Raw genomic sequence first — 57671 nt, forward strand, 5'->3', positions numbered from 1 at the left:
GCCCAGGGTCTCCGCCGCGTGCAGGCCGGACAGCCAACCCCCTCGCTTGCCGATCGGGGTACGGACTGCCTCGACGATTACTGGTGTGCCCACGGCGGGCTCCTTTCCACGTGTCTACAAAAAGTAGAACAGGTTCTCCCCTTTGAGCAAGGAGAATGGGCCCAGTTCTTTGCCTAGTCTTTCCCTGATCGAAGCTCTATGCTTCAATCTTTGTAGAACGTGTTCCACATCACGCGCGGCGCCGATCGCGATGGCAGGAGACAACAGTGGCACAGCCCAACATTCCCGCGGGATTCGACTTTACGGACCCCGATATCTACGCGCACCGGCTGCCGGTGGAAGAACTCGCCGAGGTCCGCAAGGCCGAGCCGGTGTACTGGGTCGAGCAGCCCGACGGTGTCGGCGGATTCAACGACGGTGGCTACTGGTTGGTCACCCGTCACGAGGACATCCGCGACGTGTCGATGCGCGACGTGTTCTCCACCTGGGAGAACACCGCCATCCCGCGGTTCGCCGATGACATGAAGCGCGAGCAGATCGAACTGCAGCGCTTCGTGCTCCTGAACAAGGACGCGCCGGAGCACACCAAGCTGCGCAAGCTGGTCTCCCGCGGCTTCACCCCCCGCGCGATCAACGGGATCAAGGAAGAGCTGCGCGACCGCGCCGAGTCCATCGTCAAGGCCGCCGCTGCGGAGGGTAGCGGCGACTTCGTCACCCAGGTCGCGGCGGAGCTGCCCCTGCAGGCCATCGCCGAGCTCATCGGCGTGCCGCAGGAGGACCGCGGCAAGGTCTTCGAGTGGTCCAACCAGATGACCTCGTACGACGATCCCGAGTTCGCCGACATCGATCCGGCGGCCGCGTCGATGGAGATCCTCGGATACGCGTACCAGCTGGCCGAGGCGCGCAAGGCGAACCCGGGCGACGACCTCGTCACCACGCTCATCGAGGCGGACGTCGACGGCGACGAGCTCAGCCCGGAGGAGTTCGGCTTCTTCGTGATCGTGCTCGCGGTGGCAGGCAACGAGACCACCCGTAACGCCACCACGCACGGCATGAAGGCCTTCATGGACAACCCCGAGCAGTGGGAGCTGTACAAGAAGGAGCGTCCGAAGACCACGGCCGACGAGATCATCCGCTGGGCCACCCCGGTCGCCGCCTTCCAGCGCACCGCCCTCGAGGACACCGAGATCGGCGGTGTGGCGATCAAGAAGGGCCAGCGCGTGGTGATGAACTACGTGTCGGCGAACTTCGACGAGGAGGTGTTCGAGAACCCGGAGAAGTTCGACATCCTCCGCGACCCGAACCCGCACCTGTCCTTCGGCGGAACCGGCGCCCACTACTGCCTCGGCGCCAACCTGGCCCGCATGGAGATCGACCTGATCTTCAACGCGATCGCCGACTTCCTCCCGGACATCACCGAGGTCGGCGCGACCCGCCGCCTGCGGTCCGGCTGGCTCAACGGCATCAAGGAGTACCAGGTCGACTACAAGACCGGCGGTTGCCCGGTCGCCCACTAGGGCAGTCGATCCACCAGCACCATCCGGCAGCGCCGGCGCGGTCACCCCGCGCCGGCGCTGCCGTTTTCGTTCCCGGTGACCTCAGCGGCGCAGCCATTCGTCCCAGGCGGGCGCCACCAGTTCGAACAGGGCCGTGTAGCCGTCGGAACGCGGGTGGGCGCCGTCGCCGTCGCGGACCTGCCTGCGCCAGACGTCGTGCTTCTCCAGCGCAGTGAAGACGTCGACGAACGTGCAGCACCGCGCATCACAGATGTCGCGAAAATTATTGTTGAGCAAGAGAATCCGATGGTTGTGCTCCTCGTCGTGCACGGGCGGCGGGCCGACGAAGAGGACAGGTGCGCCCGCGGCGGCGTCGAGGCAGTCGATCAGGTTCTCCCGAGAGGTCGCGGCCGGGACCCGAGGCCCGTCGTCCGTGGCGGTCGCGTCGTTGACCCCGAAGGAGAACACCAGCCGCAGCTCCGTGTCCGCGGGCCTGCGGCGCTCGATCTCGTCGCGCAGCCGCGCCCGGATGTCGGTGGAGGTGTTGCGTCGGATCCCGAGGTTGTATCCGGTGGCCGGTCGCCCCGCCTGTGCGCTGCGGGCCAGCAGCCGGCCGGTCCAGCCGAGCGCGGTCTCGTCGCCGACGCCCGCGACAAAGGAGTCGCCGATGAAACAGATCCGGAGATCCTCCGAGTGACTCTGCACTGAATGTCATCCTTCCGATCGCCTGCGGTCGGACCCACCCTGCCGTGAAACGCAAAGGACCGCACCTCGATTTACGAGGCGCGGTCCTTCCGGCGTTCGTGCGTACTACAGCTTGACGAGCGTCTTCATCGCCCGGTCGACCTCCCAGAAGGCCCGAATCGACTGCAGCTTGCCCTCGTCGTTCACCCGGTAGATGAACACTCCCTCGGCATCGATCTGGTTGCCGGCCACGACGGACCGGATGCTGCCGATGTAGACCATCTCGTCACCGCACTGCAGGGTGTCCCTGATGTCGAACACGAGTGACTCGGTGTTCGCGATGGTCATGTCGTAGAAGCGGGCAATGGCCTCGCGGCCGTGGTGACCCTTGCCCTCGGGGTCGAAACCCGAAGGGCCGACCGGGTCCTCGACCCAACCGTCCTCCGCGAACAGCGCCAGCCACTCCTCCTTGCGCCTGCCGCTCGCGGCTGACTGGGACGCGCGCGACGCGATCCGGACAGGGTGCTCCGTCGCGGTCTCGGTCATGACGCTCCTCCCGCGATGTGGTCGGCCGCGAACTTGCGCAGCGAGTCCTGCTTGGCCTCGAGCGGGCCGTCGAAAGGAATGCCGTCGAAGATCCACGGCACCACGATGGAATCGGTGATGCCCGCGCCCGCGAGTTCGGCGTAGCCGTCCTTGCCGAAGCGGTCGATGCACACGGCCTGCAACTCGAAAGGCTCATCCGCGCGGCCGTATTCGGCCCGCAGATCATCGAGCTTGCGCTTGGTCTCGACCAGGTCCTTGAACTTCATCATCGCCGAGGTCCAGCCGTCGCCCACCCGGGCCGCCCGGCGCAGCGCCACGTCGGTGTGACCGCCGACGTAGAACGGCACCGGCTTGCTGGGCGCGGGACTGATCTGCAGGCGGTCGAAATCGTAGAACTCCCCATGGAACTCGACCATGCCGCCCGCGAGGGTCAGCTTGATGATCTCGATCATCTCATCGACCCGGGCGCCACGCTTCTTGAACGGCACGCCGCACCACTCGAACTCCTCAGGAGCCCAACCGATCCCGACGCCGAAACCGAACCGGTTCCCGGTCAGGTTCGCGACGGACCCGACCTGACGCGCGAGCAGCAGCGGGTTCCGGGACCCCAGCTTGAGCACGTTCGTGTAGAAGCCGATGGTGGAGGTGGCCGCACCAAGGGCCGCAGCGGCGATGAGGGGATCAACCCACGGGGTCTCGGCGTTCCACATCCGGGAGCCGTCGGGGGTGTATGGGTAGTCCGCCGCCGCCGTCTCCATGTAGAAGAGCGAGTCCGGCAGGGCGATATTGGCGAACCCGCATTCCTCGGCGGTCTGCGCGAGCGGGATGAGTTGGTCGAGCGGACTCATCGCGATGCCTACGGTGAACTTCATGCTGATCTCCTACTCGAGCTCGTCGGATTCGTCGGGCTACTCGGGCTTGTCAGCACCGACAACCCACATCGAGAAGTACTGTGAGCCGCCGCCGTAGGCGTGGCCGAAGGCCTTGCGGGCGTCCTGGATCTGGTGGTCACCGGCGCGGTTCATCACCTGCATCGCCGACTCAGCGAAGCGGATCATGCCGGAGGCGCCGATCGGGTTGGACGAGAGCACGCCGCCGGAGGCGTTGACCGGGAGGTTCCCGTCGCGGGCGGTCTCGCCCGCCTCGGTGAGCTTCCAGCCGGTGCCCTCCGCCGCGAACCCGAGGTTCTCCAGCCACATCGGCTCGAACCAGGAGAACGGGACGTAGATCTCGGCGGCGTCGATCTCCTTGAACGGATCGGTGATCCCCGCGTCCTTCCACAGCGCGGCCGCGGCGTCGCGTCCGGCCTGCGGGTTGACCTGGTCACGCCCGGAGAATGTGGTGGGCTCGGTGCGCATCGCGGTGGCGTGCACCCAGGCCACCTGGCGGCCCCGGGAGATCATCGACTTCGCCGAGTCCTCGTCGCCGATCACGATGGCGCACGCGCCGTCCGAGGACGGGCAGGTCTCGTCGAAACGGATGGGGTCCCACAGCATCTGCGACGCCTGCACCGACTCCAGTGTGATGTCGGGCTGCTTGAGGTGTGCGTACGGGTTGATGCTGCCGTTGAGCCGGTCCTTGACCGCGACCATCGCGCCGATGTGGCTGGGCGCGCCCGAACGGCGGATGTACGAACGCACGTGCGGGGCGAAGTAGCCGCCCGCGCCCGCGCCGACCGGCATCGTGAAGGGCACCGGGATCGACAGCGCCCACATGGCGTTCGACTCGGACTGCTTCTCCCAGGACACCGCCAGCACGCGCTTGTGCACGCCGGACTTGACCAGGGAGGCCGCCACGACACCGGTGGAACCGCCGACGGAGCCCGCGGTGTGCACGCGCAGCAGCGGCTTGCCGACGGCGCCGAGCGCGTTCGCCATCGCCAGCTCCGGCATCATCGAGCCCTCGAACATGTCGGGGGCCTTGCCGACGACGACCGCGTCGATGTCGTCCCAGCTGACCTCGGCGTCGGTCATGGCGCGGTCGATGGCCTCGCGGACCAGGCCGGACATCGTGACGTCGGTCCGCTTGGCGACGTAGTGGGTCTGGCCGGTGCCGAGGACCGCGGCCTTGTGCTTACCACCCATGATCAGTTACGTCCTTCCATGACCGCGACCAGGTTCTGCTGCAGCGCGGGACCGCTGGTGGCGTGTGCCAGGGTGCGGCCGGCCTCGCCGGTGTGGATCTTGCGGGCGGCGTGACCGATCCGCTCGAGGCCCGCCGAGAAGAGCGGGTTGCCCGAGAGCGGGCCGCCGGACGGGTTGACGGTGACGGACTCCGAGAGCCCGATCGCCTCGGCCAGGATGAGCTCCTGGTGGCTGAACGGTCCGTGCAGCTCGGCGACCTCGATGCCGCCGAGGTCGCCGCCGGTGGCGGCGCGGGCCGCGGCCGCGGTGGAGGGGGAGGTGGTGAGGTCACGTCCGCCGAGGGCGGGGGAGTCGATGATGTGCTCGAAACCGGTGATCCAGGCTGGGTTTTCGCACATCTCGCGGGCACGATCGCCTCGGGCCAGCACGATCGCCGAGGCGCCGTCCGTGATCGGCGCGCAGTCGTGCGCGCGGAGCGGGTCGGCGATGAACGGCTGCGCGAGCAGCGATTCGATGTCGTAGTCGCCGGAGAGCTGGCTGAGCGGGTTGTCCTTGGCCGCCCTGCGGCTGCGCACCACGACCTCCGCCATCTGCTCGGGCGTCCACTTGCCCGCATCGAGGCCTGCGCGGGCCTGCAGTCCCGCGACCGAGACCGAGTCCGGCCACAGCGGGGCGACCAGGTACGGGTCGAGCTGCATGGCGAGGACCTGGCGTAGGTTGCCTGCGGAGGACTTGCCGAAGCCGTAGACCAGGGCCGTGTCGACCTCGCCGGTCATGATCTTGATCCACGCCTCGTACAGGGCCCAGGCCGCGTCCATCTCGACGTGCGACTCGTTGATCGGCGGCACGGCGCCGATCGAGTCGACCGCGGAGATGAACGAGAAGGCGCGTCCGGCGAGGTAGTCGGACGAACCCGAGCACCAGAAACCGATGTCGGACTTGGTGATTCCGAGGGTGGAGTAGAGCTCTTGGAAGATGGGGACCAGCATCTCGACACCGTTGGTGGTGCCTGTGGTCTCTCGAAGATGGGGGGCCTGCGCGAAGCCGACCACTGCAATCTCTGTCACGGGGGTGGCCTCTCTACAGGTGCTGCTTGTAGGTGTCGTACTCGGCGTCGGGCTCGCCGGTAGGACGGAAATGGGAGATCGACTCGAGCGTGTAGCCGCGCTCCTCGCGTGGACGCCAGACGGCCTCGACGCGCAGGCCCATGCGCACATCCGCGGCATCGATGTCGAGGATCAGGTGCTGGATCGCGATGTCGGCGCCGTCGAGCAGGATGTACGCCGCGACGTACGGCGGCTTGATGCGCTGACCGAGGAACGGCACGTTGACGATGCAGAACGTGGTGACGGTGCCGCGGTCGGAGAGTACGACCTGCTCCTTGGTCGGGATGCCGTCGGTGGGGTTGGCGCCGCGCGGGGGCACGTAGACCTTGCCGTTGGCGTCGGTCCGCCCGCCGAGGATCTTGCCCTCGACTAGTCCGCGGAGGTAATAGCTCTCCTCGGCGGAGGCGGTGTGGGTGTACATCATGTCGACCGGGGTGGTCATGATGGTGACCGGTTCGGCGTCGGAAGGTGCTGCGGCGGTGGCGCTTCCGTCACCCTCGCCCGGCGCGAAGGAGGCGATGTCCTTGATGTGTCCGACGGTCTCGTCGGCCCAGCGGATGTGCACGCGCATGCCGGTGCTCATCTCGTCGGGAGAGGAGACGTCGACGGCGTGCAGGAGGGAGGTGTCGGCGCCGTCCAGCTTGATCAGCGCCCACGCGAACGGGCGGTCGAGGGGCTGGCCCTCGATGGGCTCGGCCATCCACGTCCACGACTGGACGGTGCCGACAGGCGACACCTCGACGAAGTCGGTGAGCGGCTCGGCGGTCACCGGGTCGTACTCGGCGGGGGGCACGTGCACCCGGCCGTCCGACCCGCGAACGCCGACGACGCGATGCGCACGCAGCCCGTTCACGAAGGCGCCGATGGTCGGTCCGACCGAGCGCGTGTAGTCGAACGCCATACGCAGCGGCGCGTTCAGCGGCCGCTCCTGGCCCGCCGAATCTGGCTCTAGTTCCAGTGAACTCTTCCTCATGGTCACAAAGTCGAGTAGAACAGGTTCTTATTCCACTAGCAATAGTGAGTTCTGATCACCACGGATATGGAGGCAGTCGATGAAGCTCGGGTTGCAACTTGGGTACTGGGGCGCGCAGCCCCCCGCCAACGCCCAGGAGTTGGTGACCGAGGCCGACACGGCGGGATTCGACGCGGTCTTCTCAGCCGAGTCCTGGGGCAACGACGCGTTCACCCCGCTGGCGTGGTGGGGCTCAAGCACGGAGCGGATCCGGCTCGGCACCTCGGTGGCGCAGCTGTCCGCCCGCACGCCGACCGGCGCCGCGATGCACGCGCTGACCCTCGACCACCTCTCTGGCGGCCGCGCGATCCTCGGCCTCGGCGTCTCCGGCCCGCAGGTCGTCGAGGGCTGGTACGGCCAGCCCTTCCCGAAGCCGCTCGCACGCACCCGGGAGTACGTCTCGATCGTGCGGCAGGTGCTCGCGCGGGAGGCGCCGGTGACCAACGACGGCCCGCACTACCCGATGCCGTTCAAGGGCGAGGGGGGCATGGGGCTCGGCAAGCCGCTCAAGCCGATCACCCACCCGCTGCGCGCTGACCTGCCGATCTGGCTCGGTGCGGAGGGTCCGAAGAACGTCGCGCTCACCGCCGAGATCGCCGACGGCTGGCTGGCGATCTACTACACCCCGCGCCTGGCACCGATGTACAACGAATGGCTCGACGAGGGCTTCGCGCGTCAGGGCGCCCGGCGCAGCCGCGAGGACTTCGAGATCGCGGCCACCTGCCAGGTCGTCATCACCGACGACCGCGCGGGGGAGATCGCGAAGCTCAAGCCGATCACCGCGCTGTACGTCGGCGGGATGGGTGCGGCGGAGGTGAACTTCCACGCGCAGGTCTACACCCGGATGGGCTACGGCGAGGAGGTCAAGGAGATCCAGAAGCTCTTCCTGTCGGGCCGCAAGGCGGAGGCGGCCGCGATCGTCCCCGACCAGATGGTCACCGACACGATGATCATCGGCAATGTCGACGAGGTGCGCACCCAGGTCAAGCAGTGGGAGGAAGCAGGCGTCACCATGCTGCTGGTGACCTGTCGGAGCGTCGAGCACATGCGCCAGCTCGCGGAGGCGGTCAACCCCGCCTGATGTGAGCGGAACACGTTCCAGAATCGGGCCCCGGATCGCCGAATCGGCAGTCCGGGGCCCGATCCGTCGGATGGGGTCAGCGGGTGTCTCGATCCGCCCCGGTCGCCAGGTCGTCGCAGTCGACTCGTCGCACGAGGCCTGCGTGCTCACGTAGGTACGGGAGGGCGCCCAGGTCGCCCGCAGCCGACCTCGACACCGCAGCCCAATGCACCCGGGCCATCACGACCGGGTGGCCGGGGTCGGCCCCGTAGAAGGCCCGGGCGAGCCCGCTCTCGGTGGCAGCCGCGGCGGCGACGACCCGGGCGACGGCATCGGCGCGCACGTCCGGCAGGTCGACCAGGTGAACGGCGGCGTAGTCGGCATCCGGATCGTCGGCGGCGGCCGCGAGGCCTGCCCGCAGCGAGGCGCCGACTCCCTCGCGCCAGCCGGCTGCGTAGACGGCCTCCGCGCCGTCCGGCACGGCCGTGTCCGCCGCGCCGAGCACCACGATGACCCGGGAGCAGCCCCCGTCCCGTAGCGCCGCGACCGCGGATCGCAGCCAGGCGCCCTGATTCGCCAGGACCTTCGGCATCCCGTACCGGCTGCCCTGGCCCGCGGCAAGCAAAACCCCGACGACTCGGTGCTGTGTCGTCGGGGTCTGCATGTCGTTGCCGGGGAGGTGGCCGCTACTTGCCCTGGAACTTCGGGGCGCGCTTCTCGGCGAACGAGCGCGGACCCTCCTTGGCGTCGTCGCTCCGGAACACCTCGGCGCCGATCTCGGCCTCGAGCTCGAAGGCGTCCTCCTCGTGCATGCCCTCGGTGACGCGGATGGTCTTGAGGATCGCCTGGACCGCGATCGGGCCGTTGGCCGCGATCGCGTCCGCGATCTCGAGCGCCTTGGTCAGCGCCTGTCCGTCCGGGACGACGTGGCCGATCAGGCCGAGTTCCTTGGCCTCGGGCGCCGGGACGTTGCGGCCGGTGAGCAGGATCTCGGCTGCGACGGTGTACGGGATCTGGCGGACGAGGCGGACCGCGGAGCCGCCGAGCGGGAACAGTCCCAGCCGGGCCTCGGAGACGCCGAACTTGGCGCTCTCGCCCGCGACCCGGATGTCGGTGCCCTGCAGGATCTCGGTGCCGCCTGCGATGGCGGCGCCCTCGACCGCGGCGATCAGCGGCTTGGTGAGCCGGCGGCCCTTGAGCAGCGCAGGCAGCTTGGTCAGGTCCATGCCGCCCTTGACGAACTTGTCGCCGGGGGCGTTCTTGTTCATGGCCTTGAGGTCCATGCCTGCGCAGAACGTGCCCCCGGCGCCGGTGAGGATCGCGACCCGGATGTCGGGATCGGCGTCGACCTGGTCCCAGGCCCGGGTCATGATCGCCATCATCTCGCCCGACAGGGCGTTACGGGCCTCGGGGCGGTTCATGGTCACGATGAGGACGTGACCGCGCTTCTCGACGAGGCAGTGAGCGGACTGTTCCGAAATGTCGGAAATCTCGGCTGTGGTGGAGGACACTCTCGGCTCCCGATATCGTGTGAGTTGAGTCTCACATTGGCTCTTGCCAGAAACGGTAACACGTTCTACTTTATGGGCGTGGCCCTAAATATCGCAGACTTCGTCGAGCACTCCATTGACCTGAATCCAGAGCGGGTGGCGCTGCTGGACAGCGACCGCGAGATCACCTATGCGCAGCTGGAGGAGCGGACCAACCGCCTCGCGCATTACCTGCAGGATCGCGGTGTCAAGCCGGGTGACAAGGTGGGCATCTACAGCCGCAACACGATCGAGGCCATCGAGGCCATGGTCGCGGTGTTCAAGGCCCGTGCGGTGATGGTCAACGTGAACTACCGCTACGTCGAGAACGAGTTGCAGTACATCTTCGAGAACTCGGACATGGCCGCGCTGATCGTCGAGCGCCGGTACGTGGACAAGGTGGCCAACGTGCTGCCGAACACCCCACTGGTCGAGTCCGTGATCGTCGTCGAAGACGGCACCGATCTCGACTACTCCTCGTTCGACGGCGTCGAGTACGAGCAGGCCCTGTCCCTGGGATCGCCCGACCGGGACTTCGGCGAGCGCAGCCCCGACGACATCTTCATGCTCTACACCGGCGGCACCACCGGCATGCCGAAGGGCGTCATGTGGCGGCACGAGGACTGGTGGCGGGTACTCGGCGGCGGCACCAACTTCATCACCGGCGAGCGCGTCGAGGACGAGTGGGAGATCGCGAAGGTCGGCGCCGCGAACCCCGCGATGGTGCGGTTCCCGATCCCCCCGATGATCCACGGCGGCTCGCAGTCTGCGGTCTTCCACAGCCTCTTCGGCGGCGGCACCCTCGTGATGCACCCCGAGTTCAACGGCCACGAGGTGTGGCAGGTCATCGACAAGCACAAGGTCAACCTCATCTTCATCACGGGCGACGCGATGGCGCGCCCCATGGTCGATGCCCTCATCGCCGGCAACCCGGAAACCGGTGAGCCGTACGACCTCTCGTCGCTGTACGTGATCGCGAGCAGCGCGGCGCTGTTCTCTCCGTCGCTCAAGGAGCAGTTCCTCGACCTGCTGCCCAACCGTCTGCTCACCGATTCGATCGGTTCGTCGGAGACCGGCTTCGGCGGGCTCGCGACCATCTCGAAGGGCTTCGAGCACACCGGCGGTCCGCGGGTGAAGATCGACGCCTCCACCGTGGTCATCGACGATGAAGGTAACCAGGTCGAGCCCGGTTCCGGTCAGGTCGGCCTGCTGGCCCGGCACGGTCACATCCCCCTCGGCTACTACAAGGACGAGGTCAAGACCGCGGCGACCTTCAAGACGTTCAACGGGGTTCGTTACTCGATCCCCGGCGACTACGCCACGGTCGAGGCGGACGGCACGGTCACGATGCTCGGCCGCGGATCGGTCTCCATCAACAGCGGCGGCGAGAAGATCTACCCGGAGGAGGTCGAGGGTGCCGTCAAGTCGCATCCCGACGTCTTCGACGTCCTGGTCGTCGGTGTCCCGGACGAGCGCTTCGGCCAGCGGGTCGCCGCCGTCGTCGCGCCCCGCGAAGGCACCCGCCCGAGCCTGGCCGACATCGTCGCCGCCTCCCGCAAGGAGATCGCCGGCTACAAGGTGCCCCGCAGCCTCTGGTTCGTCGACGCGATCAAGCGGTCGCCCGCCGGCAAGCCGGACTACCGCTGGGCCAAGGAGCAGACCGAGCAGCGCGAGGCCGACGACCACTACAGCAACGGAAACGCGTGATGCGTAACGCCCTCGCCGACAAGTTCGGCATCCAGTACCCGATCTTCGCGTTCACCCCGTCCGAGCACGTGGCGGCGGCGGTGTCGCGCGCAGGCGGACTCGGCGTGCTGGGCTGTGTGCGGTTCAACGACCCGGAGGAGCTCGAGGCCGTCCTCACCTGGATGGACGAGAACACCGACGGCAAGCCGTACGGCGTCGACATCGTCATGCCTGCCAAGATCCCGACCGAGGGCAAGGCCGTCGATCTGGACAAGCTGATCCCGGCCGAGCACCGCGCGTTCGTCAACCGCACGCTCGAGGAGCTCGGCGTGCCGCCGCTGTCCGACGATGTCGAGCGTGCGACGGGCACCCTTGGCTGGCTGCACTCGGTGGCCCGCGCGCAGGTCGACGTCGCGCTCCGGCACCGTCCCGCGCTGATCGCCAACGCGCTCGGGTCGCCGCCGAAGGACGTCATCGACGAGGCGCACGAGCACGGCGTGCCGGTCGCGGCGCTGGCGGGCGCGGTCGGTCACGCACTGAGCCACGTGGCCAACGGCGTCGACATCGTCATCGCCCAGGGCTACGAGGCGGGTGGCCACACCGGCGAGATCGCCTCGATGGTCCTGGTTCCCGAGATCGTCGACGCGGTGGGCGATTCCGCCACCGTGCTGGCCGCGGGCGGTATCGGCAGCGGTCGCCAGATCGCGGCGGCGATGAGCCTCGGCGCCTCCGGCGTGTGGATGGGTTCGTACTGGCTGACCGCCGCGGAGTACAAGCTGGGTAGTGCGGCAGACGGCACGTCCGCTACGCAGCGCGCGCTGCTCGCGGCGACCTCGAGCGACACGGTCCGCTCTCGGATCTACTCGGGCAAGCCGGCCCGCCTGCTCAAGACCAAGTGGACCGAGGCCTGGTCCAAGCCCGGCGCACCGGACGCGCTGCCGATGCCACTGCAGAACCTGCTGGTCGCCGAGGCGCACCAGCGGATCGTCGCCTCGGAGGACCCCGAGGTGGTCGCGATGCCTGCAGGCCAGATCGTCGGCCGGATGAACGAGATCCGGCCGGTCGCGGAGTCGATCGCCGAACTGGTCGCCGAGTTCGACACAACCGTCGCGCGACTGAGCAAGCTCACGTAGGTGCGACGCCCGCGGGCGTCGGACAGCTAGGCCACACACGAAGGCCGGGTACGAATTTCGTACCCGGCCTTCGCGTTTGTTTCGGGACCGCCACCCGACAGCGGGCTGTGTCTAGGTGTTCAGCTCGGCGTCGAGCTTCGCCCGCAGCTCCGGGGTCACGGGTTCGAAGTCGATACCACCGGGCGCGCGATACCAGACCGGGTCGGCGCAGTGCCAGCGCTCGGCACTGAGGGTGCGACCTAGGACCTTGTAGGTGGCCGTGCGGGGCAGGTCCGTGCAGACCCGGACGAAGCTCGGCACCTGCTTCGGTCCGAGATCCGACTGGGCGCCGAGGAAGCGGGAGAAGTCGGCGATGTCGAAGTCGCTCGTCGCCACCAGCGCGACGGCCACCCGGTCGCCGACCTCGGGGTCAGGAACCCCGTACGCGGCGACCTCGCCGACGTGGGGATGCCTGCCGAGGATCTGCTCGATGGGCGCGGTGCCGAGGTTCTCGCCGTCCACCCGCATCCAGCCGGAGCTGCGGCCTGCGAAGTACACGAAGCCCTCCGCGTCCCGGTAGCCCAGGTCGCCGCTCCAGTACTGGCCGTTCCGGACTCGCTCGGTCTCGGCCTCGGGATTCTTGTAGTACCCCGCGAAGCTCCCTGTGCCCGCGGTGTTCACCAGCTCGCCCGTCGCGACGTCCGCGTTGACGATCCGCCCGGCGGCGTCGAACTCCGCGGCGGGGCACGGGACCCCGGTGTCCGGGTCGAGCACCTCGATGCCCGCGGGGAGCAGGCCGAGGGCGCCGACAGGGGTGCCGGGGCTCCGCGGGATCAGGACGCCGCCTTCGGTGGAACCGAACCCGTCGACCACCCGGACATCGAACCGGCGCCCGAATTCGGCGATCGAGGACGGGGACCCCTCGTTGCCGTAGAGCACCTTCAGCGGGTTGTCGGCGTCGTCCGCCGCCTCGGGGGTGGCCAGCACGTAGGCGAGCGGCTTGCCGACGTAGTGCGCGTAGGTGGCGCCGAACCGCCGGACGTCCGGGATGAACTGGGACGCGGAGAACTTGCGGCGCAACGCGAGGTCGGCGCCGACGGCGACCGCGACCGCCCAACAGGCCATCACCGCGCCCGAGTGGAACATCGGCATCGAGATGTAGGCGGTGTCCGCGGCCGACAGCCCGAACCGTTCGGCGAGCATGATGCCGGGCCCGGCCACCATGCGGTGGGTCACCCGGACCGCCTTCGGATTCCCACTGGTGCCGGAGGTGAAGATCAGCATGAACAGGTCGTCGCCTGCGGGAGCGGGCGCGGGCGCGGCGCTGTCGGGGTGGGTGGCGAGCAGTTCCGGCCACTCGGGACCGTCGATGGTGAGGACGCGGACGCCCCCCAGATCGAGGCCGTCGAGCAGGGCGAGACGCTCGGTGTCGGTGACCACCACCTGGCAGTCGGCACGCGCGATGTCGCCCGCGAGCGCCTCGCCGCGCCGGGTGGTGTTCAGACCCACCACGACCGATCCGCCCAGCGCCGCGGCGCCGAGCAGGAGGGAGAACTCGGGAACGTTGTCCAGCAGCACCCCGACGTGTCGGGGTGCTGCCGGATCGAACAGGGCCGCCAGGCCCGCCGCTAGACCGGCGCTGAGTGCGACGTGTTCGGACCACGGAATTCTCTTGTCCTCGAACAGAATTCCGTGGTCGTCGTCGTCTCGAAGCCGGAGCAACAGATCGGTGACGGTGGGCGTCGCGGTCGTCATGTGTGCAGCCTAGATTCAGGCAGGCACGTCGGCGAGGATCTGTCCCAGCCTGCGCAACTGCTCGGTGGCCGAGCCCAGCGCGAACTCGTTGTGCTTGGCAGCCAGGAAGTACCGGTGCACCGGGTGGTCGCGGTCGAGGCCGACGCCGCCGTGGATGTGGATCACGGTGTGCGCGACGCGGTGGCCCGCATCGGCCGCCCAGAACTTCGCGGTTCGGACCTCTTCCTCGGCAGGCAGGTTCTCGCTGAGGCGCCAGGCGGCCTGCCACAGCGTGGACCGGACGCCCTTGACGTCGATGAAGGCGTCGGCGAGGCGCTGGGCCACGGCCTGGAAGCTGCCGATCGGGCGGTCGAACTGGACCCGCTCACGCGCGTACTCCGCGACCAGTTCCAGGGCCCGCTCCAGGGTGCCGAGCTGGGTCGCGCTCAGCGCGACCGCGGCGCGGGCCAGGATCCAGTCCACGATCTCGGATCCGTTCTCGGTGCTGCCGAGAACCCGGTCCGCTCCGAGCTTGGTGCCTGCCAGCTCGACGATCGACTCCGCGCTGAAGTCGGTGACGCGCTGGCGGTCGATGGTGACCCCGGCATCGGACGGCTGCACCAGGAACACCGCGACACCCTCGGGGGTGGTGGCGGGAACCAGGATCAGGTCCGCGAAAGCGGCCGCGGGCACGGTGATCTTGGTGCCGGTCAGCAGCCACTCGTCGCCGCTGCGGACCGCCGTGGTCACCGGCTTGGCCGGGTTGTCGTTGAGCTCCTCGGCGAGGGCGACGGTCAGGACGACCTCGCCCGCTCCGGCGCGCTGCGCCCACTGGCGCTTGGCGTCGTCACCGAACTCGGCGAGTGCCGACGCGGCGAGGACGATCGAGGACAGGTACGGCACTGCCGCGAGCGGCCGGCCCAGTTCGCGCAGCACGCTGCACTGTTCGAGGATGCCGAAGCCGCCGCCACCGACCGACTCGGGCAGCGCCGCCGCGAGCACGCCCGCATCGGCGAGGGCCTGCCAGAGCTTGTCGTCGAAGCGGTCCTCGGCGGCGTCCAGTTCGCGCAGGCGGTCGTTGGTGGTGAGCTTCTCGGCGATGCTCCGGGTGAGTTGTTCGAGGTCCTGCTGGGCCTCTGTGTGGCTGAAATCCATGATGTTCCTTTGACTCGCGCGGTCAGCGCAGGATGGGGGCCGGGGTCAGCGCCTGGTGGGCGGTGGTAGTCACCGCTTGGCGGGCGGCTGGCCCAGCGCCGTCATGGCGAGGATGTCGCGCTGCACCTCGTTGGTGCCGCCGCCGAAGGTCAGGATCAGGGCGGAACGGTGCCAACGCTCGAGGCGGCCGCGCACGGCGACGCCCTTCGAGTCCTGCCGCAGGTATGCCAGGGGGCCGAGGACCTCCATGAGCAGTCGGTACGCCTCGGTCGCGAACTCGGTGCCGAAGACCTTGCACGCCGACGCGTCGCCCTTGCTCGGGGCCTCCGCGGAGGACACCTCCCAGTTCAGCAGCTTGAGGTACTCGACCTTGGCGTGCACCCGGGCGAGGTTGATCTGCACCCACTCCTGGTCGATGACGCGACGGCCGTCGGCCAGCTTGGTGTTCTGCGCCCACTCGATGGTGTCGCGCAGCGCGCCCTGGATCTGCGCGGCGGAGACCAGCGCGACCCGTTCGTGGTTGAGCTGATTGGTCATCAGCCCCCAGCCACCGTTCTCCTCGCCGACCAGTGCGGACGACGGGACGCGCACGTCCTGGTAGTACGTGGCGCTGGTGTCCGGACCGGCCATGGTGTGCACCGGGGTGTAGGAGAAGCCCTCGGCGGTCGTCGGGACGATCAGCATGCTGATGCCCTTGTGCTTCTTCACATTCGGGTCGGTGCGGACGGCGAGCCACACGTAGTCCGCGTACGCGATGAGGCTCGTCCACATCTTCTGGCCGTTGATGACGTAGTCGTCGCCGTCCTTGACCGCGGTGGTCCGCAGGCTGGCCAGGTCGGTGCCTGCGCCGGGCTCGGAGTACCCGATGGAGAAGTGCACCTCGCCCGAGGAGATCTTGGGCAGGAAGAACTTCTTCTGCTCCTCCGAGCCGTAATGCATGATGGTCGGGGCGACGGAGTTGATCGTGAGGAACGGCACCGGGGCGCCGGCGATCGCGGCCTCGTCGGTGAAGATCAGCTGGTCGATCGGCGACCGCTCCTGTCCGCCGTACTCCTTGGGCCAGCCGAGCGTGAGCCAGCCGTCCTTGCCCATCTCGCGCACGACGTCGCGGTAGACGGTGCCCGAGCCGTACTCGCCGGTCTGGGCGTTGAGCGCTTCGCGACGCTCGGGAGTGATGAGCTTCGCGAAATAGGCGCGCAGCTCCTCCCGCAGCTTCTGCTGCTCGGCGCTGTAGGTGATTTGCATCGGTACCTCTCCGGTCTCTGACACAGGTTCTAGTCTGTTTTGGTGCCGTTATCTGGTTGCGATCGGCCGAGCTGGCGAGACGCACTTTCGGCCCGTCACTATGGGTTTTTCGCATCATTGCACAGGAGTGGAACGGGTTCTAGTCTTATGCTGGATCTGCCCGCGGGTCCAGCCCATAGACACGCGTGCCGCAGACGTCGATTCGAACGAGAAGTGAGGTTCATTCATGGAGGTCAAGGTCGATAGGGATCGCTGTGAGGCGAACGGTGTCTGCGTCGGCATCGCGCCGGACATCTTCGATCTGACGGACGATGACGAACTGGTGATCACCCAGCCCGGTGACGACGCCGATTCCGTGGCCAAGTTGGAGGAGTCGGTCGCCCAGTGCCCGCGCGCTGCGCTGACCCTCGAGCGCTAACTGTTCTTGCCGGGAATAAGAACACGTTCTAGAGTGAGCGCCGTCACGGATGTGACGGCGGAACCCGCTCCGGGGGCCGCATCGAAATCACGAAGGCAGTGGTGAGTTTGACTAGTCGCGAGGTAAGTCTGGACGGCAAGGTCGCAATCGTGACCGGTGGAGCGTCGGGTCTCGGCAAGGCCGAGGCGATCGGCCTCGCCAAGGCGGGCGCGAACGTCGTCATCAACGATCTGGTGGCCAACGAGAACGCCGATGCGGTCCTCGACGAGATCCAGACTCTCGGCGGCAAGGCGGTGTTCATTCCCGGCGACATCGGCGAGCGCGCCACCGCGGATGCGCTGATGGAGGCCGCCCAGCAGGCGGGCGGTGTCGACATCGTCGTCAACAATGCGGGCATCGTGCGGGACAAGATGCTGTTCAGCATGTCCGACGAGGACTGGGATCTCGTCCTCAAGGTCCACCTTCGCGGCCACTTCCTGCTGTGCCGCAACGCGGCGGTGCACTGGCGCGCCGAGTCGAAGGCGGCGGGCGCGCCGGTCTACGGCCGCCTGATCAACACGTCTTCCGAGGCCGGCCTGCTCGGCCCGGCCGGACAGCCGAACTACGGTGCGGCCAAGGCGGGCATCACCGCCCTCACCCTGTCCGCGGCACGCGGCCTCGAGCGCTACGGCGTTCGCGCCAACGCGATCTGCCCGCGCGCACGCACGGCGATGACCGAGAACGTCTTCGGTGACGCCCCCGAGGACGGCACCGATCCGCTCTCGCCCGAGCACGTCGTGAACCTGGTGTCGTACCTGGCCTCGCCCGCCGCCGACGCCATCAACGGCCAGGTCTTCATCGTCTACGGACCGATGGTGGCGCTCATGGCCGCGCCGGTCGTCGAGCAGCGATTCGATTCGCCCGATGCGGTGTGGACCCCCGAGGGCCTCGCGGACTCGCTCGGCGGCTACTTCGACGGGCGCGATCCGGCTCGGATGTTCGCGGCGACCGAAGCGGTCAAGTCGCTCGGCTGACCTGCGCATTCGGCCGTACCTGAGAAACGTGCGAATTTCGGCACACAGGTAGGCCGGCTGGGTGAAGATGATGGCCGGGGTGGGTTCGACCTGCCCCGACAACAATGAGTACGTGTTCTAGATTTCCGCACGTCCGGGTGGGGTGGGGACGAATCCCGGAGTGGTCGCGGCACGAGCCCGAGTGGCCGAACGAGCGTGGGGGAGAACCTTCGCACTTGTGTGGATACTCGATGTCGTGGTCGGTGGCCATCGGGACTCACCAGGCACGTGATCGATGAAAGACAAAGGGAGTCAACGTGGCCGGAGGTCGCATGCTCGGAGACCCGCTCCGGGCCTGCGCCACCGACCACCGAACCCGCCGGCTGGGCCCCGCTGAACACGGGTGCCCGACCGCCGGGTCCGCCCTCCCGGTGGTACGAGTTGACCAGCACTGATGCGTCCGGAGGGGAACACCTTTGACAGGTGAACACGTTCTAGTTAGTATGACCTGGATCACAGGCATCCGGGGGGATCTCGCATCTCCTCCGCGGTGCCCTGCGCGAGAACACTGACGAGGAGGCACGATGGATGACCTCCTTCTGGTGCCGCTGCGCGCCGTGGGCGGCTTCTTCGCGATGGCGGGGGAGACCTTCAAGGCGATGGGCAGGCGGCCTTTCCAGCGCCGTGAATTCGTAGACCAGGCCTGGTTCGTGGCCCGGGTGTCGATGGTGCCGACGGTGCTCGTCGCCATCCCGTTCACCGTGCTCGTGGTCTTCACGATCAACGTCCTGCTGCGCGAGATCGGCGCCGCCGACCTCAGCGGCGCGGGCACCGCGCTCGGCGCGGTCACCCAGGTGGGGCCGATGGTCACCGTGCTGATCGTCGCCGGTGCGGGCGCCACCGCGATCTGCGCCGACCTCGCCGCGCGAACCATCCGCGAAGAGATCGACGCGATGAAGGTGCTCGGCATCAACCCGATCCACCGGCTGGTCGTGCCCCGGGTGCTCGCCTCGACGGTGGTCGCCCTGCTCCTCAACGGGCTGGTGTCCACCATCGGCATCGTCGGCGGCTTCATGTTCTCGGTCTTCCTGCAGGACGTGAACCCCGGCGCCTTCATCAACGGGATCACGCTGCTGACCGGCTTCGGTGAGCTGATGCTCTCGCAGCTCAAGGCCGGTTTGTTCGGCATGATCGCGGGCCTGGTCGCCTGCTTCCTCGGGCTCAACGTAAAGGGTGGCGCAAAGAGTGTGGGTGACGCGGTGAACCAGACGGTCGTCTTTGCGTTCATGGCGCTGTTCGTGGTGAACGTTCTCGTCACCGCCGTCGGTGTCAAGCTGACGGCGGGGTGACGGGATGGCATTCGCACTGACAGGGCGTTTCCGGGGGACCAGGAAGCGGATCGGCAAGTTCTCCGGTTCGATCGACGGCATCGGTGATCAGGCGCTGTTCTATTGGCGGGCAGTCGCCTCGGCCCCGCGCGCGTTCATCCACTACCGGAAAGAGACGATCCGGCTGATCGCCGAGATCAGCATGGGCACTGGCGCGCTCGCCGTGATCGGTGGCACCGTCGTGATCGTCGGCTTCCTGACCCTCTTCGCAGGCGGCACCATTGCCGTGCAGGGCTTCAGTTCCCTCGGCAACATCGGCGTCGAGGCCTTGACCGGCTTCTTCGCCGCCTTCATCAACGTGCGCATCGTCGCGCCGGTCATCGCGGGCATCGGCCTGGCCGCCACCATCGGCGCCGGCTCCACAGCACAGCTGGGCGCTATGCGGGTCACCGAGGAGATCGACGCGCTCGAGGTGATGGCGATCCCGTCGATTCCGTACCTGGTGAGCACCCGCGTGATGGCGGGGATGATCGCGATCGTGCCGCTCTACGCGCTGGCCGTGACCGCCTCGTTCATCGCCAGCCGATTCGCGACGGTCGTGATCTACGGGCAGTCGCCGGGCGTCTACGACCATTACTTTTCGACGTTCCTGATACCGACGGACATCCTCTGGTCCTTCGCCCAGGCGATCGTGATGGCGCTGGCCGTCATGCTCATCCACACCTACTACGGGTACAACGCCAGCGGAGGCCCGGTCGGCGTGGGCGTCGCGGTCGGTAATGCGGTGCGTACCTCGCTGATCGCGGTGGTCACGGTCACGCTGCTCATCTCGCTCGCCATCTACGGTGGGTCCGGCAACTTCAACCTCTCGGGATAGCGCGCATGTCTGAACCTGAACCCAAATGGAAGAAGAAGGTCGCCGCGCTGGTGCTCGTGGGCAGCCTGGTCGGCGTCGCGACCGTCTCGCTGACCATGTTCTCCGGTGGCTTCACCGACAGTGAGCCGGTGACGGTGACCGCCGACCGCGCGGGTCTGGTGATGGACCCCGACGCCAAGGTGAAGATGCGCGGCGTCCAGGTCGGTCGCGTCGCCTCAATCGGTCAGGAGGGCGACCAGGCCAAGCTCGAGTTGGCGATGGATCCGGCCTCCATGCACCTGATCCCGTCGAACGCACAGGTGGAGATCAAGTCCACCACCGTGTTCGGCGCCAAGTACGTGAACTTCGTTGTGCCGGAGAACCCGTCGTCGAGCTCGCTGTCGCCCGGCACCACCATCGAGGCCGACTCGGTGACCGTCGAGTTCAACACGCTGTTCGAGAACCTGTCGACGCTGCTGCAGCAGATCGAGCCGGAGAAGCTCAACGCCACCCTCGGCGCGATCTCCGAGGCGCTCAACGGCCGCGGCGACCAGCTCGGCCAGCTGCTGGAGGAGACCGACCAGTACCTGAAGAAGGTGAATCCCGCACTGCCGCAGTTGCAGCGCGACCTCCAGGCCGCTTCGACGGTCACCAACGTCTACGCCGATGTCACGCCGAACTTGATGCGGTTGCTCGACAACGCGACCGCGACCAGCGGCACCATCGTCGACGAGCAGGCGAACCTCGACCTGCTGCTGATGAACGTGACCGGGCTGGCGAACAACGCGAACGGCGTGCTCACCGAGAACGAGGCCAACCTGACGAAGGCACTGGCGGACCTGCGGCCCACGACCGAGCTCCTCGGTGAGTACTCTCCGTCGATCGCCTGTCTGCTCACCGGGCTGGCCAAGACGCTTCCTGCCGCCAACGAGATCTTCGGTGGTCTGCAGCCGGGCGTGGCGCTGAGCACCAGCTTCGTGTACGGCACCGAGCCGTACACCTACCCGAAGGACCTGCCGAAGGTGAACGCGTCCGGTGGACCACACTGCATGGGCCTGCCGGACTTCGATCCCAAGCGTGACGGCAACTCGAACTTCCTCGTCGCCGACACCGGGACGGTGCCGTACGTGCCGTCAACGAAGGTCAGCACGAACATGCCCAAGGTCTTCCAGCTGCTGTACGCGGGCGTCTACCCGGAGGGGGGGAACTGATGCGGCCGACCACTGTCAAACTGCTGATCTTCACCACGGTGATGGCGCTGATCTTCGCCGGGCTCGCGGTCGTGTTCAGCCAGTACCGATTCAGCACCTCGAATTCCTTCACCGCGCAGTTCTCCGATTCCTCGGGCGTGAAGGCGGGTGACAAGGTGCGCATTGCAGGCGTGCCGGTCGGCTCGGTGAAGGGGGTGAGCATCGACAGCGACAACCTCGCGGAGGTCGACTTCAACGTCGACAGCCAGTACGAGCTCTTCAAGAGCACCAGGGCCACGGTGCGCTACGAGAACCTGGTCGGAGACCGGTACCTCGAGCTTCTCGAGGGCGCCGGCTCGATGGAGCAGCTCGACGACGGCGGGACCATCCCGGAGGATCAGACCTCGCCTGCGCTCGACCTCGATCTGCTGCTCGGCGGGTTCAAGCCGCTGCTCAAGGGCTTGGATGCGGAGCAGGTCAACGATCTCTCCGGCGCATTGCTGCAGGTCTTCCAGGGCCAGGGCGGCACGCTGGTCTCGCTGCTCGGCAGCACCAGCTCGTTCACCAAGACGCTTGCCGACCGGGACGAACTGATCGGTGAGGTGATCACCAACCTGAACACCACGCTCGGCACGATCAACGGCAAGGGCGAACAGTTCTCCACCACGATCGATCAGCTCCAGCAGCTGGTGAGCGGGCTCGCGAAGGACAGCGATCCGATCGGTAACGCGATTCCGCAGATCGCCACCGCCACCGGCGATCTCGCCGAGCTGTTGCAGGGTGCACGCCCGGACCTGCAGTCCACCATTGCCGAGGGCGGTCGCGTCGTCACCCAGCTCGATCTGGGCAAAGACGACCTCGACTGGGTGCTCGGGGAGCTGCCCGAGGCGTACAAGAAGCTGATCCGGGTGGGCGCGTACGGCGGGTTCTTCCAGTTCTACACCTGCAGCGTGCAGTTCAAGTTCTCTGGCCCGGATGGCAAGGATCTTCGGGTTGGCCTCCCCACGACCCCGACGCAGACGACAGGGAGGTGTGCGGTCAAGTGACAAAGCCACGCGAAAGGGACCCCGTTCAGATCGGGATCATCGGCCTGGTCGTCGCCGGCTCCCTGGTGATTGCAGGCATGCAGTACGACCAGCTGCCCTTCATCTCCGGTGGCGGCCAGTACACCGCGCATTTCGCCGACGCGGGCGGACTGATGACGGGAGACAAGGTCACCGTCTCGGGCGTCAATGTAGGCACCGTCGACAAGGTCGACCTGGACGGCCCGCAGGTGCTGGTCACCTTCACTGTTCAGGACGGGATCGCGCTCGGCGACGAGACGAGCGCCGCGGTCAAGACCAACACCATCCTCGGCCGCAAGTCGCTGAAGGTGACCCCCGCGGGAGGCGGGACGCTGCGCAAGTCCGAGACGATTCCGTTGGAGCGCACCAACTCCCCGTACTCGCTCAACGACGCGCTCGGCGACCTGTCGAACACCGTCTCCGATCTCGATACCGATCAGCTCAACAACTCGCTGAACGCGATGTCCGACACGCTCCAGGACACCCCACCCGAGCTGCGGACCGCGCTGGACGGGGTCACCCGGCTCTCGGCGAGCATCAATTCGCGCGATGAGAGCCTGCGCGAGCTGCTCCATCGGGCGGAAGGCGTGACGGGGATCCTGGCGACCAGGAGCGATCAGATCAACGCCCTGCTGGTGGACGGCAACCAACTGCTCGCCGAGCTCGACCGCCGGCGCAATGCGATCAGCGAGCTGATCGTGAACACCTCGGCGGTCTCCAAGCAGCTGACCGGGCTGGTGCAGGACAACCAGGAACAGATGAAACCGACTCTGGAGAAACTGAATTCGGTGGTTGCGGTGCTGCAAAAGAACAAGGACAACATCGGGAAGGCGCTGGACGGACTTGCTCCGTACGCGACCGCGCTCGGCGAATCCGTCGGCAGCGGGCCGTTCTTCATGGCGTACGTGGCGAACTTCCAAATCGGCGCGATGACCCAGACCCTTTCCGACTCGCTGGTCTGGCCCGAGCACGTGCCCAAGGATCTGCAGCAGTTCCCGCCGCTGACCGTCACGCCCGTGGACCCGAACCGGTGAGCGCCCCGATGACGAACCGCAAGAAGTGGATCCTGCGCGGTGTTTCCGCCGCTGTGGTGATCGCCGCGCTGGTGGCAGGCACCCTGTTCCTGTTCCCGGGGCTCGGGAAGAACCGGATCACCGCATACTTCCCGACGACCACCGGCATCTACCCAGGCGACGACGTGCGGGTCCTCGGCGTGACGGTGGGCAAGATCGCCAGCATCGACCCCGAGGGCGAGAACGCCAGGGTGGAGATGGACGTCGATTCGGGCGTGGACATCCCCGAGGACGCCAAGGCGATCATCGTGGCGCCCAGCCTGGTGGCGGCGCGCTTCATCCAGCTGACGCCTGTGTACACCGGTGGCGCGACGATGGGCGACGATGCCGAGATCCCGGTGGAACGCACGGCCGTTCCGGTGGAGTGGGACGAGATCAAGGCGGAGCTCGCCAAGCTCTCCACCGCGCTCGGCCCGGAAGGCGGCGCCGACCAGGGTTCGCTCGGCCGGTTCATCGACACCGCGGCCGACAACCTCGAGGGCAACGGCGACAGCATCAACAAGACCCTGCGCGAGCTCTCGGACACCATGCACACCCTCTCGCAGGGCCGCACCGACTTGTTCTCCACCATCCGGAACCTGCAGGCCTTCGTGTCCGCACTGTCCGCGAGCAACCAGCAGATCGTGCAGTTCAGCGGCCATCTCGCATCGGTGTCCTCGGTGCTGGCCGACAACACCGACGAGCTCGGGGTGGCGCTGAGCGATCTCAATGTGGCGATGGGCGACGTGCAGCGGTTCGTCAGCGACAACCGCGCAGTCCTCACGGAATCTGTGGAACGGCTCGCCGATGCCACCCAGGTGCTGGCGCAGAAGCGGCCGGAGATCGAGCGGGTGCTGCACATCGCGCCGAACGCGCTGGCGAACTTCAACAACATCTACCAGCCCGCGTTGGGTTCGGTGACCGGCGTGATCGCGGCGAGCAACGCGAACAACCCCATCAACATGATCTGCGGGATGATCGAGGGCCTCGACACGAACGACTCCGACAAGAGCGCAGATCTGTGCGCGCAGTACCTGGGGCCGGTGCTGAACTCGGTCAAGATGAACTACCCGGGGATCCTGACCAACCCGGCGACCGGCGTAGCGGCGCACCCGGACCAGCTGACCTTCAGCCCCCCGAGCCTGGAGAACCAGATCCCGGCGCGGGCCGCCAAGTCGACGCTCAAGCCCGTCGCGGGGCCGCTCGACGGCCTGCCGACGATCAAGGTGCCCAAGGATCTCGAGTCCTTGATCAAGCCGGGAGGTGGACGATGACGCGCAACAGCACCCACCGCCGGGTCGCGATCGGATCGATCGCGTTCGGGTTGACGCTCGCCCTCACCGGATGCGAATGGACGGGCCTCAACTCGGTGCCCATGCCCGGCACCGAGGGAACCGGGGACGGCGCCTACTCGGTGAAGATCGAGATGCCGAACGTGACCACCCTGTCGGAGAACTCGCCGGTCCGGGTGAACGACGTCACCGTCGGCACGGTCGACGGCATCGAGGTGCAGAACTGGCATGCGGTGGTCACCGTCTCGCTGAACGAGGACGTCGTGCTGCCTGCGAACGCGACCGCCAAGATCGGTCAGACCAGCCTGCTCGGCTCGCAGCACCTGGAGCTGGCGCCGCCGGTCGGGGTCGCCCCTGAGGGCACCCTCTCCGACGGCGACGTCATCCCGATGGCACGCGCGGGCGCCTACCCGACCACCGAGCAGACGCTGTCCTCGCTCTCCGTCGTGCTCAACGGCGGCGGCCTGGCCCAGATCAACGACATCACAAGGGAACTCAATGCGGGCCTCGTCGGCCGTGAGGACTCGATCCGCGATCTGCTGCCGCAGCTCGACCAGCTGGTAGGCAGCCTGGACCGTCAGCGCGGCGAGATCGTCACGGCGATGGAGGGCCTGGACCGGCTGTCCACCACCGTCAACCAACAGACGGCGACGTTGACCGCCGCCCTGGACGGCATCCCACCCGCGCTCGAGGTCCTCGTCGGCCAGCGGCAGAACCTGACCGACGCGTTGATCGCGCTCGGCAACCTCAGCAGCACGGCCACGCGGGTGATCAACGAGAGCGGCGACGACCTGAAGGCGAACCTGCACGCGCTGGTGCCGCTGCTCACGCAGCTCGCCAGTACGGGCAGCGCGCTCACCGAGTCGCTGTCGATCATGCTCACCTACCCGTTCCCGCTCAAGAACCTGGACCAGGTGATCCGAGGCGACTACGCGAACCTGATGATGACGGTCGATCTGACAAACAACAGGCTGGACAAGAACTTCCTGACCGGTACCGGTCTGGGTGGAACGCTGGGCGGCGTCGAGGGCGCGCTCGGCAAGACCGCGGGAGTGGCAGGGCAGTCGACGAACCCCCTGCAGAGCCCTTCCCCGAAGCCCCCGGCCAAGCCGGCGGCGGCGCCCGCACCCGCCCCGTCGATCCCCGGCCTACCGCAGATCCAGCTCCCCCAGATCCCCGGCCTTCCGCAACTAGGAGCGCCCAAGCCATGATGCTGTCGAAGTTCGTCCGTGTTCAGCTGGCCATCTTCTCGATCCTCACGGTGATCGGGTTGACGGTGATGGCGACGCAGTACGTCCAACTCCCGGCGCTGTTCGGGATCGGTCGGTACGACGTCACTGTCGAGCTGAAGTCGACCGGAGGCCTGTACCCGCACGCCAACGTGGCCTATCGCGGGACCAATGTGGGCACCGTCGACGAGGTGGTGCTCACCGAGTCCGGCGTGGACGCGAAGCTGTCCATCAGCAGCAAGTACGACATTCCAGCCGACGTGGACGCCGAGGTCAAGAGCGTCTCCGCGGTCGGCGAGCAATACGTGGACCTGATCCCGCGCGAGGATTCCGAGCCGTACCTGTCGGACGGAGACGTCATCCCCGAGGACCGGTCCTCGGTGCCGCAGGAGGTCGGTGCGCTGCTCGATCAGGCCAACACCCTGGTCAAGAGCGTCTCGAACACCCAGCTGAAGCTGGTGGTCGACGAGGCCTTCAAGGCGTTCAACGGCACCGGCCCCGAGCTGCAGCAGCTCATCGACTCGGCGCGACTGTTCGTCCAGGAGGCCAACGCGAACTCCGACGCGACCGTGCAGCTGATCGATCAGATCGGCCCGCTGTTGGACACCCAGGTGGTCAGCAGCGACGCGATCCGGTCCTGGACCAAGAACCTGGTGACGTTCTCCGATCAGCTTCGCGCGAGTGACCCGGACCTGCGGGCCGTGATGGAGAAGGGCCCGGGCGCCGCCGCGGAGGCCAACGCGTTGTTCCAGGATCTGAAGCCGACACTGCCGCTGCTGCTGGCCAACCTGGTCAGCGTCGGCGAGGTCGGGGTGATCTACAACAAGAGCATCGAGCAGGTCCTGGTGCTGTACCCGCCTATCACGGCAGCGCTGACGACGATGGCGCTCTCGGGTCCCCGGGACGAGGGTGCGCTGGTGAACTTCGCCATCGAGGTCAACGACCCGCCGCCGTGCACCACCGGCTTCCTCCCGCCCGACCAGTGGCGTCCGGGTAACGAGGTGTCCACGCCGGACACCCCGCCCGGCCTGTTCTGCCGGGTGGCGCAGGACGATCCCAGCACTGTGCGCGGTGCCAGGAACAGCCCCTGCATGGAGTTCCCCGGCAGGCGGGCGCCGACCCCGGAGGAATGCCGCACCGGCTACGTCCCGCTGGGCAACAACCCGCCCAACGGGCCGATCATGCCGGCGAATGTACCCTCGTACACGACAGTTCCCAGCTCCTATCACGAGTCGGTGGAGGCGCCGGTGACGGCGCGGCCGTATGACCCGAAGACGGGCAAGTACACCGGTCCCGATGGCCGGCTGTACACCCAACCGGCATTGGCGTCGGGGGGCTCGTCCGGAAAGGAGTCGACGTGGCAGACGATGATGACCGGTCAGCAGAGCTGACCAACGCGAACAAGCCGGCTCCCCGCAGGCGCGCGAGCCGTAGCGCGGGGCCCCCGGTGGAAGACCGGGCCGAAGCGACGGTCGTGACGACAGTCGCGGCGACGACGGAGACGGCTGAGGTCGCCTCCGAGCAGAGCGCGCCGCAGACCGATGCGGAGAAGGGCACGCCCAAGGCGGCCGAGCCCGAGCCGGCTGCGGATGCCGAGTCGGCAGCGGATGCCGAGCCGGAGGACGCCGAGCCGGCCGCGAAGGCCCCCCGTCGCCGTCCGACGGTCCCCATGGTCGTGGCGGGCGTGCTGGTGCTTGCGCTGATCGCGGCCGGGGTCGTGCTGCTGTTCGACAGGAACGCTGCCAACGATCGCGACGCCAAGCGGAACGCCTACGTGCAGACCGCCCGGCAGACCGTGCTGAACCTGACCACGATCAAGCCGGAAACCGCCAAGGAGGACGTCGACCGCATCCTCGCGGGCGCGAGCGGCGACTTCAAGGCCGAGTTCGACGGCCGCCAGGACCCCTTCGTCAGCGTCGTGAAGGAGGCCTCGGTCACCACCGAAGGCCAGATCATCGAGGCCGGACTCGAGCGCGAGGACGGTAACAAAGCGCAGGTGCTGGTCGCCGCGCGGGCCAACGTGACGACGCCGGATCAGTCCCAGTCGGGACCGCGCGACTTCCGGATGCGCGTGACGGTGACGGACGACGGCGGGACCATGACGGCGTCGAAGGTGGAGTTTGTGCCATGAGCGAGGACAAGTCGACCGAGCAGGTCACCGAGGACAAGTCGACCGAACAGGCCGCCGAGGACAAGTCGACGGAGACGGTCACCGACGCACCGGCCGAGCCGGGTACCGCGGAGGTCACGCGACGCAGTATGCGGCGCACCGTGCTGGCGGCTGTCGCCGCGGCGCTGGTGATCGCCCTGGCCGTGGGTGTCGGGGTGCTGTTCTACCAGCACCTCCAGGACAACAAGACCGAGCAGGCGCGGACCGACGCGGTGGCGGCGGCGGGCGAGCAGGCCGTCGCGATGCTGTCCTACAACTACAACACCGTGGACGCCCAGCTCGCCGAGGCCGCGGACGGCCTCACCGGGTCGTTCAAGGAGGACTACAACACGCTGGTGGGGGAGGTGATCGCGCCCGGTGCGAAGGAGAAGAAGCTCACCGTGCAGGTCACGGTGCAGGGTGGCTCCGTCGTCTCGGCCGACCCCGACGATGCCGTCGTGCTGCTGTTCCTGAACCAGATCACCACCAGCGCCGACGCCCCCGACGCGGCCACCACCGGCAGCCGGGTGCGGATGGAGATGCACAAGGACGGCGACCGCTGGCTCACCGGTCGGCTAACCCCGGTATAAAGGATCTTCCGACTTGGTGGGGGGGTCTGGTGTGACCGATCAGGATCGTGTCGGTCATTGATCGAGGGCTCGCGCCCTTGTGAACTGGGTGTTCCTACACATCCAGCGACAACAAAGGCGCGAGCACGGCAGTGTCCACGCGGTCGAAGGGCTGGGTGACCACGGCTCCACGCGACACCAAGACCGGACCGGACCGCCCGAATCGGTGCCCGAGATCCCGCCGCGTGCTCGGGTGACGATGCGAGCGAAGGCGAGGGAGACCTACGCCGAGACGGGGAAGCGGACTGGGTTGACCGCTGGGACATCGGACTGGTCGACATCACGGGGAATCAGGGCCTGGGGGCGCAGTTCAACGGTCGCACCTCGGGGCCGGTCACCGACTGATTCGGTCAGCGCGACGAGCGATGGAAGGCCGCCATCACGCACGTCGCAATCGACATGTCCGGTGGCCGAGCTTGATTCGACCGCGGCCGTGTCGCTGGCCGATGTGCAGCGGGCGATCGCGTCATTGGCACGTCCGGCCTGTGCCCAAGGACCAGAACCAGAAAACCACTGATCCCGCGCCGCCTATGCCGGCGCGGGATCAGTGGGGAAGCATTGAGGCTAAAGGCCATCTCCCACAGACGGCTTGTCCGCAACAGCGACGATATAGTCAAGCCAAGGGGCCCAAAGCGCGGCTCCTCTTTGGCCGTAAAAGCTCCGAATCAACGGATTAATTCGCCTCATCTCCGGCTGCCTGAGCTTACGGCTGACATATTCCGCATATTGCGGGTAGACGTGATCACGGATGGAGTAGACGCTCACATCTTTGAAGCCGGCTGCTACGAGCGCTTGGCCGTATTCCTCCGCATTGGTGTGATTCTGGCGGCCAGTCGTGAATATGCCGTGCACTATTTTTTCCAGGGGACGGAACCGGCTGGACCTGCTCGAAACATGCTCATTTGCGAGCGGCACGACGTCGGCGGTCACCAGCCGGCCGCCAGGTGCCAAAACTCGGAATGCTTCATCGAAGAATCGTGAACGCGACGGAAAGTGAAGCGCTGATTCGAGCGCGGTCACTTTCGTTGCGGAAGCGTCGGACTGAGGCAGATCACTTGCGGACCCGTGCATATACTCGACGATATCGCTGAGCCCTAGTTCGGCGGCCCGTTTGGTCGCGATCTCGACCTGTTTCACGGAAATATTTACGCCTGTAATTCGTTTCGGGCCGAATTCATCCGCCCAGAGAAAATCTTGATCGCCGAATCCGCAGCCGACGTCAACCACCACATCATCGGACCCAAGGCCCGCTTCGGTCGCTACCAACCGAGCCAATGCCGCGCCCGCTTGATCGAAAGTTTGGGGATTGTCTTTCCAGTAGCCCAGGTTGAAGAATAGCGATTCCTCGCCAAGCCAGTTTGATGCAGTGAAAATATCGTCGTATACCCGGCTGAATCGATCAGGAATCGCGGGCACGAAGGCCAAGGATGCAAACCACCCCCATTCGCGAACCCATCGCAAATTGCGTCGGGTCGAGCTTTCGGAGTCACGAAATTCCATAACTGTCATGGTTTTGCCCCCCTCAGGCGATGGACCCCAGCCGATATGCGGGGCCACTCGCCGGATGCTAGCAGTCTGTGCGCACCGTCGTCGGGTTATGTGCAGTCGCTTTTTGAGCGACAGTTCGGGGAGGGGGCTTCCGGGCTGGGGATGGCGCCACCCGACCTTTTTCAGGAGGCGAGTGATCGCCGAGTTCACGAAGTCTGGTGTCCGCCAGGCACTTCGGTCCGAATGCTTGCATCGGACAGGAACGTGTTCTATTTTGATGAAGTGGTCTCTTACCGGCCCAACGATCCTGCCGGGCACGGGCGAGACGACTTCGGGGGATCGACCGTCCCTGCGCGAGTACACCCGTTCTGACTTTCGGGTTTCAGCTCGCCAGTTCGGCCAGATCTGAGGGGTGGGAAATCAGGTATGGGGAGTCATATGTCGGCGATCGCGGCGTTTCGGAGACGTGATGCCTACGCCCGTCGTTGTGAATGCAGTGTCGACCTTTTGGTGGCGACCGCTCAGTACGAAATGTGGCCGGCTCGTCAGCCGAATCTGAGTTCATCGGCCTACGCCTCGGCAAACACCTAGGAATTAGGGCCTGGATCCGTACGACCACACATCGCAAACCAACTTCACTCGACTCAATAGGGGATTGGTATGACTCGGCTGTATCCAGGGCGCGCTGAGCTTCTCAACGATGAGCCTGAGCGGACGCAACCGATCGATGGACAGGTCATGAGCCAGCCGATTGCGATAGTGGGTACCGGCTGCCGGTTTCCAGGCGGTGTGGAGTCGTCCGAAGACCTGTGGCAGTTGGTAATCGACGGTCGTGATGGTTTGACAGATTTTCCGACAGACCGCGGCTGGGACCTGGAACACCTGTACGACCCAGAGCCGGGTGTGCCAGGCAAGTCCTATGTGCGCGTGGGCGGATTCCTCCATCAATCATCCGAGTTCGACGCCGAGTTCTTCGGGATCAGTCCGCGCGAGGCGTTGGCGATGGACCCTCAGCAGCGAGTACTGCTGGAAACCGCATGGGAGGCGCTGGAATCAGCGGGCATCGACCCATCGGCACTACGCGGAAGCGACACCGGAGTGTTCTGCGGGGTGATGCACAACGACTACGGCGCCGGCGCCGGCGGGCAGGTTCCCGTCGACGTCGAGGGCTATCGATTGACCGGCGGTTCATCCAGTGTGGTGTCGGGTCGGGTGTCGTATGTGCTGGGGTTGGAAGGGCCCGCGGTATCGGTGGACACTTCGGCCTCGTCATCGCTGGTGGCGCTGCATCTGGCAGTCCAGGCGTTGCGGTCGGGGGAGTGTGCGCTGGCGCTGGCCGGTGGTGTGACGGTGATGTCCACACCCGCGACGTTCGTCGAGTTTTCCCGGCAGCGGGGGCTCGCTGTCGATGGTCGGTGTAAGCCGTTCGCCGAAGCCGCCGACGGAACGGCGTGGGGTGAGGGCTCGGGTGTGCTTGTGCTGGAGCGTTTGTCGGATGCCCAACGCAACGGGCATCGGGTCCTGGCGGTGGTGCGGGGTAGCGCGGTCAATCAGGATGGTGCGTCCAATGGGTTGACCGCGCCGAACGGGCGCTCCCAGCAGCGGGTGATTCGGCGGGCGTTGGCCAATGCCGGGGTGTCCGCGGCTGAGGTTGATGTGGTGGAGGCTCACGGCACCGGCACCACGTTGGGTGATCCGATCGAGGCGCAGGCGTTGCTGGCCACCTACGGGCAGGACCGGCCGGAGGATCGGCCGTTGTGGCTGGGTTCGGTCAAATCCAATATCGGGCACACCCAGGCGGCTGCCGGTATGGCCGGGGTGATCAAGATGGTGCACGCGCTCCGTCGAGGAATTCTGCCCAAGACGCTGCACGTGGATACGCCGTCCACAAATGTGGATTGGAATGCCGGGCGGGTGGAACTGCTCACCGAGCAACGCGACTGGCCGATGGTCGATCGGCCGCGTCGTGCTGCGGTGTCGGGGTTCGGTGTCAGTGGTACCAATGCCCACGTCATTCTCGAGCAGGCACCGGAGTCGGTGGCCGAACCGGTGACCGACCCGGTGACCGGTGGGGACGGGTCGGTGCTGTGGGTGGTGTCGGGTCGGACGCAGGAGGCGTTGGCGGGGCAGGCGGATCGGTTGTCGCGTTATCTGCTCGAGCGTCCTGATGTGGACCCGGTGGATGTGGCGGCGACCTTGGCGGGTCGGTCGCGGTTCGAGCAGCGTGCGGTGGTCGTGGGCGGCGACCGAGCGGCGTTGTTGGGGGGCTTGGCGGCGGTGGCCCAAGGGTTGGCTGGTGATGGTGTGGTGTCGGGGACCGCACGGGCACATGGCAAGACGGTGTTGGTGTTTCCGGGTCAGGGTGCGCAGTGGTTGGGGATGGGGCGGGGATTGTCGGCTCAGTTTCCGGTGTTCGCGCAGAAGATGGCCGAGTGCGATCGGGCGTTCGCTCCTTTGGTGGAGTGGTCGTTGCTGGATGTGCTTGCCACCGACGATGCGGGGTGGCTCGAACACGTGGAGATCGTGCAGCCGGTGCTGTTCGCGGTGATGGTGTCGCTGGCGGAGTTGTGGCGTTCGGTCGGCGTCATACCCGATGCGGTGGTGGGTCATTCGCAGGGAGAGATCGCCGCGGCTCATGTCGCGGGCGGCTTGTTGCTCGAGGATGCCGCCCGGATCGTGATCCGGCGGTCGGCGGCGTTGGCGGTGTTGGCGGGTCAGGGCGCGATGGCGTCGGTGTTCGCGTCGCGGGAGCGGGTCGAGGAGCTGCTCGAGGGGTTCGATGGGTTGACGGTGGCGGTGGTCAATGGCCCTGGGTCGACGGTGGTTTCCGGTGCGAGCGGGCCGTTGGAGTCGCTGTTGGGTGAGTGTGAGCGTCGTGGTATTCGTGCCCGGCGGGTGGCGGTGGACTACGCCTCGCATTCGCCCCAGATCGACCAGGTCCGTGATCACCTGATGCAGACACTGACCACAGACCGGACACCACCACTCGAGACCGGATCGTCGCGGGCGGCGTTCTACTCGACTGTCACCGGCACGGTTCTTGATCCGGCCGGGTTGGATGCGGACTATTGGTACCGGAATCTGCGGGACACGGTGTGTTTCGAGCAGGCGGTGCAGGCGTTGCGTGGGGACGGGTACACCGTGTTCGTCGAGGCGAGCCCGCACCCGTTGCTGGGTGTCGACATCGAACAGATCTGTGAGGCTTCGTCTTCCGACGATGGCCGGGACCCGGTGATCGTGGGTTCGTTGCAACGCGACCAGGACACTGTTCTCGCGTTCACCCGCTCGATGGCTCACTTGGATGTGGCGGGTGTGGGCGTGGTGTGGGACGCGGTGTCGGGGGGTCGTGGGCGGCGTGTGGAGTTGCCGGGTTACGCGTTCCAGCGTCGCCGGTATTGGTTGAGTTCGTCGGGGGTCGGCGATGCGGAGTCGTCGGGGTTGTCAGAGGTCGCCCATCCGCAGGTCCGTGGCGTCGGGGGAGTTGTGGGAGGTCTGCGGCAGCGGTTGGCGGGACTGACCGACGCCGAACGAAAAACGTTGGTGCTAGACACTGTTCGCGGTCAAGTCGCCGCCGTGCTGGGCCACGACAGCGGCGCGGCCATCGACGCCGGCCGCAATTTCCGGGATCTGGGCTTCGACTCGCTCACCGCGGTCGAGGCACGCAACCGGCTGAACACCGTCACCGGCTTGGGGTTGCCCGCGTCCCTGGTCTTCGACTATCCGACACCGGACGCGGTGACCGCGCACATCCTCACCCAGCTCACCGACACCGATGTCGCTACGGCATGGGAATCGGTGTCGGTGGTGTCGTCGTCGGAGCCGGTGGCGATCGTGGGCGTGGGGTGTCGGTTTCCGGGTGGGGTGACTTCCGCGGAAGAGTTGTGGCAGTTAGTGGTTGACGGGCGTGATGTGATCTCGGAGTTCCCGACCGACCGCGGATGGGGCGGGGTGTTCGATCCGGCGCCGGGTGTGGCGGGCAAGTCGTACGCGAATGCGGGCGGATTCCTTTATGACGCGGCCGAGTTCGACGCCGGGTTCTTCGGGATCAGTCCGCGTGAGGCGATCGGGATGGACCCCCAGCAGCGGATCCTGCTGGAAACTGTATGGGAGGCAATCGAACACGCCGGTATCCGGCCTGCGACGCTGCGGGGCAGCGATACCGGCGTGTACGTCGGTGTGATCGACCAGTCCTACGGTGCCGGCGCCGGTGATGGTGACGGGGTCGGGGATGGCGGGTTCACCGGTGTGACAGCGAGTGTGGTGTCGGGTCGGGTGTCGTACGTGTTGGGGTTGGAAGGCCCGGCAGTATCGGTGGATACGGCGTGTTCGGCGGGTTTGGTGGCCTTGCATCAGGCGGCGGCGGCGTTGCGGTCGGGAGAGTGCTCGCTGGCGCTGGCGGGTGGTGTGACGGTGATGGCAACGGCGGGAATGTTCGTCGAGTTTTCGCGGCAGCGGGGGTTGGCGCCGGATGGGCGGTGTAAGCCGTTCGCGGAGGCGGCTGACGGGACGGCGTGGGGTGAGGGCTCGGGTGTGCTGGTGCTGGAGCGGTTGTCCGATGCGCAACGCAACGGGCATCAGGTGTTGGCGGTGGTGCGGGGTAGCGCGGTCAATCAGGATGGTGCGTCCAACGGTTTGACCGCGCCGAACGGGCCTTCGCAGCAGCGGGTGATTCGGCGTGCGTTGGCCAATGCCGGAGTGTCTGCGGCCGAGATCGATGTGGTGGAGGCGCACGGCACCGGCACCACGTTGGGTGATCCGATCGAGGCGCAGGCGTTGCTGGCGACTTATGGTCAGCGTGATCGCGATTCGGAACCGGTGTGGTTGGGTTCGGTGAAGTCCAATATCGGGCACACCCAGGCGGCTGCCGGTGTGGCCGGGGTGATCAAGATGGTGCAGGCCCTGCGCCACGGGGTGCTGCCCAAGACTCTGCACGTGGACGCACCGTCCTCGCATGTGGATTGGACTGCGGGACACGCTGAGCTGCTGAGTCGGGCACGGGACTGGCCGGAGGCCGATCGTCCGCGACGGGCCGCGGTATCGGCGTTCGGTATCAGCGGCACCAATGCCCACGTGATCCTCGAACAGGCACCGGTGAGCGAGCCGGCACCGCAACGACGGACACCGATCGATGGGTCGGCGCCGGTGGCGTGGGTGGTGTCGGCGCGGACCCGGGATGGGTTGGCGGAGCAGGCGGCTCGGTTGTCGACCTATCTGGGGCAGCGTCCGGATGTGGATGCGATGGATGTGGCCGCGACGTTGTCCGGACGGTCGCGATTCGATCATCGTGCGGTGATCGTCGCCGGGGATCGGGCGCAGTTGCTGGGCGGGCTCGACGCGGTGGCACGGGGGCTACCCGCCGGCGCCGCCGATGCTGGTGCGGTGGTGTCGGGGGTTGTCGGTAGACACGGTAAGACGGTGTTGGTGTTCCCGGGTCAGGGTGCACAGTGGCTGGGGATGGGGCGGGAGTTGCTGGTTTCCTCGCCGGTGTTCGTGCAGGCCATGACCGAGTGTGATCGGGTGTTCTCCACGTTGGTGGACTGGTCGCTGCTCGAGGTGCTCGACGGCGGCGAAGGTGCGCCCTCGATGGAGCGTGTCGAGGTTGTGCAGCCGGTGTTGTTCGCGGTGATGGTGTCGCTTGCGCAGCTGTGGCGTTCGGTCGGTGTGGAACCCGATGCCGTGGTGGGTCATTCCCAAGGAGAGATCGCCGCAGCCCATGTGGCCGGTGTGTTGTCGCTCGAGGATGCCGCCCGGATCGTGATCCTGCGCTCGGCGGCGTTGACGGCGTTGGCCGGTCAGGGCGCGATGGTGTCGATCGGGCTCTCGGTCGAGCAGGCGGAGCGACTGCTCGAGAGGTTCGACGGGTTGGCGGTGGCTGTGGTCAACGGCCCGGGATCGACAGTGGTGTCCGGTGACATCGGGCAGATGGAGTTGTTCCTGACCGAGTGTGAGCGACTCGATGTTCGCGCCCGTCGGATCGCGGTGGATTACGCCTCGCATTCTCCCCAGGTCGAACAACTCCGCGATCACCTGCTCGACGCACTCACCGAAATCCAGCCGCGTTCAGAAGATTCCACCGGTCCGAGGGGTTCGTCGGGGGTGGTGTTCTATTCCACCGTCACCGGCACGATCCTGGACCCGACCGAATTGGATGCCGGGTACTGGTTTCGCAATCTGCGGGAAACGGTGCGTTTCGAGCAGACCGTGCGCGCATTGCGCCGCGACGGATACGGCGTGTTCGTCGAGGCGAGCCCACACCCGCTGCTGACCGTCGATATCGAACAGATCTGTGAGGCAGCCGATCCCGGCAGCAGCATTCCCCCGAACAGCGATGACCCGGTGATCGTGGGTTCGCTGGTGCGCGGCGAGGACTGCGCGATCGCGTTCACGCGTTCGATGGCCCGGTTGGATGTGTCGGGTGTGGATGTGGTGTGGGATGCGGTGCGTCAGGGCCGTGGTCGTCGAATCGAGTTGCCCACTTACGCGTTTCAGCGTCACCGCTATTGGTTGACCTCGACCGGGACCGGTGACGCGGTGTCGCTGGGGTTGACCGGGGCCGGGCATCCGCTATTGGGAGCGGTGATGGCGTCCGCGGACACGGGTGCGGTGGTGTTGACTGGTCGGTTGTCGTTGGCGTCGCAGCCGTGGCTGGTCGACCACGCGGTCGGTGGGGTGGTGTTGTTCCCCGGTACCGGGTTCGTGGAGTTGGCGATGCGGGCCGGGGAGGAAGTCGGCTGCCCGGTGTTGCGGGACCTGACAGTGACGACCCCGTTGGTGTTGACCGCCGAGACCGGGGTGCAGCTGCAGGTCGTGGTTGATGGGCACGATGGGCAGGAGCAGGGTGTTCGGCGGGTGACGGTGTATTCCTGTGCTGCCGGGGAACCGCAGGCGGGGTGGGTCACTCATGCCGAGGGATTGCTCGCGGGACAGGGTGTCGATTTCGCGAATTCGGTTGCCGCCGGCGCGGTGTCGGAGGGCTTGGCGGTGTGGCCGCCCCGCGGCGCGGCGGCAGTGGCGGTGGACGATCTGTATTCGGTGTTGGCCGATCTCGGATATGACTACGGTCCGACTTTCCAGGGATTGCGGTCGCTGTGGCGTCGTGGTGAGGAGTTGTTCGTCGAGGCTTCATTGCCGGATTCGGTGAGTGATGCGTCGGGGTTCGGGCTGCATCCGGCGCTGTTGGATTCGGTGCTGCATGCCACGGTGATGGCTACCGATGCCGGTGGCGAGGTGATGTTGCCGTTCGCGTGGTCGGAGGTATCGCTGCACGCGGTCGGCGCGTCGGTGGTGCGGGCCCGGATCCGGCCGACCGATTCCGGTACCGGCGCGGTGGCGATCGAGGTTGCCGACATCACCGGGCAGCCGGTGTTGACGGCTGGGTCGTTGACCTTGAGGCCGATGTCGCCGGGACAATTGGGCGCCGCGAGCACGCGTGAGCGGTTGTGCGCGGTGCAGTGGACACCGGCGCCGACTCCGATCCTGAGTTCGGGCTCGGTGCCGGAGTCTCGGGTGTTCACCACGGTCGAGGAATTCTTGGCATGGACGCGCGACGATACTGCGGCGGTGCCGCCGGTGGTGGTGCTGGACCGGCGCGAGATCGGCGGCACCGCTGAGGATGTGCCGCGGCGGGTGCATCGGGCGACCGGTGAGGTTCTGGTCGGGTTGCAGGCCTGGCTGGGTGAGTCGCGGTTCGCCGGGAGCATGCTGGTGGTGTCGACCTGCGGGGCTGTCGCACGCGAGGGTGAGCAGATCGTTGATCTGGCCGGTGCCGCGGTCTGGGGTTTGGTGCGTTCGGCGCAGTCGGAGGACCCGGGCAGGGTCGTGCTGGTCGACACCGATCACCCCGTCGACATACCGGGGGCGACTCTGGCCGAGGTGATGGCCTGTGGTGAACCCCAGGTGATGGTCCGCGGCGAGGTGCTGCACTTGGCCCGACTGACCCGGCTGACCGATTCGCTGGGTCTGGTTGTGCCCAAGTCGGTGTCGTGGCGACTGGAGGCCTGTGACGACACTGTCGACGGGCTCCGGCTGAACCCGTGCGGTGCTGCGGATCAACCATTGGGGCAGGGTCAGGTCCGTGTCGCGGTGCGGGCCGGTGGTCTGAACTTCAGAGACGTTCTCATCTGCCTGGGTACGGTGGCCGCACAGAACACCCTGATGGGCATGGAAGTTGCCGGGGTGGTCGTCGAGGTCGGCTCGGAGGTGGAGGGCTTTGCCCTCGGAGACCGGGTGATGGGGCTGATCACGGATGGTCTGGGCCCTTTGGTGGTGACGGATCAGCGATTGATCGTCCACATGCCCGAGGGGTGGTCGTTCGTCGACGCGGCCACGGTTCCGATTGTCTTCCTCACCGCCTATTACGGGCTCCGGGATTTGGCTCGGGCCCAGCCGGGAGAGACCTTGCTGGTGCACGCGGCTGCCGGCGGGGTGGGTATGGCGGCTACCCAGCTGGCCCGATACTGGGGAATCGAGGTATACGGGACCGCGAGCCAGGGTAAGTGGGACACCTTGGCTTCCATGGGGTTCGATGAGCAGCACATCGGTGATTCCCGGTCTCTGCAGTTCGGGGAACAGTTCATGACGGCCACGGGTGGTCGTGGTGTGGACATCGTCTTGGACTCGCTGGCCGGGGAATTCGTCGATACGTCTTTGCGGCTGTTGCCGCGTGGTGGTCGTTTCTTGGAGATGGGCAAAACCGACATACGCGTTAGCGGAGAGATCGCCGCCCGCTATCCGGGAGTGGACTACCGTGCGTTCGATGTGTGGCATGCCGGGGCGGATCGGATCGCGGAGATGCTGGCCGATCTCAAGGCGATGTTCGACAAGCAACTGATCGTTCCACTGCCCGTCAAGACATATGACATTCGGCGTGCGCGTGATGCGTTCCGATACTTCAGTCAGGCACGTCACATCGGAAAGATCGCCCTGTCCATCCCGGCGGGTTCCGGTGGTGTGGATTCGGGTGTGGTGTCCGCGGTGTCGGCGGGCACGGTGTTGATCACCGGTGGCACCGGTGGGCTGGGGTCGATGCTGGCGCGGCATCTGGTGACCGATTACGGGGTGCGGTCGTTGGTGCTGGCCAGTCGCCGTGGCCCTGCGGCGTCGGGGGCAGCGGACTTGGTCACGGAGTTGACCGGGTTGGGTGCCCGGGTGCGGATCGTGGCGTGCGATGTCTCCGATCGCGGTGAGGTCGTGGAGTTGCTGGCCGCGGTACCCCAGGACGCGCCGTTGACCGGCGTCGTCCATACCGCGGGTGTGCTCGACGACGGAGTGGTGGTGTCGTTGAGCCCGGATCGGGTGGATGCGGTGTTGGCGGCCAAGGCGGATGCGGCGTGGCATCTGCATGAGTTGACCCGTGAGTTGGATCTGGCGTTGTTCGTGTTGTATTCCTCGGTCGCGGGTGTGTTCGGCACCCCGGGGCAGGGCAACTATGCGGCCGCGAACGCGTTCCTCGACGGGTTGGCCGAGTCTCGCCGTGGCGAGGGTCGGACGGCGGTGTCGATCGCGTGGGGTTTGTGGGCCGCGGGCACCGAGATGACCGGGCACCTCGGCGAGGCCGACACCACACGCCTGGGTCGGGGTGGAGTGGTGGCGATGTCGGACGAGCAGGGTTTGGCGTTGTTCGACGCCGCTGTGGCGCAACATCGCGCGGGTGTGGTCGCTGCCCGCGTGGACACAGCCTCGCTGGCTTCCGGTGCGCGCGCGGGCACTCTGGCTCCATTGCTCGAGGGCTTGCTGCCGGGAGTCCGTCGCGTCACCGGAGTTATGACGGGTCTGCGGCAGCACTTGGCGGGACTGACCGAGGCCGAGCGAAAGGCGTTGGTGCTGGAAACTGTTTGCGGTCAGGTCGCCGCCGTGCTGGGCCACGACAGCGGCGCGGCCATCGATGCCGGCCGTAGCTTCCGGGATCTGGGCTTCGACTCGCTGACCGCGGTCGAGGCACGCAACCGGCTGAACACCGTCACCGGCTTGCGGTTGCCCGCGTCCCTGGTCTTCGACTATCCGACACCGGACGCGGTGACCGCGCACATCCTCACCCAGCTCACCGACACCGATGTCTCCGACTCTTTTTCGCGCCTGGAGAAAGAGGTAATGGATATGATCGCCGACAATAGATTGACCAATGAGTTCTACTCGAAGTTGTTGAACTTGACGCGAATCGCCAGTCGGGCGAATGAATCTCGGGATGCATCCCAGTCAGAAGACATCATGGCCATGAGTGATCAAACGTTACTTGATCTGCTAGAGGACGAATTCGGTATCTCGTAACTTCGCGAACACCGTTGATGTTCAGTTGATTTCATGCATTCAGTCCCGAAGGATGAGCACATGACACCTCCCCTGATTCGTCGAGACCTTCCACACCCCCCTGGGCGCGTGCCCCTCTTGGGTGATATCACCCATATCGATCGTTATCGTCCCATTCAGAATGAAGTGGCCCTGTCCGCATCGCTCGGCCCCCTTTTCGAACGGAGAGTCCTCGGCCTGCATTTTGTCTACGTGACAGGTGCTCGGCTCGCGGCACAGTGTTCGGATGAACAGCATTGGGAGCGTGCACTGTACGGGCCTGTGCTCGAGTTCCAACGGTTCATGCCGGACGCTCTGTTCGTAGTAGATTCCGACAATCCGTTGTGGGGCCAGGCGCGCCGCATTCTCACTCCGGCATTCGCGCAGAAGGCAATGCTCAGCTATCACCAGGCCATGCAGTCGGTTGCCGATGATCTCGTCGCGGAATGGTCCGCCGGTGACGGCGTGATCGACACGCACTCGGCCATGACGCGGGCCGCGGGGGAAGTCATCGGCCGGGCCGGATTCACCAGGGATCTCGGGCTTTTCCATGATGCGCCCGACAGCGCCGATTCTGTGGCGTTCATCGATTCTCTCGCGGACCTGCTGCGAATGGCGTCAGACGCCGGCCTTGCCCTGCCTGTCATCGGCCCACTCCGACGGCGGCTACTCGAACCCGGTGTGCGCCGCAATGTCGAGGTGATACATAACTTTTCCGACAGAATCATCGCCGAACGACAAGCTCACCCGACCGATGATGAGGATCTACTCAACCTCATGCTCACGGCCATCGACCCGGAAACCGACCAACGGTTGCCGTCGGACAACGTGCGCGAGCAAGTGCTGACCTTCATGGCGGGAGGCTACGAAACCACAGCCGCACTGCTCGAGTCGACACTGCACTACATCGCCGCTGACCAAGAGCTACAAGAACAACTCCGCGCCGAGGTTTCGGCACGCGGCGGGTTCGACTACAAAGCAATAACCGGGATGCGCCTGATCCGACAGGCTCTCAACGAGTGCCTGCGATTATGGCCGCCGGCACCGGGATACTTCCGGAGAGCCCGGACCGACCAGAACCTCGGCGGGTACTTGATCCCTGCCGGGCAAATGGTTTTCGTCCTCGCCCTGGCCGCACATCGCGACAGGGGCGTCTGGGGTCCCGACGCCGACAGCTTCGATCCGTCTCGCTTCGAACCCGACCGTTTGCGCAGCCATCCTGACCGGTTCTTCGAGCCGTGGGGCACCGGGCCGCGGAGCTGCATCGGCCGTCAGTTCGCACTCCATGAAGCCACGTTGCTGATCGCCCGCATTCTGTCCGCATTCGAATTGAGCACAGACGGCACACCTCTGGTCATGAGGGAACGTGGGACGCTGCGCCCCGAGCCATATCAGCTGAGGGTCGTACCCCGAGCCAACTGATGAGGCCAACTGGCCCGCACCGGAATCCGTGCCGCAGACTTCCGACACGATCCCGGTGCGGGACCCAACGACGACTAGTCGGCACGCCTCAGATACTGATCATGGTAGACCGGGTGCGTCCACACGCCGATCCGGAAGCTGATACTCCGTGTCGAAGTGATAGTCGGTGAACGGGTAGTGCCTGCCACGCCAACGCGTTTCGAGGGCTCCGGCGGGCCGGAAATACGGCGTGTCACCGTGCGAGTTGCGGTAGTAGGTCGGAACACCCTGCGTCTCGATGTAGTGCCGAAGGACCTGACCGCGCCTGCAGGTCTCGGCATGGTAAGCGGCGTGGGCCTGTTCGCTCACCTCGACAGTCGACGCCTGCCGGCGTCGCGCCTCCGCTATCGCTCGAATAGCGTGTGATGCAGTCGTTTCCACCATCCCGTGCCATCCGATATCGGACAACGAGTACGGTCCGACCAGCATCCAGCGGTTCGGCAGGCCGGCTATGGCCACACCCTCGTAGGCCTGTACTCCATTGGCGTGGAAGAACTGACCGAGATCGAATCCGTCCCGCCCGACAACGGTGCCTTCGGTGTAGCTTTCCGGCTCGGTGTGCATCTCGTAGCCGGTTGCCAGCAGGATGACGTCATATTGATGCTCGGTGCCATCGCTGGTCCGGATGCCCTGCTCGGTGAACCGCTCGATGTCGTCGGTGACCAGGCGAACATTGTCGCGATTGAACACCGCCGGATACCCGGTTGACAGGGTGAGTCGCTTCGCCATGGGTCCGTACCCGGGTGTCAGTGCGGCGGCCGTTGCGGGGTCATCGATGACCCGTCGGAGATACGCTCGGTAAACCCGCTTGGTGAAGGCATCGAATGCGGCCATCAACGGTTTCGCCACTGTCAAGGGCAGATACGTAGCCAGTCTGGCGATGGGTTCCAACCCCAGCAATATTATCCCGGACTGGGCCGCTGCCACGCCTGGCACCCGCAAGGCGGCTTGGAACCAGCGCGGGACCCGGTAGTTGGGTTTGGGTAAGCACCACGCAGGCGTCCGCTGGTAGACATCAAGGTGACCTACCTCAGGCGCGATCGCGGGCGTGATTTGCACGGAACTCGCGCCGGTACCGACCACAGCCACGCGCTTACCCGTCATGTCGAGTGCATGGTCCCAGGTGGCCGGGCTTTGCACCCTACCGGCGAAGTCATCGAGACCCTTTATGCCACTTTCGACTTTGGGTCGCAGAAAGGCGCCGACCGCGCTGATCACGAACCTGGCCGTAATGATCTCGTTGTCAGCGGTGTGCAACGCCCATCGGCGGTGTGTCTCGTCCCAGACTTCGCGGACGATCTCGGTGTGGAACCGTAGATGCCGATAGAGACCGTAGCGGCGGGCGACGTCCTGGTGATACGCCTTGACCTCGGCACCTGTCGGGAATGCCGTTGGCCAATCGGCCTTGCGAGCGAACGAGTACTGGTAGATGAACCCGGGTACGTCAACACTGATCCCCGGGTAGGTATTTTCACGCCAACTGCCGCCGACCTCGCCCGCGCGCTCCAGGATGGTGAACTCTTCGATCCCCGCGCGTTTGAGCAGCGCACCCGCCGCGATACCGCCGGGACCCGCCCCGATCACCACGATCTCGTGATCGGGTTGCGATGTCATAGTGCTCATTTCGTCTCCCTCACTGAATAGGTCGGCTGCCGGCGGTCAGCTGCGTGAGCCATTGGTCTATGAGCTGTGCCGTTACTTGGACCTCGGCGCCGCACAGGGCAACGTGATCCGCGTCCACGGTGTGAACCGTCTGCGCGGTTGACCACTCTTCTATCGGCCACTCGTTGAGGCTCTGATCCAAAGGCGACAATCGCGTGAACTTGACGAAAAGCGTCGTACATTCAAGAGGCTTGTGCTCGATCTGCATCACCAGGTCGAACCACCAACCGAATGCGGTCAATCGTGCGTTGGTCAGGCCGGCGAGGTCGGGGCTCGTCGCGTCCATCTCGAGCATGTGGTTCCCGCGGCCGTTCAGTTGGCACTCATTCGCCTCGCGGCCGATAAAGCCGTCAAGGATGACCAGGCCCTGCAGCCGGGTATCTCCCTGCTCCAATAGACGAGCCGTCGCCGCGTGGGCGATGTTTCCCCCTGCTGAGTAGCCGCCCAGCACGAATTCGTCCTGGCCCACCGTATCGAGGACCGTCGTGACAATGCTGTCGATAGCGGCATCGAGCGAGGCGGGGAGCGGCTCGTCCGGGTCGTATCCCGACAGCGGGATAGCCGAGACACGGCGGTGACCGCCCAAATGGGCGGCAAGCTGCGTGTACTGATTGGATCCGCCGAGGAATTCCGGGGGATTGATGAATACCAAGTGTGGCAGGGCATCCCCGCCACTGATTCCGATACCGCTCGGCATTCCCCCGGAGAAGTGGTCGAACCGCGGACGGAGTTTCGCTGCTGCTCGCAAGAGTGCCACACCGTGTGTGAACCTATTGTCCGCGATCGCCTGCCGGATGACACCGACCAAAGTCTCTTCGGGAGCGGCGGCTTCTGCCGCCGGAAGATCGGTAGATTCGCGAGCTGCATCCGACGGCCGCATCGGCGCTGCCACGGTCTCCCCATGGGATCCGAGCAGTTCGTGAAGAATGTGTCGGGCGAGGGTGACCGGTGTGGGGTGGTCGAAGATCAGGGTCGCGGGCAGTCGCAGTCCCGTGATCGTATTGAGTCGGTTACGGGCCTCGACCGCGGCCAGCGAATCAAAACCCAACTCTCGGAAGTTGCGAGCCGGATCGATCGCGTCGCGACCATCATGGCCGAGCACAACCGCCATCTGGTCTCGCACCACGCCCAGCAGCATCGGCAGTCGCTCGGCATCCGCCAGCACTGAAATCCGCTCTCGCAGAACCGCCTCACGGTCCCGCGACAGCTCCAGCGCCGAACGACGTCGTGCACTCGATACCAGTCCCCGCAGCAGCGGGATCAATGTCCCAGCCCTGACCTGCGCATCCAGCACCACATGATCCAGCGGTGCGGCAACCACCGCGGCACGGTCCTGGGCGATCGCCGTGTCGAACATTGCCAGACCTTGCTCAGTCGAGATAGGTGACAGCCCAACACGACCCAACCGAGCGGTGTCGGTATCAGCGAGATGCCCGGTCATCCCGGTATTGGAAGCCCAAAACCCCCACGCGATCGAAGTCGCGGCCAGCCCACTCGCACGCCGATGCTCGGCCAACCCATCCAGGAACACATTCGCGGCTGCGTAATTGCCCTGCCCTGCATTGCCCAGCACACCCGCCGCCGACGAGTAGAGCACGAACATCCCCAAATCCAGACGGCTCGTGGCCTCGTGCAGATACCAGGCGGCATCAGCCTTCGCCGCCAGCACCGCGTCCATCCGGTCCGGTGTCAGTGACGCGATCACACCGTCATCGAGCACAGCGGCCGCATGCACCACACCCGTCAACGGGAACTGCTCAGGCACCGCCGCCAACAACTCGGCCACCCCATCGCGAGTCGCGACATCACAAGCCACAATCCGCACCCGAGCACCCAGCTCGCCCAACTCCGACACCAACAGCGACGCTCCCGGCGCAGCCGCACCACGACGACTCGCCAACACCAGCGACCGCACCCCATGGTGTGTCACCAGATGCCGCGCCAACACCGCACCCAAACCACCCGTACCGCCTGTGACGAGCACCGTCCCAGCCGACGCCACGCCACCCGCGCCCGAACCCGGCGCGGCCGGAACAGGTAGCCGGGTCAATCGGGCTACATGCACGACACCGGCACGGATCACAACCTGGGGCTCGCCCGAAACGATCACCGCCGCCAGCCCTTCGGCGGCCAGCTCGTCAGTGTCGGTGTCGACCAGGACGATTCGGCCCGGAGCCTCCGACTGAGCCGAACGCACCAGACCCCAGACCGCCGATCCTGCCAAATCGGTGACATCGTGCCCAGCCTGGCCGACCGCACCACGAGTGACCACAACCAGGGTGCTCGCCGCACACCGCAACCCACCCAGCCAGGCCTGCAGCACGCTCAACATCTCATGCGTCGCATCGCGGACACGGCTCGGAACATCCTCGTCTGCGCCGGCACCGACCGCGCCACGGTCGAATACGACCACCGCAGGTACGGTCACATCCTGGTTCTGCACCCAGCTACCGAAAACCTCGCCACCGGTAAAGGTTTCGGCATCGACAGGCGAGATGACCTGCGCCGCTGAGGGCGCCCACTGCACTCCGTGCAACACGTTCCGCACCGAGACGGCGTCCAGCTCTGCGGAAGATACCTCCTGCACAGTCAAGGACCGCGTCGTGAGCACCATCCGGCCGACCGCATCGGCGACCTGGATCGATACTGCATCGATATCGCCGGGTACCGGAGTGATACGCGCCCGCAGCAGCGATGCTCCGGTCGCGTGCAAAGTCACCCCCTGCCAGCAGAATGGCAACTTCACTCGCCCGGGATCGGGATCGGGATCGGGATCGGGATCGGGATCGGGATCGACATCGACGAGCCGTCCGTGCAGCATCGACTCCAGCAAGGCCGGATGCACCCCGAACCGCGACACATCGGTCATCGACTCGGGCAGCTCGACCTCCACGAAAAGTTCAGCGCCACACCGCCATGCCGATCGCAACCCCTGGAACGCCGGTCCACACTCGTCACCGGCAACAGCCAACCGGTCATACAGACCACCCACAGGCACGGCGACCGCACCATCGGGCGGCCACACTGCCAACCCCGCATCCAGTTCCGGCACACCTTCGATACCCAACACACCCTGTGCGTGCAGAACCCACATGCCGTCGGCGGCCTCGGCACGGGAATACACCGACACCGACCGGCAGCCGAGCTCGTCGGCACCGTCCACCACTACCTGCAACTGCATCCCGACCTCGTCGGGCAGCACAAGAGGCTTCATCAAGGTCAGCTCCTGCAGCAGTGCACACCCCACTTCCGCTGCCGCACGCAACACCAACTCCATGAAAGCGGTCCCCGGTAGCAGCACAAACCCACCTACGGCACGATCGGCCAGCCACGGATGAGTCGCCAGGCCGACTCGGCCGGTCAGTACGACACCGTCCCCGTCCGGGGAAACCACCACCGCCCCCAACAACGGATGACCAGCCGCCGATAACCCCAACGACGACGCATCCCCACCACTCGAGACTCCATCCAACCAATACCTGCGCCGCTGAAACGCGTACGTCGGCAAAGACACCCCGCCCACATGAGCAGGTCCCAACAGTGCCGCCCAATCCACCCCAACACCCGACACCTCCAACTGCGCCGCCGACAGTAGGAAAGCGTCCATGCCCCCTTCGTCACGTCGCAGTGAACCCAGCACGGTCACCGGATCGGCACCCACCTGAAGATCACAAATTTGCTCGATACCGACCGTGAGCAGAGGATGCGGACTGACCTCGACGAAGACGTTGTACCCGTCCTCCATCAGGGCCTGAGCCGCTTGTTGGAAACACACTGGTTCCCGCAGATTCCGGAACCAGTAGTCCGCATCCAACTCGGTGCCGTCCAGTACACCACCGGTCACGCTGGACCAGAACGCCACCTGTGACGATCTGGGCGCAAGTTCGGCCAGCACCTTCAGCAGCGGTTCGCGGAGCACATCGACCTGCGGCGAATGTGAGCCGTAGTCCACCGAGATCCGGCGTGCGTGAACGTTGTCGCGTGCGCAGGCTTCCAGGAAATCCTCGAGCTGCACTGCCACACCGGACACCACCGTTGCCTGCGGGCCGTTCACCGCAGCCACTGACAATTCGTCGTATCCGGCCAGCAGCGTGGTGACCTGGTCGACAGGCAAGGACACCGTCACCATCCCGCCCCGCTCAGTCAAAGCGATCAAGGCGGCCGACCGCAGGACCACTACCCGAGCGGCATCCTCGAGGGACAAGGCCCCGGCCACACACGCCGCAGCAATCTCGCCTTGGGAATGACCCACTACCGCGTCCGGAACGACACCGACCGAGCGCCACAGCTCGGCCAACGAGACCATCATCGCGAACAGCACCGGCTGAACCACGTCGACGCGCTCCAGCGACGGCGCTCCTTCCGCGCCCGCGAGCACGTCGAACAACGACCAATCCACCAGCGGCGAAAACGCAGCATCACACTCGGCCATCTTCCGAGCGAACACCGGCGAACAGTCCAGTAGCTCTACTCCCATGCCCAGCCATTGAGCACCCTGACCAGGGAATACCAGCACAGTTCTGCGTGGCGCTCCAGCCACGCCGGTCACCACGCCAGGCCTCGGAGTCTGTTCCGACAGCGCAGTCAGCCCCGCAAGCAACTCGTCACGATCCGCACCTACCACCACCGCACGGTGGTCGAACCGCGACCGCTGAGACACCAACGACCGCGCCACGTCCTGCACGTTCATCAACGGGTCACCGGCCACGAAATCCCGCAGATTCCGCACCTGCCCCGCCAACGCCTCCGGCGTCCGACCCGACACCACCCACGCCACCGGTCCGTCCCCACCGACACCGGTCACGGGATCGGTCACCGATTCCGGTGCCTGTTCGAGGATGACATGGGCATTGGTACCGCTGATCCCGAACGCCGACACCGCAGCACGACGCGGCCGATCGACAACCGGCCAATCCCGCGCCGCGGTCAACAACCCCGCATGCCCCGACGTCCAATCCACATGCGTGGACGGCTCATCCACATGCAACGTCTTGGGCAACACTCCATGACGCAGCGCCTGCACCATCTTGATCACCCCGGCCACACCGGCAGCCGCCTGGGTGTGCCCGATATTGGATTTGACCGAACCCAGCCACAACGGCCGATCCTCCGGCCGGTCCTGCCCGTAGGTGGCCAGCAACGCCTGCGCCTCGATCGGATCACCCAACGTGGTGCCGGTGCCGTGAGCCTCCACCACATCAACCTCAGCCGCGGACACTCCCGCATTGGCCAACGCCCGCCGAATCACCCGCTGCTGCGAAGGACCGTTCGGCGCAGTCAACCCATTCGACGCACCATCCTGATTCACCGCCGAACCACGCACCACCGCCAACACCTGATGCCCGTTGCGTTGGGCATCCGACAACCGCTCCAACACCAACACACCCGAGCCCTCACCGAACGCGGTCCCGTCGGCAGCATCGGCGAACGGTTTACACCGACCATCCGGCGCCAACCCCCGCTGCCGGGAAAACTCCACAAACGTTCCCGGGGTTGTCATCACCGTCACCCCACCCGCCAACGCCAGCGAACACTCGCCCGAACGCAACGCCGCCACCGCCTGATGCAACGCCACCAGACCAGACGAACACGCCGTATCCACCGACACCGCAGGGCCTTCCAACCCCAGCACATACGACACCCGACCCGACACCACGCTGGGCGAAGAGCCGGTCAATCGATACCCCTCCACGCCATGATCAGCCCCGACTCCGGGTATCCCGCCATAGGTCTGTCCGAGGACACCAACGAACACGCCAGTATCACTGCCACGCAACGAATCCGGCTTGATGCCCGCCCGCTCCAACGCCTCCCATGCCGTCTCCAGCAGCAACCGCTGCTGAGGATCCATCGCAATCGCCTCGCGCGGACTGATCCCGAAGAACCCGGCGTCGAACTCGGCCGCGTCGTACAGGAATCCGCCCTTGTTCGTGTAGGACTTACCCGCAACACCGGGCTCCGGAGATAACAAACCCGACTGATCCCACCCACGATCAGACGGCCACGCCGACACTGCATCACGACCCTCGACAACCAGGCGCCACAGATCATCCGGCGACCCCACGCCTCCCGGAAAACGACACCCCATACCAACGATCGCTACCGGCTCCGAGGCCGACTGCGTCAGCTCCCGCAGCTTGGCCCTGCTTTCCTGAAGCTCGGCTGTGACCCGTCGTAGGAGATGTTGCAGCTTCTGCTGATCGACCATTTTCGGAACCTCTATTCCAAAGAACAAGAACCCAATCCAGGCAAAGACTCAGGCATACCGAACTCGTCGTTCAACAAAGCGGCGAACGCATCCTCTGCCGTCGACTGGAGATATGCCGATCGCGCCGAATTCGACTAGGCAATGAATCTGCTCGAGATCGGCGATCATAGTCGCCGAAGTGTCATCTGGTGTAGCTGAAGATCCGCGAGATCGGTTCGAGTTCAACAGTATCTGTCGCGAGGGTCACGTCAGCTGACTTCAGCCTGCGCTCGGCTGCGTGAGCCATTGGTCTGCCGGCCGTGCCGTCACTTGCGCACACCGCCAGGCGCCACCGACGTCTGCGGAAAGTCGATTGCCATCGCTCGGCATTGCCGTCGCCCGGTCCATCCGCCCCACCCCCATGAGCTAACTCGCAAAGTGCGTGTCAGCATCACGCAAGAACACGTTCTAGTCAAGCGATGGACGACGCCAGTTCCTCATGGCATGCTGGCGACATGGCAGGCCGGCGACGCCGTGGTGCAGCGCAGAGCGCTCCCCGAGTCAGTTCATTGCAGACCGCCAGCGGGGCACCGGCAAGGCCATTCACGTCAGCCGCAAGAACAGGTTCTACGCCTCGGGGTGCCGCAGCCGCCTTCCAGAAAGAAGTAGCCATTGTCGATTGTGAACATACGTCGATTCCGCCGAAATCAGAGACTGCACAGGAGCTTTGAGCAATGACCACAGAGCAAGGCCAGCTCGTCGAGGCATCGGACGAATCCATGAACAAGAATCGCACCATCGAGTGGTCGACAATTCCCACCCCCACATCATTGCCCGAGGTCGCACCCTGCGACTGGGAAGAAGCACTGAACGGGCCCGACACTGACACGGCCCAGGTCATAGTTCTGGACTGCCGCAGAGACGAATCCGGTACGCTCCCAACGGATGCGCACACCATGACACAGAAGGTGTCAGCCGCTTTGCAGTCCTGGTCCGGACAACGACGCTTCGATTCCAGCCCTTTCCTGGTACTCACGCGCGGCGCGGTTTCGGTATCGACTGACGAAGTCGTGCACCCGGCAGGATCGGCGATATGGGAGCTTGTGAAGACGGCTCAGGCCGAGAACCCGGGGCGGATCATTCTCGTCGACACCGACTCCTCCGACAAAGGCCTCGGGGACCTATTCGGACTCATGGCCGTACGGAACATGACTGTCACCGCAGTCGCCAGCGCCGAACCTCAACTCGCCATACGCGGAGACATCCTGTTTGTGCCTCGGCGCAACGGGATCGGACTTGCCCCCGACCGAGCTACCGTGGTCGCCGAGTCTGTCGAACAGTCTCCCGCAGCGAGCTCCAAATCCGCTGAACCATCTATTGTTCGCATGTTCAGACAGGCGGTCGCAGACGATAAGTTCGGCGACGGCCTGGAATTCCTTCTTGCGGCTGCGAAACTCCGCCCGGCGTTCGACCACTATACGGCAGGAATACCGAGGGGCATCGGGCTCAGCGGTGGCACGCCCCACAATAGTGGCGGAGATACCTTGCCTCACGTTGTATTGATCTGCACCCCGGCATTTCTCGGCGGATATATTCAGTACATTCTGCTCGCCGCTCATTTGGGCGGTCATCGCCGTCTCTCGGTCATCCCGCTCTCGGGATATGAGCCGGATGAGCCCTTGCCGGCGTCGCTCGACGCCGCCATCGAAAGTATCACCAAGGCCGTCCTCGACACCGTTGGGAACGACGAATTTGTCCTGGCCGGCATGTCGGGAGGAGGAAACCTCGCCCACGCCGCTGCAGCTCGATTGCTGGAACAAAGCAATTCCCGGTTGCAGGGATTGATCATCTTCGATTCCTTTATCGCTCGAGAGGCAAACGAGCGCCAAATGGGAACCGCGAGGGACGCCGTGGTCGATACGGAAGCATTGATCCCCGACCTTGCCGGCTTCACCACCGAACGGTTGACCGCTCTAGCATGCTGGCTCGAGCTGTTGTTGCAAATCGAGTATCAGCCTGTCGAATGCAAGGCGCTCGTCATCAAATGCACGAAACCGTCACCAACGCACAACCTCAACGAGTGGCCCATCGAAAGCTGGTCAACCGAACAGACTGTCCAGACCGTGGACGCGGAACATGTCGCACTGTGCAGCACTGAGGCGCATACGACCGCACAGGTGGTTGACCAATGGTTGAGGCAGTTGAGCGCAAACGACGGTTAACCTCGTCCGATGGTCTATCGAGTAACTCTCCACTATGTTCTGTTGGCTTGAACCCACTCCAGCCGACCTTTACCAGGTATAACGGACCACGCAGAAGGGCGCCTACCCCGGGGGAGGCGCCCTTCTGCGGTATCAGGCCTTGAGTTCGTCGCCGAGCAGCGCGCCGCCCGCGACCGAATCCCGCGCCAGCGCGTTGAGGAACGACTTGGCCCAGCGGTCCACGTCGTGCGCGAGCACCTGACGACGCATCGCGCGCATCCGGCGGCGGCCCGCCTCGCGGTCCTGGGTGAGCGCCGCGACCATCTCGTCCTTGACGCCGTCCAGGTCGTGCGGGTTGGCCTGGTACGCCTGACGCAATTCGGCTGCGGCGCCGGTGAACTCGCTCAGCAGCAGGGCGCCGCCGAGGTCGCTGCGGCAGGCCACGTACTCCTTGGCTACGAGGTTCATGCCGTCCCGGAGTGGGGTCACCAGCATGACGTCGGCGGCTACGAAGAAGGCGATCAGCTCCTCGCGGGGGATCGGCCGGTGCAGGTAGTGGACGACCGGCCTGCCGACCTGACCGAACTCGCCGTTGATCCGGCCGACCTGCTGTTCGATGTCGCCGCGCATCTGGATGTAGCTCTCGACCCGTTCCCGGCTGGGCGTCGCCAGCTGGACCATGATGTTCTGGGCCGGGTCCATCCGGCCCTCCTCGAGCAGCTCACGAATGGCGTTGAGGCGGACGTCGATTCCCTTGGTGTAGTCCAGCCGGTCAACGCCGAGCATGACCTTGTCCGGGTTGCCGAGTTCCTTGCGGATCTGCTTGGCGCGGTCCCTTATCGACTTCTTGCGGGAGAGCTCGTCGAGCTGACCCGAGTCGATGGAGATCGGGAACGCGCCGACCCGCACGTTGCGGAAGCCCACCTGGACGACGCCGAGCTTGGAGCGGACCCCGACATTGCCCCGCGACGTCGGCTGGCCCGCCAGTCGCCTCGCCAGGTACAGGAAGTTCTGTGCGCCGCCGGGCAGGTGGAAGCCGATCAGGTCGGCGCCCAGCAGGCCCTCGACGATCTCCCGACGCCACGGCATCTGCATGAACAGCTCGACCGGCGGGAACGGGATGTGCAGGAAGAACCCGATGGTCAGGTCCGGGCGCAGCATCCGCAGCATCTTCGGCACCAGCTGGAGCTGGTAGTCCTGGATCCACACCGTCGCGCCGTGCGCGGCGGCCGCCGAGGTGGCCTCGGCGAACCGGCGGTTGACCTCGACGTACGCGTTCCACCAGGAACGGTCGTAGACCGGCTTGACGATCACGTCGTGGTACAGCGGCCACAGAGTGGCGTTGGAGAAGCCCTCGTAGTAGTCGGCGACCTCCTGTGCGCTCAGGCGCACGGGGTACAGCTCGATGCCGTCCTCGACGATGGGGCCCAGATCGGTGTCCGGCACGCCCGGCCAGCCGACCCAGGCGCCCTTCTTGCCGCGCAGGATCGGTTCGAGCGCGGTGACGAGGCCACCCGGACTGCGCTTCCACCTGGTGCTGCCGTCGGGCAGGGTCTCGAGATCGACGGGCAACCGGTTGGCAACGACAACAAATTCCGAGGCGGAGCCCACAATCTTCCTTTGTTCGGATGCCGCCGCGACCGCGGCCGGCGCCGGCTGACTAGTCGATCTTGGCCGAGGGGCCGATGCCGAGCATAGACAGCAACATCCGGCATTCGTCGGCATCTGTCGCATATGCCGCGACAACTCGCTGTGCCTGGCGGGCGGTCTCGTCCGCTACCGGCTCGAGCTCCTCGTCGGCGATGTCGTTCTCGGTGGTCGTCTTCGCGGCCATGTCGATTGTTCCTCTCGGGCGGAGTACGCCTGCTGCGGCAGGTTCGTACGTGTCCGCGACTCTATGAGAACCGGGCGGTCCGGCGCTACTTCCAACGTCAGTTAGGGTGTACTAACTTCAGCGGCATCTGGTCGCCGCACACTATCGGGAGGCTTGATGGGGCGCACATCTGCGCGCGGCGGCGGTGCCGCCAATGGGCGCGGCGGCGGTGCCGCCAGTGGGCGCGGCGGCGGTGCCGGGATTCTCCGGCGGACCGTCGCCAGGAACCGGGGACGTCTGACGATCGGTACGGCGCTGCTCGCGGTGCACCAGATCGCCGAGACGATGGTGCCGGTCGCCATCGGCATCATCGTCGGCCGCGCGATCTCCACCGGTGACACCGACGCGCTCGTCATCTCCGTGCTCGGGCTGGCGGCGCTGTTCCTGGTGCTCACGGCGGCCTGGCGGATGGGCGCCCGATTCATCGTGTTCGCGATGCAGAACGAGGCGCACCTGCTCCGGGTGGAGGTGGCGGGCCGGATCCTGCACCCCAGGGGTGTGCGGACGGACCTGCGCTCGGGTGAACTGCTCACCGTCTCGACCTCCGACGCGGATCGGGAGGCCTGGATCCTCGACGTGATCCCGCGCATCGTCGCGGCGCTCGTCGCCGCGGTGGCCTCCGCGGTGACCCTGCTCGTGATCGACGTCCCGCTGGGCCTCGCCGTCCTGATCGGCACGCCGGTGATCCTGGGCCTGATGCAGCTCGCGGCGCCGCTGATCACCCGCCGCGCCACCGCCGCGCAGGCGGCGACCGCCCGGGCGTCGGGGTCGGCCACCGACCTGGTGAGCGGGCTGCGTCCGCTGCGCGGGCTCGGCGCGGAGCGGGCCGCGGCGGCGCGCTACCGCGGTGCCAGCGGCGAGGCGCTGCGTTCGACGCTGCACGCGGCCAAGGCCACCGGGATCTTCGTGGGCACCTCGGTGACGGTCAGCGCGCTGCTGGCCGTTGGCGTCGCGGGCGTGGCCGGCTGGTTCGCGCTGCAGGGCCGGATCACGATCGGCGAGCTGATCACCGTGGTCGGGCTGTCCCAGTTCATCATCGAACCGCTCGGCACCCTCGCGCGGATGCCGGGCTTCCTCGCCACCGCAAGGGCCTCCGCCGACCGGCTCGCGCTGGTGCTCGATGCGGACCCGATGGTCCCGGCCGGGTCGCAATCGTTGCCGCCGCGGGTGACGCTGGAGCTGGCCGATGTCAGCTACCGGTCGCTGCGCGGACTCGACCTCCGCGCGCACCCCGGCGAGTTGGTGGGGGTGCTGGCGCATCGCCCGCAGGATGCGGAGGCGCTGGCACACCTGCTGTCCGGGCACGTCGCGCCCGACGATCACGGTGGCACCGTGACCGTCGGCGGGGTGCACCTGGCCGACATCGATCTGGCCCAGGCTCGCGGCGCCGTCCTCGTCGAGCCGCACAACTCGGACCTGTTCGCGGGGACCGTCGGCTCCAACGTGGTGGCGGGCAGCCCGGACGCCGACCACACCGAGGTGCGCCGGGCGCTGACGGCCTCGGCGGCGGTGGACGTCGTCGACGCGCACCCCGACGGGCTGGACCTGCCGGTCACGGACCGGGGCGCGAGCCTGTCCGGCGGTCAGCGGCAGCGGGTGGCGCTGGCCAGGGCGCTGCTGTCGCAGGCACCGGTGCTGGTGCTGCACGATCCGACCACCGCCGTCGACGCGGTGACCGAACAGGCCATCGCGGAGGGCATTTCGCGGCTCAGACATGGCGTGAACGGGCACGAGGCTCCCGAGCGGGTGCACACCACCGTGCTGATCACCAGCAGCCCCGCGCTGCTGGCGGTGGCGGACCGGGTGCTGGTGCTCGACGAGGGCCGCGTGGTCCGCGAGGGCACCCACTCCGACCTCGCCACGGCCGACGAGAACTACCGAAAGGTGGTGCTGCGATGAGAGTCACCGCAGAGCACCGGCCCCTGCTCCCGATCGCGACGGCGGGGGAGAGCTGGGCCTGGCTGCGAGCCGAGTTTGCGCGCGTCCGCCGCCTGACCGGGCTCACGCTCGCCGTCGGGACGGTCGGTGCGGCCGTCTCCCTGGTACCGATCTACGTGTTCGGGATCCTGGTCGACCGGGTGCAGTCCAAGGCGCCGACCGAGATCATCGTCGGGGTGGTCGCGGTCATCGCCGTCGCCGCACTGCTCGGCGGGCTGTTCGCCGGCTGGGGCTCGGTGCTGATCAGCCGTCTCGGCGAGGGCATGCTCGCGCGGCTTCGGGAGCGGACGGTCGAGCGGGCGCTGACCCTGCCGATCGCGACGGTCGAGCGGGTGGGCAAGGGGGACTTGCTCTCCCGCGTCGGCGACGACATCTCGGTGATCGGCAAGGCCGTCTCCGACGTGGTACCGAACCTGGTCTCCGCGGTGTTGCTGGTGGTGCTGAGCATGATCGCGATGCTCGGCATCGACTGGCGGCTCGGGCTGGCAGGCGCGGTGGCGCTGCCTATGTACGCGCTCGCGCTGCGCTGGTACCTGCCGCGGTCGGGCCCGATGTTCGCCGCCGAACGGGTCGCGATGGGGGAGCGGTCCCAGGTGCTGATCAGCAGCATGCAGGGCGCGCGCACGGTCCGCGCGTACGGGCTCGAGGACGCGCACCTGGCGGAGATCGACCGGGCCTCCGGAAAGGCCAGGGACATCGCGACCGGGGTGTTCACCCTCTTCACCCGGTTCGCGGGCCGCGGCAACCGCGCCGAGTTCGTCGGGCTCTCGGTGATCCTGGTGGTCGGCTTCGCACTGGTGAAGGGCGACCTGGTGACCGTCGGCGAGACCACGGCCGCCGCCCTTCTGTTCCACCGGCTGTTCAACCCGATCGGCATGCTGATGTACACCTTCGGCGAGATCCAGTCGGCGGGCGCCAGCCTGGCGCGTCTGGTCGGCGTGGTGAACATTCCGGCGGAGAACGCGTCCCCGTCGGGGGCGGCGCCCGCGTCGGCAGAGCTGCGCCTGACCGGGGTCCGGCACAGCTACGACGGATCCCGGGAGGTGGTGCGCGGCATCGACCTGCGCATCGAGCCGGGGACGCGGGTGGCGCTGGTCGGCTCGACCGGTGCCGGGAAGACGACCGTCGCGGCGATCGCGTCGGGCTCGGTCACGCCCACCGCGGGAGAGGTGTCCATCGGCGGGGTCCCGCTGGCGGAGCTCGGCGACAGTCTTCGCGAGCAGGTGGTGATCGTGAGCCAGGAGGTGCACGTCTTCGCCGGCCCGCTGATCGAGGACCTGCGCCTCGCCCGGCCGGACGCGACCGTGGAGCAGGCGCGCGCGGCGCTGGACACCGTCGGCGCGCTCGGTTGGGCGGATGTCCTCGAGGACGGGCTCGACACCGAGGTCGGCGAGGGCGGACACACCCTGACCGCGGCCCAGGCGCAGCAGCTGGCCCTGGCCCGCCTGGTGTTGGCCGATCCCGCCGTGGCGGTGCTCGACGAGGCCACCGCTGAGGCAGGCAGTGCGGGTGCGCGCGACCTCGAGGTGGCGGCGGAGGCGGCGACCAGGGGGCGCACCACGCTGGTGGTGGCCCACCGGCTCACGCAGGCGGCCACCGCGGATCGGGTGCTGGTACTCGAGCACGGCGAGGTCATCGAGGAGGGGACTCACGACGAGCTGGTCGCGGCGGGCGGACGGTACGCGCAGCTGTGGGCGGCCTGGTCCGGTAGGTAGGACCGGGCTGCCCGCCGCCGCCCGTCGCGGCGGCGGTGAACCGTTCGCGGATCGGCCTCGTCGGTGAGGGGGTCTCGCGGACCCGGAATGATCAAGAAATTCGCCGATCGCTACTATAGCCTGGAATTGAATTCGGCCGGACACATTGTGGGAGCCGGACTCTCCCTCATCTGCGAACACCGCTCGGCCGTGCCACCAGCGAAATTAGGGGGCG

Annotated in this window: 35 protein-coding genes and 3 pseudogenes; 22 read left to right on the top strand and 16 right to left on the bottom strand. The window is 66.5% G+C overall.

All coding sequences use genetic code 11. The annotated features are described in order from the left end of the window. Nucleotides 1-266 precede the first annotated feature (266 nt). Complete coding sequence (locus tag C8K38_RS12640; protein WP_077042902.1) at nt 267-1517, top strand: cytochrome P450; 1251 nt, start codon at nt 267-269, stop codon at nt 1515-1517. Nucleotides 1518-1598: 81 nt separating this feature from the next. Here C8K38_RS12640 and C8K38_RS12645 read toward each other — a convergent pair whose 3' ends face one another. From C8K38_RS12645 to C8K38_RS12670, 6 genes are all read right to left on the bottom strand, one after another. Next, nucleotides 1599-2201 (bottom strand): DUF459 domain-containing protein, encoded by a 603-nt coding sequence (locus tag C8K38_RS12645; RefSeq protein WP_097211825.1) that lies wholly within the window; start codon nt 2199-2201, stop codon nt 1599-1601. 105 nt (nt 2202-2306) lie between these two features. After that, nucleotides 2307-2726 carry a nuclear transport factor 2 family protein gene (locus C8K38_RS12650; RefSeq protein ID WP_097211826.1) on the bottom strand — a complete coding sequence of 140 codons (420 nt, stop codon included), beginning with the start codon at nt 2724-2726 and terminating at the stop codon, nt 2307-2309. After that, nucleotides 2723-3598 carry a TIGR03619 family F420-dependent LLM class oxidoreductase gene (locus C8K38_RS12655; RefSeq protein ID WP_097211827.1) on the bottom strand — a complete coding sequence of 292 codons (876 nt, stop codon included), beginning with the start codon at nt 3596-3598 and terminating at the stop codon, nt 2723-2725. The genes C8K38_RS12650 and C8K38_RS12655 overlap by 4 nt, the downstream gene beginning before the upstream one ends. 36 nt (nt 3599-3634) lie before the next feature. Further along, nucleotides 3635-4810 carry a thiolase domain-containing protein gene (locus C8K38_RS12660; protein WP_097211828.1) on the bottom strand — a complete coding sequence of 392 codons (1176 nt, stop codon included), beginning with the start codon at nt 4808-4810 and terminating at the stop codon, nt 3635-3637. 2 nt (nt 4811-4812) lie between these two features. After that, nucleotides 4813-5877: a thiolase domain-containing protein gene (locus tag C8K38_RS12665; protein WP_097211829.1), complete on the bottom strand. Its 1065-nt coding sequence runs from the start codon at nt 5875-5877 to the stop codon at nt 4813-4815. A 13-nt stretch (nt 5878-5890) separates the two neighbouring features. Beyond that, the gene (locus C8K38_RS12670; RefSeq protein ID WP_097211986.1) at nt 5891-6889 is read right to left on the bottom strand and encodes a Zn-ribbon domain-containing OB-fold protein; all 999 of its coding nucleotides are present in this window, start codon (nt 6887-6889) and stop codon (nt 5891-5893) included. A gap of 79 nt (nt 6890-6968) precedes the next feature. Here C8K38_RS12670 and C8K38_RS12675 point away from each other — a divergent pair, with 79 nt between their 5' ends. Further along, nucleotides 6969-8009, top strand: a complete 1041-nt coding sequence (locus tag C8K38_RS12675; protein WP_097211830.1) for an LLM class F420-dependent oxidoreductase — start codon at nt 6969-6971, stop codon at nt 8007-8009. A 76-nt stretch (nt 8010-8085) separates the two neighbouring features. Here the strand turns inward: C8K38_RS12675 and C8K38_RS12680 are convergent, their stop codons facing one another. Both C8K38_RS12680 and C8K38_RS12685 read right to left on the bottom strand, forming a co-directional pair. After that, nucleotides 8086-8652, bottom strand: coding sequence for a nucleotidyltransferase family protein (locus C8K38_RS12680; protein ID WP_097211831.1), 567 nt, complete (start codon nt 8650-8652; stop codon nt 8086-8088). Nucleotides 8653-8674: 22 nt separating this feature from the next. Then, on the bottom strand, nt 8675-9499 hold the full coding sequence (locus C8K38_RS12685; RefSeq protein ID WP_097211832.1) for a crotonase/enoyl-CoA hydratase family protein: 825 nt from the start codon (nt 9497-9499) through the stop codon (nt 8675-8677). Nucleotides 9500-9577: 78 nt separating this feature from the next. Here C8K38_RS12685 and C8K38_RS12690 point away from each other — a divergent pair, with 78 nt between their 5' ends. Together C8K38_RS12690 and C8K38_RS12695 are read left to right on the top strand one after the other, a co-directional pair. Next, nucleotides 9578-11224: an acyl-CoA synthetase gene (locus tag C8K38_RS12690; protein ID WP_097211987.1), complete on the top strand. Its 1647-nt coding sequence runs from the start codon at nt 9578-9580 to the stop codon at nt 11222-11224. Further along, nucleotides 11224-12336, top strand: a complete 1113-nt coding sequence (locus C8K38_RS12695) for an NAD(P)H-dependent flavin oxidoreductase (RefSeq protein WP_097211833.1) — start codon at nt 11224-11226, stop codon at nt 12334-12336. The genes C8K38_RS12690 and C8K38_RS12695 overlap by 1 nt, the downstream gene beginning before the upstream one ends. A gap of 111 nt (nt 12337-12447) precedes the next feature. Here C8K38_RS12695 and C8K38_RS12700 read toward each other — a convergent pair whose 3' ends face one another. The 3 genes from C8K38_RS12700 to C8K38_RS12710 all read right to left on the bottom strand — a co-directional run bounded on the left by C8K38_RS12700 (nt 12448) and on the right by C8K38_RS12710 (nt 16449). Next, nucleotides 12448-14070, bottom strand: coding sequence for a long-chain-fatty-acid--CoA ligase (locus tag C8K38_RS12700; RefSeq protein WP_097211834.1), 1623 nt, complete (start codon nt 14068-14070; stop codon nt 12448-12450). Between the two features lie 15 nt (nt 14071-14085). Continuing rightward, nucleotides 14086-15204, bottom strand: coding sequence for an acyl-CoA dehydrogenase family protein (locus tag C8K38_RS12705; protein WP_097211835.1), 1119 nt, complete (start codon nt 15202-15204; stop codon nt 14086-14088). 69 nt (nt 15205-15273) lie between these two features. Then, nucleotides 15274-16449, bottom strand: coding sequence for an acyl-CoA dehydrogenase family protein (locus C8K38_RS12710; protein WP_077043915.1), 1176 nt, complete (start codon nt 16447-16449; stop codon nt 15274-15276). Nucleotides 16450-16675: 226 nt separating this feature from the next. On the opposite strand from C8K38_RS12710, the gene C8K38_RS12715 reads away from it, so the two are divergent. The 13 genes and pseudogenes from C8K38_RS12715 to C8K38_RS28090 all read left to right on the top strand — a co-directional run. After that, on the top strand, nt 16676-16867 hold the full coding sequence (locus C8K38_RS12715) for a ferredoxin (RefSeq protein ID WP_077042895.1): 192 nt from the start codon (nt 16676-16678) through the stop codon (nt 16865-16867). Nucleotides 16868-16965: 98 nt separating this feature from the next. Next, entirely contained in the window at nt 16966-17880 is a 915-nt protein-coding gene (locus C8K38_RS12720; protein ID WP_077042894.1) for a 3-oxoacyl-ACP reductase, read from the top strand. A gap of 563 nt (nt 17881-18443) precedes the next feature. Then, nucleotides 18444-19208: an MlaE family ABC transporter permease gene (locus C8K38_RS12725; protein ID WP_097211836.1), complete on the top strand. Its 765-nt coding sequence runs from the start codon at nt 18444-18446 to the stop codon at nt 19206-19208. Between the two features lie 4 nt (nt 19209-19212). After that, entirely contained in the window at nt 19213-20064 is an 852-nt protein-coding gene (locus tag C8K38_RS12730; RefSeq protein WP_097211837.1) for an MlaE family ABC transporter permease, read from the top strand. A 5-nt stretch (nt 20065-20069) separates the two neighbouring features. Beyond that, nucleotides 20070-21254 (top strand): MCE family protein, encoded by a 1185-nt coding sequence (locus C8K38_RS12735; protein ID WP_097211838.1) that lies wholly within the window; start codon nt 20070-20072, stop codon nt 21252-21254. After that, entirely contained in the window at nt 21254-22279 is a 1026-nt protein-coding gene (locus C8K38_RS12740) for an MCE family protein (RefSeq protein WP_097211839.1), read from the top strand. Before C8K38_RS12735 ends, C8K38_RS12740 begins: the two co-directional genes overlap by 1 nt. Next, complete coding sequence (locus C8K38_RS12745; RefSeq protein WP_097211840.1) at nt 22276-23331, top strand: MCE family protein; 1056 nt, start codon at nt 22276-22278, stop codon at nt 23329-23331. The genes C8K38_RS12740 and C8K38_RS12745 overlap by 4 nt, the downstream gene beginning before the upstream one ends. Before the next feature lie 8 nt (nt 23332-23339). After that, entirely contained in the window at nt 23340-24623 is a 1284-nt protein-coding gene (locus tag C8K38_RS12750; RefSeq protein WP_097211841.1) for an MCE family protein, read from the top strand. Then, nucleotides 24620-25852 carry an MCE family protein gene (locus tag C8K38_RS12755; RefSeq protein WP_097211842.1) on the top strand — a complete coding sequence of 411 codons (1233 nt, stop codon included), beginning with the start codon at nt 24620-24622 and terminating at the stop codon, nt 25850-25852. Before C8K38_RS12750 ends, C8K38_RS12755 begins: the two co-directional genes overlap by 4 nt. Then, nucleotides 25849-27261 carry an MCE family protein gene (locus C8K38_RS12760; RefSeq protein ID WP_097211843.1) on the top strand — a complete coding sequence of 471 codons (1413 nt, stop codon included), beginning with the start codon at nt 25849-25851 and terminating at the stop codon, nt 27259-27261. The genes C8K38_RS12755 and C8K38_RS12760 overlap by 4 nt, the downstream gene beginning before the upstream one ends. Next, complete coding sequence (locus tag C8K38_RS27140) at nt 27228-28001, top strand: hypothetical protein (protein ID WP_179800549.1); 774 nt, start codon at nt 27228-27230, stop codon at nt 27999-28001. The genes C8K38_RS12760 and C8K38_RS27140 overlap by 34 nt, the downstream gene beginning before the upstream one ends. Before the next feature lie 128 nt (nt 28002-28129). Further along, nucleotides 28130-28609 carry a h domain protein gene (locus C8K38_RS12770; RefSeq protein ID WP_097211989.1) on the top strand — a complete coding sequence of 160 codons (480 nt, stop codon included), beginning with the start codon at nt 28130-28132 and terminating at the stop codon, nt 28607-28609. A 134-nt stretch (nt 28610-28743) separates the two neighbouring features. After that, a pseudogene (locus C8K38_RS28090) lies at nt 28744-29053 on the top strand (hypothetical protein); the annotation flags it as partial. 159 nt (nt 29054-29212) lie between these two features. Here the strand turns inward: C8K38_RS28090 and C8K38_RS12775 are convergent. Then, nucleotides 29213-30205, bottom strand: coding sequence for an SAM-dependent methyltransferase (locus C8K38_RS12775; protein ID WP_257017477.1), 993 nt, complete (start codon nt 30203-30205; stop codon nt 29213-29215). A 672-nt stretch (nt 30206-30877) separates the two neighbouring features. Between C8K38_RS12775 and C8K38_RS12780 the strand changes: the two are divergent. Further along, a pseudogene (locus tag C8K38_RS12780) lies at nt 30878-40402 on the top strand (type I polyketide synthase); the annotation flags it as partial. Between the two features lie 60 nt (nt 40403-40462). Continuing rightward, the gene (locus C8K38_RS12785; protein ID WP_097211846.1) at nt 40463-41842 is read left to right on the top strand and encodes a cytochrome P450; all 1380 of its coding nucleotides are present in this window, start codon (nt 40463-40465) and stop codon (nt 41840-41842) included. A 99-nt stretch (nt 41843-41941) separates the two neighbouring features. Here the strand turns inward: C8K38_RS12785 and C8K38_RS12790 are convergent, their stop codons facing one another. Further along, a complete protein-coding gene (locus tag C8K38_RS12790) occupies nt 41942-43504 on the bottom strand; it encodes a flavin-containing monooxygenase (RefSeq protein ID WP_245221048.1) in 1563 nt (520 codons plus the stop codon). Nucleotides 43505-43580: 76 nt separating this feature from the next. Beyond that, nucleotides 43581-49751 (bottom strand): annotated as a pseudogene (locus tag C8K38_RS12795) (SDR family NAD(P)-dependent oxidoreductase); the annotation flags it as partial. A gap of 713 nt (nt 49752-50464) precedes the next feature. On the opposite strand from C8K38_RS12795, the gene C8K38_RS12800 reads away from it, so the two are divergent. Next, nucleotides 50465-51952 (top strand): thioesterase domain-containing protein, encoded by a 1488-nt coding sequence (locus C8K38_RS12800; protein WP_097211848.1) that lies wholly within the window; start codon nt 50465-50467, stop codon nt 51950-51952. Between the two features lie 132 nt (nt 51953-52084). On the opposite strand, the gene C8K38_RS12805 is transcribed toward C8K38_RS12800, so the two are convergent. Continuing rightward, nucleotides 52085-53542, bottom strand: a complete 1458-nt coding sequence (locus tag C8K38_RS12805; protein ID WP_257017479.1) for an alpha,alpha-trehalose-phosphate synthase (UDP-forming) — start codon at nt 53540-53542, stop codon at nt 52085-52087. Between the two features lie 49 nt (nt 53543-53591). Beyond that, nucleotides 53592-53765 carry a hypothetical protein gene (locus tag C8K38_RS27145; RefSeq protein WP_169310548.1) on the bottom strand — a complete coding sequence of 58 codons (174 nt, stop codon included), beginning with the start codon at nt 53763-53765 and terminating at the stop codon, nt 53592-53594. A gap of 156 nt (nt 53766-53921) precedes the next feature. Between C8K38_RS27145 and C8K38_RS12810 the strand changes: the two genes are divergently transcribed. Then, nucleotides 53922-55703, top strand: a complete 1782-nt coding sequence (locus C8K38_RS12810; RefSeq protein ID WP_097211850.1) for an ABC transporter ATP-binding protein — start codon at nt 53922-53924, stop codon at nt 55701-55703. Beyond that, nucleotides 55700-57457, top strand: coding sequence for an ABC transporter ATP-binding protein (locus tag C8K38_RS12815; RefSeq protein ID WP_097211851.1), 1758 nt, complete (start codon nt 55700-55702; stop codon nt 57455-57457). Before C8K38_RS12810 ends, C8K38_RS12815 begins: the two co-directional genes overlap by 4 nt. The last annotated feature ends 214 nt before the right edge of the window (nt 57458-57671 follow it).

This window comes from Rhodococcus sp. OK611, assembly GCF_003050885.1.
Lineage (GTDB): Bacteria > Actinomycetota > Actinomycetes > Mycobacteriales > Mycobacteriaceae > Rhodococcus_G > Rhodococcus_G oryzae.

Bases quoted from the DNA above. Each gene is read 5' to 3' on its own strand.
- C8K38_RS12755 (WP_097211842.1), top strand. From the start codon at position 24,620: ATGACGCGCAACAGCACCCACCGCCGGGTCGCGATCGGATCGATCGCG.
- C8K38_RS12715 (WP_077042895.1), top strand. From the start codon at position 16,676: ATGGAGGTCAAGGTCGATAGGGATCGCTGTGAGGCGAACGGTGTCTGC.
- C8K38_RS12815 (WP_097211851.1), top strand. From the start codon at position 55,700: ATGAGAGTCACCGCAGAGCACCGGCCCCTGCTCCCGATCGCGACGGCG.
- C8K38_RS12670 (WP_097211986.1), bottom strand. From the start codon at position 6,889: ATGAGGAAGAGTTCACTGGAACTAGAGCCAGATTCGGCGGGCCAGGAG.
- C8K38_RS12750 (WP_097211841.1), top strand. From the start codon at position 23,340: ATGACGAACCGCAAGAAGTGGATCCTGCGCGGTGTTTCCGCCGCTGTG.
- C8K38_RS12790 (WP_245221048.1), bottom strand. From the start codon at position 43,504: ATGAGCACTATGACATCGCAACCCGATCACGAGATCGTGGTGATCGGG.
- C8K38_RS12660 (WP_097211828.1), bottom strand. From the start codon at position 4,810: ATGGGTGGTAAGCACAAGGCCGCGGTCCTCGGCACCGGCCAGACCCAC.
- C8K38_RS12735 (WP_097211838.1), top strand. From the start codon at position 20,070: ATGTCTGAACCTGAACCCAAATGGAAGAAGAAGGTCGCCGCGCTGGTG.
- C8K38_RS12675 (WP_097211830.1), top strand. From the start codon at position 6,969: ATGAAGCTCGGGTTGCAACTTGGGTACTGGGGCGCGCAGCCCCCCGCC.
- C8K38_RS12770 (WP_097211989.1), top strand. From the start codon at position 28,130: ATGCGGCGCACCGTGCTGGCGGCTGTCGCCGCGGCGCTGGTGATCGCC.
- C8K38_RS12800 (WP_097211848.1), top strand. From the start codon at position 50,465: ATGACCACAGAGCAAGGCCAGCTCGTCGAGGCATCGGACGAATCCATG.
- C8K38_RS12760 (WP_097211843.1), top strand. From the start codon at position 25,849: ATGATGCTGTCGAAGTTCGTCCGTGTTCAGCTGGCCATCTTCTCGATC.
- C8K38_RS27145 (WP_169310548.1), bottom strand. From the start codon at position 53,765: ATGGCCGCGAAGACGACCACCGAGAACGACATCGCCGACGAGGAGCTC.
- C8K38_RS12695 (WP_097211833.1), top strand. From the start codon at position 11,224: ATGCGTAACGCCCTCGCCGACAAGTTCGGCATCCAGTACCCGATCTTC.
- C8K38_RS12730 (WP_097211837.1), top strand. From the start codon at position 19,213: ATGGCATTCGCACTGACAGGGCGTTTCCGGGGGACCAGGAAGCGGATC.
- C8K38_RS12650 (WP_097211826.1), bottom strand. From the start codon at position 2,726: ATGACCGAGACCGCGACGGAGCACCCTGTCCGGATCGCGTCGCGCGCG.
- C8K38_RS12705 (WP_097211835.1), bottom strand. From the start codon at position 15,204: ATGGATTTCAGCCACACAGAGGCCCAGCAGGACCTCGAACAACTCACC.
- C8K38_RS12725 (WP_097211836.1), top strand. From the start codon at position 18,444: ATGGATGACCTCCTTCTGGTGCCGCTGCGCGCCGTGGGCGGCTTCTTC.
- C8K38_RS12710 (WP_077043915.1), bottom strand. From the start codon at position 16,449: ATGCAAATCACCTACAGCGCCGAGCAGCAGAAGCTGCGGGAGGAGCTG.
- C8K38_RS12740 (WP_097211839.1), top strand. From the start codon at position 21,254: ATGCGGCCGACCACTGTCAAACTGCTGATCTTCACCACGGTGATGGCG.
- C8K38_RS12700 (WP_097211834.1), bottom strand. From the start codon at position 14,070: ATGACGACCGCGACGCCCACCGTCACCGATCTGTTGCTCCGGCTTCGA.
- C8K38_RS12680 (WP_097211831.1), bottom strand. From the start codon at position 8,652: ATGCAGACCCCGACGACACAGCACCGAGTCGTCGGGGTTTTGCTTGCC.
- C8K38_RS12655 (WP_097211827.1), bottom strand. From the start codon at position 3,598: ATGAAGTTCACCGTAGGCATCGCGATGAGTCCGCTCGACCAACTCATC.
- C8K38_RS12785 (WP_097211846.1), top strand. From the start codon at position 40,463: ATGACACCTCCCCTGATTCGTCGAGACCTTCCACACCCCCCTGGGCGC.
- C8K38_RS12810 (WP_097211850.1), top strand. From the start codon at position 53,922: ATGGGGCGCACATCTGCGCGCGGCGGCGGTGCCGCCAATGGGCGCGGC.